This is a genomic window from Mesorhizobium sp. WSM4871, from assembly GCF_055811295.1.
In genome coordinates, this window is record NZ_JBVVPU010000003.1 from 151,680 (window position 1) to 207,842 (window position 56,163).

54 protein-coding genes, 1 tRNA gene and 1 riboswitch (1 of these 56 cut by a window edge) are annotated in these 56,163 nt (G+C 64.2%); of the genes, 29 read left to right on the forward strand and 26 right to left on the reverse strand.

The features are described from left to right. Nucleotides 1–161 precede the first annotated feature (161 nt). Entirely contained in the window at nt 162–1,964 is a 1,803-nt protein-coding gene (locus AC0L2H_RS07380; protein ID WP_473589610.1) for an NAD(P)-binding domain-containing protein, read from the reverse strand. A 452-nt stretch (nt 1,965–2,416) separates the two neighbouring features. Between AC0L2H_RS07380 and AC0L2H_RS07385 the strand changes: the two genes are divergently transcribed. The 9 genes from AC0L2H_RS07385 to AC0L2H_RS07425 all read left to right on the forward strand — a co-directional run bounded on the left by AC0L2H_RS07385 (nt 2,417) and on the right by AC0L2H_RS07425 (nt 13,116). Then, nucleotides 2,417–4,198: an acetolactate synthase 3 large subunit gene (locus AC0L2H_RS07385; RefSeq protein WP_473589611.1), complete on the forward strand. Its 1,782-nt coding sequence runs from the start codon at nt 2,417–2,419 to the stop codon at nt 4,196–4,198. Nucleotides 4,199–4,281: 83 nt separating this feature from the next. Next, a complete protein-coding gene (ilvN, locus tag AC0L2H_RS07390) occupies nt 4,282–4,854 on the forward strand; it encodes an acetolactate synthase small subunit (protein ID WP_473589612.1) in 573 nt (190 codons plus the stop codon). Between the two features lie 18 nt (nt 4,855–4,872). Continuing rightward, nucleotides 4,873–5,469, forward strand: coding sequence for a LysE family translocator (locus tag AC0L2H_RS07395; protein ID WP_473589613.1), 597 nt, complete (start codon nt 4,873–4,875; stop codon nt 5,467–5,469). Nucleotides 5,470–5,690: 221 nt separating this feature from the next. Further along, nucleotides 5,691–7,010, forward strand: a complete 1,320-nt coding sequence (locus tag AC0L2H_RS07400) for an efflux RND transporter periplasmic adaptor subunit (RefSeq protein ID WP_473589614.1) — start codon at nt 5,691–5,693, stop codon at nt 7,008–7,010. Next, complete coding sequence (locus tag AC0L2H_RS07405; RefSeq protein WP_473589615.1) at nt 7,007–10,168, forward strand: efflux RND transporter permease subunit; 3,162 nt, start codon at nt 7,007–7,009, stop codon at nt 10,166–10,168. Before AC0L2H_RS07400 ends, AC0L2H_RS07405 begins: the two co-directional genes overlap by 4 nt. A gap of 55 nt (nt 10,169–10,223) precedes the next feature. Continuing rightward, the gene (gene nthA, locus AC0L2H_RS07410; RefSeq protein ID WP_473589616.1) at nt 10,224–10,829 is read left to right on the forward strand and encodes a nitrile hydratase subunit alpha; all 606 of its coding nucleotides are present in this window, start codon (nt 10,224–10,226) and stop codon (nt 10,827–10,829) included. Beyond that, entirely contained in the window at nt 10,826–11,485 is a 660-nt protein-coding gene (gene nthB, locus AC0L2H_RS07415; RefSeq protein WP_473589617.1) for a nitrile hydratase subunit beta, read from the forward strand. The genes nthA and nthB overlap by 4 nt, the downstream gene beginning before the upstream one ends. Beyond that, on the forward strand, nt 11,454–11,864 hold the full coding sequence (locus tag AC0L2H_RS07420) for a nitrile hydratase accessory protein (RefSeq protein WP_473589618.1): 411 nt from the start codon (nt 11,454–11,456) through the stop codon (nt 11,862–11,864). Before nthB ends, AC0L2H_RS07420 begins: the two co-directional genes overlap by 32 nt. 124 nt (nt 11,865–11,988) lie before the next feature. Beyond that, complete coding sequence (locus AC0L2H_RS07425; RefSeq protein WP_473589619.1) at nt 11,989–13,116, forward strand: ATP-dependent DNA helicase; 1,128 nt, start codon at nt 11,989–11,991, stop codon at nt 13,114–13,116. Nucleotides 13,117–13,134: 18 nt separating this feature from the next. Here the strand turns inward: AC0L2H_RS07425 and AC0L2H_RS07430 are convergent, their stop codons facing one another. Next, nucleotides 13,135–13,557, reverse strand: a complete 423-nt coding sequence (locus tag AC0L2H_RS07430) for a SpoIIAA family protein (RefSeq protein ID WP_473589620.1) — start codon at nt 13,555–13,557, stop codon at nt 13,135–13,137. A gap of 111 nt (nt 13,558–13,668) precedes the next feature. Between AC0L2H_RS07430 and AC0L2H_RS07435 the strand changes: the two genes are divergently transcribed. Then, a complete protein-coding gene (locus tag AC0L2H_RS07435) occupies nt 13,669–14,409 on the forward strand; it encodes a pyridoxine 5'-phosphate synthase (RefSeq protein WP_473589621.1) in 741 nt (246 codons plus the stop codon). Between the two features lie 103 nt (nt 14,410–14,512). Beyond that, nucleotides 14,513–16,432, forward strand: a complete 1,920-nt coding sequence (locus AC0L2H_RS07440; protein ID WP_473589622.1) for a potassium transporter Kup — start codon at nt 14,513–14,515, stop codon at nt 16,430–16,432. Nucleotides 16,433–16,713: 281 nt separating this feature from the next. On the opposite strand, the gene AC0L2H_RS07445 is transcribed toward AC0L2H_RS07440, so the two are convergent. Beyond that, nucleotides 16,714–17,607, reverse strand: a complete 894-nt coding sequence (locus AC0L2H_RS07445; protein ID WP_473589623.1) for an SDR family oxidoreductase — start codon at nt 17,605–17,607, stop codon at nt 16,714–16,716. Nucleotides 17,608–17,742: 135 nt separating this feature from the next. Between AC0L2H_RS07445 and AC0L2H_RS07450 the strand changes: the two genes are divergently transcribed. Both AC0L2H_RS07450 and AC0L2H_RS07455 read left to right on the forward strand, forming a co-directional pair. After that, entirely contained in the window at nt 17,743–18,153 is a 411-nt protein-coding gene (locus AC0L2H_RS07450) for a winged helix-turn-helix transcriptional regulator (protein ID WP_473589624.1), read from the forward strand. 72 nt (nt 18,154–18,225) lie between these two features. Further along, nucleotides 18,226–19,446 (forward strand): FAD-dependent oxidoreductase, encoded by a 1,221-nt coding sequence (locus AC0L2H_RS07455; protein WP_473589625.1) that lies wholly within the window; start codon nt 18,226–18,228, stop codon nt 19,444–19,446. A gap of 64 nt (nt 19,447–19,510) precedes the next feature. On the opposite strand, the gene AC0L2H_RS07460 is transcribed toward AC0L2H_RS07455, so the two are convergent. Beyond that, nucleotides 19,511–19,939, reverse strand: a complete 429-nt coding sequence (locus AC0L2H_RS07460; protein WP_473589626.1) for an anthrone oxygenase family protein — start codon at nt 19,937–19,939, stop codon at nt 19,511–19,513. Nucleotides 19,940–20,113: 174 nt separating this feature from the next. Between AC0L2H_RS07460 and AC0L2H_RS07465 the strand changes: the two genes are divergently transcribed. Continuing rightward, on the forward strand, nt 20,114–20,764 hold the full coding sequence (locus AC0L2H_RS07465; protein ID WP_473589917.1) for a TetR/AcrR family transcriptional regulator: 651 nt from the start codon (nt 20,114–20,116) through the stop codon (nt 20,762–20,764). Nucleotides 20,765–20,787: 23 nt separating this feature from the next. Beyond that, on the forward strand, nt 20,788–21,807 hold the full coding sequence (gene ilvC, locus AC0L2H_RS07470; RefSeq protein WP_097575570.1) for a ketol-acid reductoisomerase: 1,020 nt from the start codon (nt 20,788–20,790) through the stop codon (nt 21,805–21,807). Between the two features lie 60 nt (nt 21,808–21,867). On the opposite strand, the gene AC0L2H_RS07475 is transcribed toward ilvC, so the two are convergent. Further along, nucleotides 21,868–22,152 carry a PilZ domain-containing protein gene (locus tag AC0L2H_RS07475; RefSeq protein ID WP_473589627.1) on the reverse strand — a complete coding sequence of 95 codons (285 nt, stop codon included), beginning with the start codon at nt 22,150–22,152 and terminating at the stop codon, nt 21,868–21,870. A gap of 210 nt (nt 22,153–22,362) precedes the next feature. Further along, the gene (locus AC0L2H_RS07480; RefSeq protein WP_473589628.1) at nt 22,363–22,941 is read right to left on the reverse strand and encodes a BA14K family protein; all 579 of its coding nucleotides are present in this window, start codon (nt 22,939–22,941) and stop codon (nt 22,363–22,365) included. A gap of 199 nt (nt 22,942–23,140) precedes the next feature. Between AC0L2H_RS07480 and AC0L2H_RS07485 the strand changes: the two genes are divergently transcribed. Both AC0L2H_RS07485 and AC0L2H_RS07490 read left to right on the forward strand, forming a co-directional pair. Next, nucleotides 23,141–24,253 (forward strand): endonuclease/exonuclease/phosphatase family protein, encoded by a 1,113-nt coding sequence (locus AC0L2H_RS07485; protein ID WP_473589629.1) that lies wholly within the window; start codon nt 23,141–23,143, stop codon nt 24,251–24,253. Nucleotides 24,254–24,255: 2 nt separating this feature from the next. Continuing rightward, entirely contained in the window at nt 24,256–24,972 is a 717-nt protein-coding gene (locus AC0L2H_RS07490; RefSeq protein WP_473589630.1) for a hypothetical protein, read from the forward strand. On the opposite strand, the gene AC0L2H_RS07495 is transcribed toward AC0L2H_RS07490, so the two are convergent. The 4 genes from AC0L2H_RS07495 to AC0L2H_RS07510 form a co-directional block, all read right to left on the reverse strand. Continuing rightward, nucleotides 24,969–25,211, reverse strand: a complete 243-nt coding sequence (locus tag AC0L2H_RS07495) for a hypothetical protein (RefSeq protein WP_473589631.1) — start codon at nt 25,209–25,211, stop codon at nt 24,969–24,971. The genes AC0L2H_RS07490 and AC0L2H_RS07495 overlap by 4 nt on opposite strands. A 130-nt stretch (nt 25,212–25,341) precedes the next feature. Continuing rightward, complete coding sequence (locus tag AC0L2H_RS07500; RefSeq protein WP_473589632.1) at nt 25,342–26,559, reverse strand: ABC transporter permease; 1,218 nt, start codon at nt 26,557–26,559, stop codon at nt 25,342–25,344. 1 nt (nt 26,560) lies between these two features. After that, nucleotides 26,561–27,268, reverse strand: coding sequence for an ABC transporter ATP-binding protein (locus AC0L2H_RS07505; protein WP_473589633.1), 708 nt, complete (start codon nt 27,266–27,268; stop codon nt 26,561–26,563). A 4-nt stretch (nt 27,269–27,272) separates the two neighbouring features. Next, nucleotides 27,273–28,568 (reverse strand): efflux RND transporter periplasmic adaptor subunit, encoded by a 1,296-nt coding sequence (locus AC0L2H_RS07510; protein WP_473589634.1) that lies wholly within the window; start codon nt 28,566–28,568, stop codon nt 27,273–27,275. 112 nt (nt 28,569–28,680) lie between these two features. Between AC0L2H_RS07510 and AC0L2H_RS07515 the strand changes: the two genes are divergently transcribed. Together AC0L2H_RS07515 and AC0L2H_RS07520 are read left to right on the forward strand one after the other, a co-directional pair. Continuing rightward, nucleotides 28,681–29,589 (forward strand): PhzF family phenazine biosynthesis protein, encoded by a 909-nt coding sequence (locus AC0L2H_RS07515; protein ID WP_473589635.1) that lies wholly within the window; start codon nt 28,681–28,683, stop codon nt 29,587–29,589. Between the two features lie 348 nt (nt 29,590–29,937). Further along, nucleotides 29,938–30,013 (forward strand) — tRNA-Lys (locus tag AC0L2H_RS07520). A gap of 104 nt (nt 30,014–30,117) precedes the next feature. Here the strand turns inward: AC0L2H_RS07520 and AC0L2H_RS07525 are convergent. From AC0L2H_RS07525 to cbiE, 8 genes are all read right to left on the reverse strand, one after another. Next, nucleotides 30,118–30,522, reverse strand: a complete 405-nt coding sequence (locus tag AC0L2H_RS07525; RefSeq protein WP_473589636.1) for a hypothetical protein — start codon at nt 30,520–30,522, stop codon at nt 30,118–30,120. Between the two features lie 91 nt (nt 30,523–30,613). Further along, nucleotides 30,614–31,624: a nicotinate-nucleotide--dimethylbenzimidazole phosphoribosyltransferase gene (cobT, locus tag AC0L2H_RS07530; protein WP_473589637.1), complete on the reverse strand. Its 1,011-nt coding sequence runs from the start codon at nt 31,622–31,624 to the stop codon at nt 30,614–30,616. A gap of 24 nt (nt 31,625–31,648) precedes the next feature. Then, nucleotides 31,649–32,416, reverse strand: a complete 768-nt coding sequence (locus AC0L2H_RS07535) for an adenosylcobinamide-GDP ribazoletransferase (protein WP_473589638.1) — start codon at nt 32,414–32,416, stop codon at nt 31,649–31,651. Further along, a complete protein-coding gene (locus tag AC0L2H_RS07540) occupies nt 32,413–33,726 on the reverse strand; it encodes a cobyrinate a,c-diamide synthase (protein WP_473589639.1) in 1,314 nt (437 codons plus the stop codon). The genes AC0L2H_RS07535 and AC0L2H_RS07540 overlap by 4 nt, the downstream gene beginning before the upstream one ends. Then, complete coding sequence (gene cobA, locus AC0L2H_RS07545) at nt 33,723–34,532, reverse strand: uroporphyrinogen-III C-methyltransferase (protein ID WP_473589640.1); 810 nt, start codon at nt 34,530–34,532, stop codon at nt 33,723–33,725. Before cobA ends, AC0L2H_RS07540 begins: the two co-directional genes overlap by 4 nt. Beyond that, entirely contained in the window at nt 34,529–35,293 is a 765-nt protein-coding gene (gene cobM / locus AC0L2H_RS07550) for a precorrin-4 C(11)-methyltransferase (protein ID WP_473589641.1), read from the reverse strand. The genes cobA and cobM overlap by 4 nt, the downstream gene beginning before the upstream one ends. Continuing rightward, nucleotides 35,290–35,817, reverse strand: coding sequence for a cobalamin biosynthesis protein (locus AC0L2H_RS07555; RefSeq protein WP_473589642.1), 528 nt, complete (start codon nt 35,815–35,817; stop codon nt 35,290–35,292). Before AC0L2H_RS07555 ends, cobM begins: the two co-directional genes overlap by 4 nt. Continuing rightward, on the reverse strand, nt 35,796–37,025 hold the full coding sequence (gene cbiE, locus AC0L2H_RS07560; RefSeq protein WP_473589643.1) for a precorrin-6y C5,15-methyltransferase (decarboxylating) subunit CbiE: 1,230 nt from the start codon (nt 37,023–37,025) through the stop codon (nt 35,796–35,798). Before cbiE ends, AC0L2H_RS07555 begins: the two co-directional genes overlap by 22 nt. A gap of 154 nt (nt 37,026–37,179) precedes the next feature. Between cbiE and AC0L2H_RS07565 the strand changes: the two genes are divergently transcribed. Next, nucleotides 37,180–37,944, forward strand: coding sequence for a cobalt-precorrin-6A reductase (locus tag AC0L2H_RS07565; protein ID WP_473589644.1), 765 nt, complete (start codon nt 37,180–37,182; stop codon nt 37,942–37,944). Here AC0L2H_RS07565 and AC0L2H_RS07570 read toward each other — a convergent pair. From AC0L2H_RS07570 to AC0L2H_RS07605, 8 genes are all read right to left on the reverse strand, one after another. Next, the gene (locus AC0L2H_RS07570; protein ID WP_473589645.1) at nt 37,908–38,672 is read right to left on the reverse strand and encodes a precorrin-3B C(17)-methyltransferase; all 765 of its coding nucleotides are present in this window, start codon (nt 38,670–38,672) and stop codon (nt 37,908–37,910) included. The genes AC0L2H_RS07565 and AC0L2H_RS07570 overlap by 37 nt on opposite strands. Then, nucleotides 38,669–39,427 (reverse strand): precorrin-2 C(20)-methyltransferase, encoded by a 759-nt coding sequence (locus tag AC0L2H_RS07575; protein WP_473589646.1) that lies wholly within the window; start codon nt 39,425–39,427, stop codon nt 38,669–38,671. The genes AC0L2H_RS07570 and AC0L2H_RS07575 overlap by 4 nt, the downstream gene beginning before the upstream one ends. After that, a complete protein-coding gene (locus AC0L2H_RS07580) occupies nt 39,424–40,077 on the reverse strand; it encodes a precorrin-8X methylmutase (RefSeq protein WP_473589647.1) in 654 nt (217 codons plus the stop codon). The genes AC0L2H_RS07575 and AC0L2H_RS07580 overlap by 4 nt, the downstream gene beginning before the upstream one ends. After that, nucleotides 40,074–41,558: a precorrin-3B synthase gene (gene cobG, locus AC0L2H_RS07585; RefSeq protein WP_473589648.1), complete on the reverse strand. Its 1,485-nt coding sequence runs from the start codon at nt 41,556–41,558 to the stop codon at nt 40,074–40,076. Before cobG ends, AC0L2H_RS07580 begins: the two co-directional genes overlap by 4 nt. After that, nucleotides 41,555–45,214, reverse strand: a complete 3,660-nt coding sequence (locus tag AC0L2H_RS07590) for a cobaltochelatase subunit CobN (RefSeq protein WP_473589649.1) — start codon at nt 45,212–45,214, stop codon at nt 41,555–41,557. The genes cobG and AC0L2H_RS07590 overlap by 4 nt, the downstream gene beginning before the upstream one ends. Nucleotides 45,215–45,232: 18 nt before the next feature. Then, on the reverse strand, nt 45,233–46,270 hold the full coding sequence (gene cobW / locus AC0L2H_RS07595; RefSeq protein ID WP_473589650.1) for a cobalamin biosynthesis protein CobW: 1,038 nt from the start codon (nt 46,268–46,270) through the stop codon (nt 45,233–45,235). Nucleotides 46,271–46,272: 2 nt separating this feature from the next. Continuing rightward, the gene (locus AC0L2H_RS07600) at nt 46,273–46,701 is read right to left on the reverse strand and encodes a DUF1636 family protein (RefSeq protein ID WP_473589651.1); all 429 of its coding nucleotides are present in this window, start codon (nt 46,699–46,701) and stop codon (nt 46,273–46,275) included. A 38-nt stretch (nt 46,702–46,739) separates the two neighbouring features. After that, nucleotides 46,740–46,943, reverse strand: a riboswitch (cobalamin riboswitch). A 29-nt stretch (nt 46,944–46,972) separates the two neighbouring features. After that, nucleotides 46,973–48,172 carry a winged helix-turn-helix domain-containing protein gene (locus AC0L2H_RS07605; RefSeq protein WP_473589652.1) on the reverse strand — a complete coding sequence of 400 codons (1,200 nt, stop codon included), beginning with the start codon at nt 48,170–48,172 and terminating at the stop codon, nt 46,973–46,975. Between the two features lie 329 nt (nt 48,173–48,501). Between AC0L2H_RS07605 and AC0L2H_RS07610 the strand changes: the two genes are divergently transcribed. From AC0L2H_RS07610 to nuoG, 9 genes are all read left to right on the forward strand, one after another. Continuing rightward, entirely contained in the window at nt 48,502–48,867 is a 366-nt protein-coding gene (locus AC0L2H_RS07610; protein WP_097574873.1) for an NADH-quinone oxidoreductase subunit A, read from the forward strand. Beyond that, complete coding sequence (locus AC0L2H_RS07615) at nt 48,858–49,439, forward strand: NuoB/complex I 20 kDa subunit family protein (RefSeq protein WP_097574872.1); 582 nt, start codon at nt 48,858–48,860, stop codon at nt 49,437–49,439. The genes AC0L2H_RS07610 and AC0L2H_RS07615 overlap by 10 nt, the downstream gene beginning before the upstream one ends. Nucleotides 49,440–49,442: 3 nt before the next feature. Continuing rightward, on the forward strand, nt 49,443–50,045 hold the full coding sequence (locus AC0L2H_RS07620) for an NADH-quinone oxidoreductase subunit C (RefSeq protein ID WP_473589653.1): 603 nt from the start codon (nt 49,443–49,445) through the stop codon (nt 50,043–50,045). A 21-nt stretch (nt 50,046–50,066) separates the two neighbouring features. Continuing rightward, the gene (locus tag AC0L2H_RS07625; RefSeq protein WP_473589654.1) at nt 50,067–50,456 is read left to right on the forward strand and encodes a four helix bundle protein; all 390 of its coding nucleotides are present in this window, start codon (nt 50,067–50,069) and stop codon (nt 50,454–50,456) included. Between the two features lie 48 nt (nt 50,457–50,504). After that, nucleotides 50,505–51,695: an NADH-quinone oxidoreductase subunit D gene (locus AC0L2H_RS07630; RefSeq protein ID WP_473589655.1), complete on the forward strand. Its 1,191-nt coding sequence runs from the start codon at nt 50,505–50,507 to the stop codon at nt 51,693–51,695. After that, nucleotides 51,696–53,021: an NADH-quinone oxidoreductase subunit E gene (locus AC0L2H_RS07635; protein WP_473589656.1), complete on the forward strand. Its 1,326-nt coding sequence runs from the start codon at nt 51,696–51,698 to the stop codon at nt 53,019–53,021. A gap of 10 nt (nt 53,022–53,031) precedes the next feature. Continuing rightward, nucleotides 53,032–54,336, forward strand: a complete 1,305-nt coding sequence (gene nuoF, locus AC0L2H_RS07640) for an NADH-quinone oxidoreductase subunit NuoF (RefSeq protein WP_473589657.1) — start codon at nt 53,032–53,034, stop codon at nt 54,334–54,336. 146 nt (nt 54,337–54,482) lie between these two features. Continuing rightward, nucleotides 54,483–55,184, forward strand: a complete 702-nt coding sequence (locus tag AC0L2H_RS07645) for an NADH-ubiquinone dehydrogenase (RefSeq protein WP_473589658.1) — start codon at nt 54,483–54,485, stop codon at nt 55,182–55,184. A 74-nt stretch (nt 55,185–55,258) separates the two neighbouring features. After that, on the forward strand, nt 55,259–56,163 hold the 5' end (the start) of the coding sequence (gene nuoG, locus AC0L2H_RS07650) for an NADH-quinone oxidoreductase subunit NuoG (RefSeq protein ID WP_473589659.1). 1,177 nt of this gene lie beyond the right edge of the window; 905 of the gene's 2,082 nt are visible here — the first part of the coding sequence; it begins with the start codon at nt 55,259–55,261; the stop codon falls past the right edge of the window.

Sequence of the window (56,163 nt, forward strand, 5' to 3'; positions counted from 1 at the left end):
TTTTTTTTTATACACATCTCCCCCCCAACCCCCTTTTCTTGTGCGTCTGGTGGGCTCGTTTTTTTTTATAACACACAGACCCCCACCCGACGCACCTGCCGCCTGACGCAAATGGGTGGCGCGGAATTCGCCGCGCCTCCCTCCATGCCTTATCCAGTGTGCTAGCCTTTGTGATGCACCTGCTGCAGCCCGTAGACCGGCGTTTCGATGCCTTCGTGGCGCGCCTTCAATTGCAGCGCCAGGAATTGCGAATAGTGGCGTGACTGGTGCAGATTGCCACCGTGGAACCAGAGCGCTTCCTGCTGCGTCGGCTTCCACATGTTGCGCAATTCGCCTTCCCAGGGGCCGGGATCCTTGGTGGTGTTCGAACCCAGGCCCCAGCATTTTCCGACCTTGTCGGCAACCTCCCTGGAGATGAGGTCAGCCGCCCAGCCATTCATCGAGCCATAGCCGGTGGCGTAGACGATCAGGTCCGCCGGCAGCTCCGAGCCGTCGCTGAGCAGGACCGAATGCTCCTTGATCTCCTTTACCTCGACGCCGCTTTTCAGCTTGATCGAACCGTCGATGATCAAGTCGGAAGCGCCGACATCGATATAGTAGCCCGAGCCGCGCCTGAGATATTTCATGAACAGGCCGGAATCGTCGTCGCCCCAGTCGAGCATGAAGCCGGCTTTTTCCAGCCCCTTGTAGAACTCGGCATCGCGCTTCTTCATCTCGGCATAGGCCGGGATCTGGAATTCGTGCAGGATCTTGTAGGGCAGGGAAGCAAAGATGAGGTCGGCCTTGGCTGTCGTCATGCCGCCTTGCACGGCTTTTTCCGAGTAGAGCGAACCCAGTCCGATTTCCATCAGCGTGTCGGATCTGGAGATATGCGTAGTCGAGCGCTGCACCATGGTGACGTCGGCGCCGGCTTCCCAAAGGGCCGCGGCGATGTCATGGGCTGAGTTGTTCGAGCCGATGACCACGGCGCGTCTGCCGGCATAGGCATCCGGGCCGGGGTGCTTCGAGGAATGGTGCTGATCACCCTTGAAGCTGTCCATGCCCTTGAAATCAGGCATGTTGGCCTTGCCGGACTGTCCCGTCGCCAGCACCAGCTGCTTCGGCCTCAGCGTGATATCCTTGCCGTCGCGGTGGACGACGACCGTCCATTCCTTTTTCTTGTCGTCATAGGTGGCGCTCCTGGCCTCGGTCGAGGACCAGTAATTCAGCTCCATCACCTTGGTGTACATTTCCAGCCAGTCGCCGATCTTGTCCTTGGGCGAGAAGACCGGCCAGTTCCTGGGAAAGTCGATATAGGGCAGATGGTCGTACCAGACCGGGTCGTGCAGGCAGAGCGACTTGTAGCGCTTGCGCCATGAATCGCCGGCACGCTCGTTCTTCTCGACGATGATGGTCGGCACGCCGAGTTGCCTCAACCGGGCGCCGAGCGCGATGCCGCCCTGGCCACCGCCGATGATCAGCGTGTGGGGCTGCGTCTTAAAGCCGAGCTCGGCCGCCTCCTTCTCGCGCTCTTCCTTCCAGGTTGGCCGGTTCTTGCCATGGCCATGCCTGGCGCCCATCGGCCGGGTGAAGCCGGCCGGCTCCTCGTGGCCTTTCAATTCGACCATGGTGGTCAAAAGCGTCCAGATCCTGCCGTCCTTCAGCCTGATGTGGCCGAAGCCGCGCGCCACCTCGGTCTCGAAGCTGATCCAGCCCTCCAAGAGCCCATCGTTTTCGCTGGCGTCCTCGCCCCTGGCGATCGACCAGCTCGATGGCTTTGTCTTCGCCAGCTGGCTGATCAGCATGTCGCGCACCTGGTCGCGGCCTTCCATGGTCTTGATGTTCCAGGTGAAGGTGACGAGATCGCGCCAATAGCAATCTTCCTGAAAGCATCCGACCGCGCTGTCGACATCGCCGGCGCTAAGTGCGGCGCCGAACCGGTCGAGCAGGTCTGACAGTTTCTTGTTTGGGGCCTTGTCGAGCATCAATTTCCTCCCGTGACGTCCTGGTCGTTTGCTGTGGCTTCGCCGGGCCCTCCTAGCTCGGTCGGCCGGAGTATCGCGGCAAAATGTGCGCCGCGTCACGTCGTCAAATAGTTTGGTGTGGTTTCAGCAACTTATCGAGACTTCGGCGCCACCAGGATACTGCCGGAACGGTGTCTTGCGGCGAAACAGGCGACTCGAAGCGATGTTTGATCCGAACCGGTCGATGTCACTCATATTCGCCGTTGACAGCGGCGCAAAACCAATTCTATTGTCCGCCACCATGAAAACGGCACTCATTCTCGTAGGAAAGCGCGTGGGCAAGGCGGTGTAACCGCCGGGCGAAAACCTCCCATGCGCAAGACACAGGCTCCCTCGGGGGCCTTTTTTATTGCCCAAAACACGACTAAACGACCAGCAATCGCCAGACGGCGAACCAATACGGGACCAGACCGATGAGCAGTGGACAGAACGAGCGGCGCGAAATGACGGGCGCCGAAATGGTGGTGCAGGCGCTGAAGGACAATGGCGTCAAGCATGTTTTCGGCTATCCGGGCGGCGCGGTTCTCCCGATCTACGATGAAATTTTCCAGCAAGACGAGGTCGAGCACATCCTGGTGCGCCATGAGCAGGGCGCCGGCCATGCGGCGGAAGGCTATGCGCGCTCGACAGGCAAGGCCGGGGTCTTGCTGGTGACGTCCGGGCCGGGCGCCACCAATGCGGTGACGCCCCTGCAGGATGCGCTGATGGATTCGATCCCGCTGGTCTGCCTCACCGGGCAGGTGCCGACCTCGCTGATCGGCTCGGACGCTTTCCAGGAATGCGACACGATCGGCATCACGCGGCCCTGCACCAAGCACAATTGGCTGGTCAAGGACGTCAACGAGCTCGCCGCAGTCATCCATGAGGCCTTCCATGTCGCGACGACCGGGCGTCCCGGTCCGGTCGTGGTCGACATTCCGAAGGACGTGCAGTTCGCCAAGGGCATCTATGTGCCGCCGCAGACGGCGCCGCGCACCAGCTACCAGCCGAAAGTCCAGGGCGACCTCGACAAGATCAAGGCGGCGGTCGAGCTGATGGCCGGCGCCAAAAAGCCGATCATCTATTCCGGCGGCGGCGTCATCAATTCCGGCCCGGAGGCCAGCCATTTGCTGCGCGAACTGGTCGATCTGACCGGCTTTCCCATCACCTCGACGCTGATGGGCCTTGGCGCCTATCCGGCATCGGGCAAGAACTGGATGGGTATGCTGGGCATGCACGGCACCTATGAAGCCAACATGGCCATGCATGATTGCGACGTCATGATCTGCATCGGCGCGCGCTTCGACGACCGCATCACCGGGCGGCTCACCGCGTTCTCGCCGAATTCGAAGAAGATCCACATCGACATCGATCCGTCTTCGATCAACAAGAACGTCCGCACCGACGTGCCGATCATTGGCGATGTCGGCCGGGTGCTGGAGGATCTGGTGCGGCTGTGGCGAGCAAGCGCCAAGGCAGACAAGAAGGCGCTCCATCCGTGGTGGGAGCAGATCGCAAAATGGCGCGCGCGCGATTCACTCGCCTACAAGATGAACCACGACGTGATCATGCCGCAATATGCGATCCAGCGGCTCTACGCGCTGACCAAGGACATGGACACCTACATCACCACCGAGGTCGGCCAGCACCAGATGTGGGCGGCGCAGCATTATCATTTCGAGAAGCCAAACCGCTGGATGACCTCTGGCGGGCTGGGCACGATGGGCTATGGCCTGCCGGCGGCGCTCGGCGTGCAGATCGCGCACCCGGATGCGCTGGTCATCGACATTGCCGGCGATGCCTCGGTGCAGATGACGATGCAGGAGATGAGTGCGGCCGTGCAACACGAGGCGCCGATCAAGATCTTCATCCTCAACAACCAGTATATGGGCATGGTGCGGCAGTGGCAGCAGCTGCTGCACGGCAACCGGCTGTCGCATTCCTACACCGAGGCGATGCCGGATTTCGTCAAGCTGGCCGAAGCCTATGGCGGCCATGGCATACGCTGCGAGAAGCCGGACGAGCTGGACGACGCGATCAAGGAGATGATTGCGGTGAAGAAGCCGGTGATCTTCGACTGCCGGGTGGCAACGCTCGCAAACTGCTTCCCGATGATCCCGTCGGGCAAGGCGCATAACGAGATGCTCTTGCCCGACGAGGCGACGGACGAGGCGGTGGCCAACGCCATCGACGCCAAGGGCAGGGAGCTGGTGTAACGCCCAAGCCGAGGCAGGGCTGTCGGAAGAAGCCGTGCGGAAACAGAGAATTAGCTCAAGAGTTTGAAATCGAGATTCATGTCATGAACGCACAGCTTCAACCCACCGGTTCGGCCTATTTCATCGCCAAGGAAACGGAAAAGCCTGAGAATCACACGCTTTCGGTGCTGGTCGACAACGAGCCTGGCGTGCTTGCCCGGGTCATCGGCCTGTTCTCCGGCCGCGGCTACAACATCGAGAGCCTCACCGTGTCCGAGACCGAGCACGAGAAGCACCTGTCGCGCATCACCATCGTGACGCGCGGCACGCCGCATGTGCTGGAGCAGATCAAGCATCAGCTCGAGCGCATCGTGCCGGTGCACCGCGTCGTCGACCTCACCGTGCGCTCGCAGGAGCTCGGCCAGGAACGGTCACTGGAGCGGGAACTGGCGCTGGTGAAAGTGGCCGGCACCGGCGAGGCCCGCGTCGAGGCGCTGCGGCTCGCCGACGCCTTCCGCGCCAGCGTCATCGACGCAAACACCGAGCATTTCATCTTCGAGATCACGGGCAAGGGCTCCAAGCTCGACCAGTTCATCGCCATCATGAAGCCGCTCGGCCTGGTCGAAATCTGCCGCACCGGCGTGGCGGCGATGAATCGCGGCCCGCAGGGGATGTGACGGCCCGGCGCTCAGTCCATGACCCTCGACGCCTTCCTTGCCCTGCTGGTCTATGCCTTCGTGACCTCGGTCACGCCGGGGCCGAACAATTTCATGCTGCTGGCATCGGGCGTGAATTTCGGCTTCGTCAGGACCGTCCCGCACATGCTGGGCATCGGCGTCGGCTTCCTCGTGCTGCTGTTGGCCGTCGGCTTCGGGCTTGGTGCGGTGCTGACGGCGTTTCCGGTGCTGCACACCGGGCTGAAGATCGCCGGCGGCGTCTATCTGCTCTATCTCGCCTGGAAGATCGCGATGTCGCGATCGATGACCAGCAAGGGCGAGGCGACGGCAATGCCGATGCGCTTCATCGACGCGGCGGCGTTTCAGTGGGTCAATCCCAAGGCATGGGTGATGGCGATCACCGCCATGGCCGTCTACAGCGACGCGGACCATCCGTTTCTGTCGGTGGTGCTGATCTCGATGGCGTTCGCCATCGTCAATCTGCCGAGCGTTTCGGTGTGGGCGGGTTTCGGCACGGCGCTGCGTGGTTTCCTGTCGGATCCGGTGCGGCTGAAATGGTTCAACATCGCCATGGGCGTGCTCCTGGCGGCCACGCTGTGGCCGATGCTCAAATGATGTTTGCCGCCCAAAAGCGCATAAAACGCTTTGGGCGAGGTTCCCTGAATGTCACGCGCTTTAGTGCCGCCTAATTGTGCACTGCACATTAAATCTTCGTAATGCCGCGTTTTGGCCCTTTTCCGCCAAAGGCGTGTCCTATCTACTCCCCGAATTCGCGGCAGGACGCCGTGATTTGAGACCACCGGGTTCGGCGTGTCGGATGAGAGGGCATGTTGTCGATGCGCGGAAAAATCGTGCTTGCGGCGGTCGCGGCAGCCTGCCTGGCATGGGCAGGCCTCTACCTTTCGCCGACGGCGATGAGCAAAGTTCAGCAGCTCATAGCGCCGAAGCAGACCGCCGCCGCTGACCAGTCGAGCGCTGGCAAGTCGAGCGCTAGCAAGTCGGGCGCAGGCAAGTCAGGCGCGGGCAAGTCGGGCGCCGACAGGGCAGGCGGGGGCGCCAATGGCGCGCGTTCGGCCTCGATCGTCGCGGCCACCGCCTCGACGGCCGATTTCCCGATCCGCCGCTATGCCATCGGCTTCGTCTCGTCACCCGCCGTGGTCAGTATCAATGCCCGGATCTCCAGCCAGATCGTCTCCATCGCGGTCAAGGACGGGCAGATGGTAAAGGCCGGCGATCTTTTGTTCTCGCTCGACGATCGCGCGCTGAAGGCGCAACTGGCCAAGGACCAGGCGACGCTGGCCAAGGACCAGGCGATGCTCGTCAGCGCCACGGCGGATCTTCAGCGCGCCAAGGATCTTGTCGCCAAACAGGCAGGCACGCAGCAGACCTACGATCAGGCACTGGCGGCACAGAAGGCCGCTGTCGCAACCATCGACGCCGACAAGGCGACGATCGATTCCGATACCGTCCAATTGAGCTACGCGACCATTTCGGCGCCGATCACCGGCCGGCTGGGCGCGATCAATGTATCGCTCGGCGATCTCGTCACCACCAGCAACGGCAACAGTTCGTCGACGACGCCGCTGGTGACGATCACGCAGATGGACCCGCTGCAGGTGAACTTCAATCTGCCGGAAAGCAATCTCGCCCTGTTGCACAAGGCGTTGGCCTCGCCGCAACAAGGGGCGGTGACGCTGACCAAGGACGGCGATCCGATGCCGATCGGCAAGGGTACGCTCGATTTCGTCGATTCCAGCGTCGACACCGCCTCCGGCACGATCGCGACGCGGGCGAGCGTGCCCAATGCCGATATGTCGCTGTGGCCGGGTCAATATGTGAATGTCGTGCTCGACGCCGGCACCATGCCGCAGATGATTTCGGTTCCGACGGTCGCTGTCCAACCGAGCCAGAAGGGACCGTTCGTCTATGTCGTCAAGCCGGACAACACCGTCGAGATGCGGCCGGTGCAGGTGGCGCTGACCGAGGGCGAAAACAGCGCCATCAGCGACGGCTTGAGGAGCGGCGAGAAGGTGGTCGTCGAGGGCCAGACCAGGCTGAAGGATGGCGCCGCGGTGCACGAGGGCAAGGTGGCGGGTGGTGATCAGGCCGCTCCAAAGGTCGCCGAAGCCGGCAAGGCCAGCGGGGCGGGCCAATGATCTCCGAATTCTGCATCCGCAGGCCTGTCGCAACACTGCTGATGTCGTTCGCCCTCGTTCTGGGCGGATTGTTTGCCTACAAGTTCCTGCCGGTCGCCGCACTCCCCAGCGCCGAATTCCCGGTGGTCAATGTCTCGGCGTCGCTGCCCGGCGCCTCGCCGGAAACCATGGCGACCTCGGTGGCGACGCCGCTGATCAAGCAGTTCGCCACCATCGCCGGCATCGATTCGATCTCGACCTCCAACTCGCTTGGCCAGACCTCGATCGCCATCCAGTTCGTGCTCAATCGCGACATCGACGCGGCCGCCGCGGACGTGCAGGCGGCAATCGCGCGAACGCAGAAATCGCTGCCGCCCGAAATGACAGCGCCGCCGAGCTATCGCAAGGTCAATCCGGCCGACGCACCAATCCTGCTGATGTCGCTGGTCAGCGATACGGTCCCGCTGACCGATCTCGACGCTTTCGCCGAGAACGTGATCTCGCCGTCCCTGTCGACCATCGACGGCGTGGCCCAAGTTTCCATCTTCGGCCAGCAGAAATATGCCGTGCGCGTGCAGATCGACCCGACCGCGCTCGCCGCGCGCGGCATCTCGATCGACCAGTTGCAGGCGGCGATCGCGTCGGCCAACAGCAACACGCCGCTCGGCGTGCTGCAGAACGACAGGCAGCAATTGACGATCACCGCCAACACGCAACTGACCAACGCGGCGGGCTTTTCCAACATCATCATCGCCACCAAGAACGGCCATCCGGTGCGTTTGGGCGAGGTGACCCGCGTCATCGACTCGGTCGAGACCACGACGACGGCGAGTTGGTATGACGGCACGCGCGCCATCATCATGGCCGTGCAGCGCCAGCCCGACGCCAATACGGTCGACGTCGTCGACAAGGTCAAGGCGATGCTGCCGTCCTTCCAGGACCAGTTGCCGGCCGCCGCCAGCATCAAGCTGCTCAACGACCGTTCGACCTCGATCCGCCAGGCCGTCGACGACGTGCAGTTCACGCTGCTCCTCACCATCGCCCTGGTGGTGATGGTGATCTTCGTGTTCCTGCGCCGGGTGACGGCGACCATCATCCCGGCCGTTGCCGTGCCGATCTCGCTGATCGCAACTCTCGGCGCGATGTTCCTGTTCGGATTTTCCATCGACAACATATCGCTGATGGGGCTGACGCTGGCTGTCGGCCTCGTCGTCGACGACGCCATCGTCATGCTGGAGAACATCTTCCGTCACATGGAAGAGGATGGGCTCTCGGCATTCGACGCCGCGCTGAAGGGCGCGCGCGAAATCGGTTTCACCATCATCTCGATCTCGATCTCGCTGGTGGCGGTCTTCATCCCCGTGCTTTTAATGGGCGGCGTCATCGGCCGCATCTTCAACGAGTTCGCCGTCGTGGTGACAGTCGCCATCCTGGCGTCGATGTTCGTCTCGCTGACGCTCACGCCGATGCTGTGCTCACGGCTTCTGTCGGTGACGAAGGCCGATCGCGAAGCGCATGGTGGCGGCCACAGGCACGACCTCTTCACACGCGGCTACGACCAGGTTTTGACCTTCTGCCTGCGCCACACTTTCCTGGTGTTCCTGGTCTTCGCCGGAACGGCGGCTGCATCGGTCTGGCTGATCCAGATTTCCCCGAAGGGCTTCTTCCCACAGGAAGATATCGGCCAGATATCGGTCACGACCGTCGCCCGTCAGGACATCTCGTTCGATGCCATAGCGAAACTCCAGGGCCAGGTAGCGAATGTCTTTTCCCATTCACCCTATGTCGACCATGTGGCGTGGTCCGTGGGCGGCGGGAACAATGCGCTCAACCAGGGACGACTCTTCGTCCAGTTGAAGCCGAAGGACCAACGCCCCGACATCGAGAAGGTGCTTTCGGACCTGAGGCGCCAGCTGGCCAATGTTGCAGGGATCGAGACCTATATGCAGCCTGTGCAGAACCTCAGGCTCGGCTCACGGTCCTCCGCCAGCGCTTATCAGTTGGTCGTCCAGGGGCTCGACAATGGAGCCACGGACATCTGGGCGCAAAAGCTGAACGACGCGATGGCCGCCGACCACAAGTTCTTCACCGATGTCACCAGCGATCTGCAGAACAACGCGCTCCAGGCGACACTGGTCGTCGACCGTGACAAGGCAGCGACGCTCGGCATCGATACCGACACGCTACGCTCCAGCCTCTATGGCGGCTTCGGCACTGAGCAGGTTTCGACGATTTTCGGCTCGGCGGACAGCTATGAGGTGGTCATGGAACTCGATCCTCGGATCGCATGGTCGCCTGAACGCATGCTTGCGATCCAGGTGAGGACGGCCAGCGGCAGCCTGGTGCCGCTCGGCGCCTTTGCCCGCGTCGATCGCACCGCCGGCGCCTTGACAGTCAACCAGCTCGGCCAGCTGCCGGCGGTGACCATCTCCTACAACCTGCCGCAGGGCGTGGCGCTTGGCGACAGTACCGCCCGCATCGCCGCGCTGAAGGAGCAGATCGGCATGCCGAAGGCGATCTCGACCAGCTTCGCCGGCACGGCCAAGACGTTCCAGGATTCGCTTGCCAATCAGGGCCTGCTGATCGGCGGTGCCATTCTCACCATCTATATCGTTCTCGGCATCCTCTATGAGAGCTTCATCCATCCGCTCACCATCCTGACCGGCCTGCCGTCGGCTGTGCTGGGCGCCGTGGCTGCACTGCGCTTGGCTGGCATGGACCTCTCGGTGATCGCGGTGATCGGCATCCTGATGCTGATCGGCATCGTCAAGAAGAACGGCATCATGATGGTCGATGTCGCGCTGGAGCTCAGGCGCGAGGGCATGTCCGCCAAGGAGTCCATCCACAAGGCGTGCCTGATGCGTTTCAGGCCGATCATGATGACGACGCTCGCGGCGCTGATGGGCACCTTCCCGATCGCGCTCGGCACCGGCGCCAGCGCCGAGCTGCGCCAGCCGCTCGGCGTCGCCGTCGTCGGCGGCCTGCTTGCCTCGCAGGCGCTGACCCTGTTCGTCACGCCGGTCATCTATGTCTATTTCGAGAATTTCTCCGGCTGGCTGCTCGGCTTTTTCTCGAAGAAGAAGCGACCGGCGCTGCATGCGGTGGAAAGCGACGGGCAGCCTTCGCTGTTCGATCCCGTGGAGGACATGGTCGAGCCGCAAAAGGCAGCGGCGGAATAGGCTGGCCCAAGGCGCTGCGCTTGCGGCGGGCCGCGGGGAATCGTAGTTTGGGGCCATGTCCCATGATCATGACCACGACAACGAGCTCGACCCTTTCGCGGCGCGGGTGCGCGCGCTGGAAACGATCCTCACCGAGAAGGGCCTGATCGATCCGGCCGCCATCGACGTCATTGTCGACACCTACGAGACGAGAATCGGCCCGCGCAACGGCGCCAGGGTGGTGGCGAAGGCCTGGGCCGATGCCGACTTCGCCGCCTGGCTGAAACGCGATGCGACGGCGGCGATCGAATCGCTGAGCTATACCGGCCGCCAGGGCGAGCACATGCAGGCGGTGTTCAACTCAGAGGAGACGCACAACCTCGTCGTCTGCACGCTGTGCTCCTGCTACCCGTGGTCGGTGCTCGGCCTGCCGCCGGTCTGGTACAAGGCGCCACCCTATCGCTCGCGCGCGGTGATCGATCCGCGCGGGGTGCTCGAGGAATTCGGGCTGACGCTGCCCGGGACGACAAAAATCCGCGTGTGGGATTCCACCGCCGAGCTGCGTTACCTCGTGGTGCCGATGCGGCCTGATGGCACCGAGGACTGGAGCGAGGAGCGGCTGGCCGATCTGGTGAGCCGCGATGCGATGATCGGCACGGCTCTGGCGAAGGAACCGGCATGAACGGACCGCACGATCTCGGTGGGCAGATGGGGTTCGGGCCGATAGCGCCCGAGAAGGATGAACCGTATTTCCACGCCGCCTGGGAAAGGCGGGCGCTTGGCGTGACGCTCACCGCCGGCGCCATGGGGGCGTGGAGTCTCGACGAAAGCCGGCATGCCAGGGAATCGCTGCACCCGGAGGACTATTATGCTTCCAGCTACTACCAGATCTGGATCAAGGCGCTGGAGGTGCTGCTCAAGCGCCATGGTTTCGTCAGCGAGCATGATCTGGCCGCGGGCAGAGCGGTCGATGCCACCGCGGCCCCCAAAAGAGTGCTGAAGGCGGCGGACGTGCCGGCGGTGCTGGCCAAGGGCGGGCCTTGCGACCGGCCGGTTTCGACGCCGGCGCGCTTCAGCGCGGGCGACCGCGTGCGGACGAAGAATTTTCATCCGACCGGCCATACGCGGCTGCCGCGCTATGCACGCGGCAAGCGGGGAACGATCGAGGCCGTGCGCGACGGCTTCGTCTTTCCCGACAGCAATGCGCATGGCCAGGGTGAGAACCCGCAATGGGTCTACACGGTGGTGTTCGAGGGCGCCGAGATCTGGGGCGAGGGGGCCGACCCGACGCTGACGGTCTCGATCGATGCCTGGGAGAGCTATCTTGAGCCAGCCTGAGCCCGCAGTGCCGACAGGTTTCGACGAACCGGTGTTCGCTGAGCCGTGGCAAGCGGAAGCCTTCGCCATGACGGTGGCATTGCACGACAAGGGCTTGTTTTCCTGGAGCGAATGGGCTGAGGCGTTGTCCGCCGAGGTGAAGAAGCCCGGCGCGGCAAGCGACGGCCACGACTATTACGAACACTGGCTGGCGGCGCTGGAAAGGCTGCTTGCAGCCAAGGGCGTTGCCGGCAAGGGCGATGTCGATGCGCTGGCCGCCGCCTGGGAGCGCGCGGCGCACGCGACACCGCATGGCAAGCCGATCCTGCTGGAGAACGATCCCAGACCGACCGAAGGTCATGTCGGGCCGACCGAAGGTCGTGGCGGCCCGACCGGATAGGTCGTGACGCATCATCTTTGTTCCCTTTACGTTCCGGTCTACGCCTGCTACCGTTATCCACCGTTAGCATCGAGGTGATGGCAGCTATCTTGTCTTTGTCCTGCGAATCCGGTCTCTCGCTCTGATGGACTTCTCCCCCCAACAGGACGAGGCGCTGAAGGCGGTTGCCGGCTGGCTCAAAGAGGGGCGGCCGCAGGTCTTCCGGCTGTTCGGCTTTGCCGGCACCGGCAAGACGACGCTGGCGCGCTATTTTGCCGAGCATGTCGACGGCCAGGTGCAGTTCGCCGCCTTCACCGGCAAGGCGGCGCAGGTGCTGCGCTCCAAGGGCGCGGTCAATGCCCGCACCATCCACTCGCTGATCTACCGGCCGAAGGGCGAGGAATCGGTGGCCGATGAGGTGACCGGGAAAACCTCGATGTCGCCAACCTTCTCGCTCAACCGGCAAAGCCCGATATCGCGCGCCAAGCTCGTCGTCATCGACGAATGCTCGATGGTCGATGAGCAGCTTGGCCGTGACCTGATGAGCTTCGGCACGCCGATCCTCGTTCTTGGCGATCCCGGCCAGTTGCCGCCGATCTCGGGCGGCGGCTTCTTCACCGACCATGAGCCGGACATCCTGCTCACCGAGATCCATCGGCAGGCGCGCGACAACCCGATCCTGCGGCTGGCGCTAGATGTGCGCGAGGGCCGCGAATTCATGCGCGGCGACTATGGCACGGCGCAGGTGATCGGCAAGGAGGACGTCACCCAGGAACTGGTGCTGAAGGCGGACCAGGTGCTGGTCGGCACCAACAGGACGCGGCGACGCTATAATCAGCGGCTGCGCGAGCTGAAAGGGTTCAATGCCGATTATCCGCAGGCCGGCGACAAGCTCGTCTGCCTGCGCAACGATCCCGCCAAGGGGCTGCTCAACGGCTCGCTGTGGAAGGTGATGACCTCGTCGCGCGAGACGGTGAAGCCCGGCATCAATCTGCTGGTCTCGCCGGAAGAGGACGATCCGGACCGCGGCGTCGCCAAGATCAAGCTGCTCAAGGCCGCGTTCGAGGACCCGGACGCCGATATCCCCTGGCAGCAGAAAAAGCGCTTCGACGATTTCGACTATGGCTATGCCCTGACCGTGCACAAGGCGCAAGGCTCGCAATGGAACGAGATCGTGCTGTTCGACGAAAGCTGGGCGTTCAAGGAAACCCGCCAGCGCTGGCTCTACACGGCGATTACACGCGCTGCCGAACGGTTGACTATCGTCAGATAGACCGATCCCGCGTCACCATCACGATCCTGCCGGCATCACCGGTGGACTGATCGGGCTGGCGCCCAGCCATTCCCAAGCGGCCGCTTCGTCCTTGGCCGCGAAATGCCGGAATTCGATTGGTACGGAATCAGGCAGAATGCCTTGTGTGCCCGGTATCCAGTTTGGCTCGCCGATTGCCGCACAGCGGCCGATATGCGCCACGGCGTCAGCCGTGCCTTGTTCGATCGTCTCGTCCGACACATCGGCCCAGTCGACGCCGTCATGGTCGACCAGACGCACCAGAACGTCGATCCTGTCGTGCAGCGCATAAGCCGCCTCCAGCAGCCCGAACAAATTCTCCGCGTCCGCGGCCGTGACATGGCCAACGACATCGATGGCGAAAAGATCGGCGCGGGTGGTGTCGATGCGGCGGACTGCCGGCACCTCGTCGAGAAAATTCACGGGACCTCCTTCGGTGGACGCAATCGTTCACCTTGGAACACCCGAAACCCCCTGTCTGTTCCCGTCAAAGACGCTATAGATGCGCGCCAAGATCAGACCGGACCCGAAAAAATGCCCGCGAAGCTCTCCGTCAACCTCAACGCCATCGCCATGCTGCGCAACCGGCGCGACCTGCCATGGCCAAGCGTGATCGGGCTCGGGCGTCTTGCCCTTGCGGCGGGCGCGCACGGGCTGACGGTGCATCCGCGACCCGATGAGCGGCACACCAGGCATTCCGACCTGCCGGAGATCAGGGCGCTGATCGACGACGAATTCCCCAAGGCGGAATTCAACATCGAGGGCTATCCGAGCGAGGATTTCCTGGCGCTGGTGGAAAAGCACCAGCCGGAGCAGGTGACGCTGGTGCCCGACGACCCTGCCCAGGCCACTTCGGACCATGGCTGGAACTTCGCTGAAGAAGCGGCGTTCCTGACACCGATCGTCAAGCGCCTGAAAAAAGGCGGCTTGCGCGTGTCGCTGTTTTCCGATGCGGATCCGGACGGCATGAGGGCCGCGCGCGACACCGGGGCCGACCGGATCGAGCTCTATACCGGCCCCTATGGCAGTTACCATTCCGATTCGGCAAAAGCGGCGAAAGAGCTGGAAAGACTGGGAAAAACCGCGGATGCCGCGCTTGCCGCCGGGTTGCAGGTCAATGCCGGGCACGATCTGGTGGTGGCCAATCTGCCGGCATTGGTCAAGCGCATCCCCGCCTTGGCCGAAGTATCGATCGGGCACGGGTTGACAGCCGACGCATTGGAGTATGGCATGGCCGGCACGGTGGGGCGGTTTCTGAAAGCTTGCGGGTGGTAGAGATGGCAGCTTTGCATTACCCGCATGGAAGCGATTACGCGGCGGCACTTGATATTGCATCGCAGCAAGCGTAGAGCACCGCGCGTTTATCGGAGTGTCGTCCATGGCCCTTGCCAACACTGGTAGTGAGGCAGAACCCGTCGAACAATCGAGCCATCCTGAGGTTGAACAGCACAGCACCAAGGTTCTGATGCTGGGCGCGCTCGGCGTGGTCTACGGCGATATCGGCACCAGCCCGATCTATGCGTTCCGCGAGGCGTTGCGAGCGTCGGCGGGCGGCAATGTCGCCGAGCGCGGCGACATTCTCGGCGTGCTGTCGCTGATCATCTGGTCGCTGACCATTATCGTCACCATCAAATACATCATGTTCGTGCTCAGGGCCGACAATCGCGGCGAGGGCGGAGTGCTGTCGCTGATGGCGCTGGCGCGCGGCAGTTTTCCGACCCGCTCGGCGGTGATTCTGGGCATAGGCATCGTCGGCGCTTCCCTGTTTTTTGGCGACGCCGTCATCACGCCGGCAATCTCCGTGCTCTCGGCGGTCGAGGGCATGAACGTCGTTACGCCGACGTTCCAGCCTTACGTGGTGCCGCTGACGCTGGTCATTCTGGCGATCCTGTTTTCGGTGCAGCGGTTCGGCACCGGCGGCGTTGGCCTGATTTTTGGCCCGATTACCGCCGCCTGGTTCCTGGCCATCGGCCTGTCGGGCATCAATCACATCATCGACGACCCGGAAATCCTGCTGGCGATCAGCCCGCATTACATCGTCGCCTTCCTGATCAATTCGCCAGATGTCGCCTTCGTGACGATCGGCGCCATCTTTCTTGCCGTCACCGGCGCCGAGGCGCTCTATGCCGATCTCGGCCATTTCGGCCGCAAGCCGATCGTGCTGGCGTGGCTGGCGATCGTATTTCCTTGCCTGCTGCTCAACTATGTCGGCCAGGGCGCCTTCGTGCTGGCCAATGGCGGTGTCGTCGGCCACCCGTTCTTCGAGATGAACGAGGGCTGGACGCTGATACCGATGGTGGTGCTGGCGACGGCGGCGACCGTGATTGCCAGCCAGGCGGTGATCTCGGGCGCTTTCTCGCTGACGAGACAGGCGGTGCAGCTCAACATGCTGCCGCGGCTCGAAATCCTGCATACATCGGAAAGACAGTCCGGCCAGATCTACATGCCGCGCGTCAATCTGCTGCTGGCGCTGGTGGTGATGCTGCTGGTCGTCGGCTTCGGCGAATCCAGCAGGCTGGCCTCGGCCTATGGTATTTCGGTGACCGGCAACATGCTGGTGACGACGGTGCTGCTCTACGTCATCATGACCCGCATCTGGAAATGGCAGTTCTGGCTGGCCGCGAGCCTGACGGCTTTGTTCGCCTTCATCGATATCGGCTTCTTTGCCTCCAACATCGTCAAGGTGTTCGAAGGCGGCTGGGCTTCGCTGGCGGTGGCCTTCACGGTCGTGCTGGCCATGTGGACCTGGGTGCGGGGCAGCCGCTATCTGTTCGACAAGACCCGTCGCAACGAGATTCCGCTCGATTTCCTCGCCGGCAACCTGTTGAAGAAGAAGCCGCAGCTCGTGTCCGGCACGGCCGTGTTCCTGACCAGCGATCCGCTCAGCGCGCCGACCGCGCTGATGCACAGCCTGAAGCACTACAAGGTGCTGCACGAGCAGAACGTCATCCTTTCGGTGGTGACGGCGCCGCAGCCCATCGTGCCCGACAGCGAGCGGGTCAAGATGGAGACGCTCAACGATCTGTTCATGCGGGTGACGCTGAACTTCGGCTATATGGAGCAGCCCAACATTCCGCGTGCGCTGGCGATCTGCCGCAAGCAGGGCTGGAAGTTCGACATCATGACGACGTCGTTCTTCCTGTCGCGGCGCTCGCTCAAGGCATCGCCCAATTCGGGCATGCCGGTGTGGCAAGACAAGCTGTTCATCGGTCTGGCGCGCACGGCGGCGGATGCGACCGAGTATTTCCAGATCCCGACCGGACGTGTGGTCGAGATCGGAACGCAGGTGGCTATTTAGGTAAGCCATGCGGTGACAACGGTCGAAGAAATACAGCTGCGGAATAAACCCGTTCTGTAGCGATCCTTCCCACCCCCCTCTGGCCTGCCGGCGATCTCCCCCGCAAGGGGGGAGATCGGATGTCGCGTCGGGCATCGCCAAGCTTCTGCGTTGACGGAAGAGCGACGCGCTGAAGCGGCTAATCTCCCCCCTTGCGGGGGAGATGTCCGGCAGGACAGAGGGGGGTACTGTCCCGCCGGCCTTGGAAAGTTCTGCACCGCAACTGTGCATTCATCTTTGTTCTAGCCGGCCAGCGCCGCCTTGTTCGCCTCGAGGAATTGCTTCAACGATTTGGGCTTGCGGCCCGACAGCGTCTCGACCGCATCGGTCACCATGCCGATGCGGCCGGAGCGCGTGTTGGCGTCGAAGGAAACGATGATGCGGGCGAAGTCCTCGGGAACGCCTGCCGCCTTCACCCCTTCGGTCAACGCCTCGTCCGGCAGTTGAATGACTTCAAGCGGCTTGCCGGTGACCTCGGTCACCAGGGCGGCGATCTCGGCAACGGTATAGGCCTGCGGACCGGTCAGCGTGTAGGTCTTGCTTTCGCGCGAACCGGAAGCGAGGCCGGCGGCGATCGCCGCTGCCATGTCGTCGCGGGCGCCATGGGCGATGCGGCCGTCGGCCGCGGATGTGTACCAGTGCCCCGAGGCGATGGCATGCGGCAGCGACATGAACAGGTTCTCCTGGTACCAGCCATTGCGGAAGATCGTATAGAGGATGCCACTCTCCTTGATCGCCTGTTCGGTGCCGTAATGGTCGCCGGCAAACAGCACCGGCGATACCGGCTCCGGGTTGGGCATCGAGGTGTAGAGCAAATGCGAGACGCCGGCTTCCTTGGCCGCCGCGACCGCCGTCTCATGCTGTTTCAGGCGTTTGCCGCTTTTGAGGTCAAGATCACCGGTCGAGATGATCAGCACCCTGTCGGCGCCCTTGAAGGCACTGGTCAGCGACGCCTTGTCGTTGAAGTCGGCGGCCCTGACGGTCACGCCGCGCGCCGCCAGGTCGGCGAGGCTGGCGGGATCGCGCGTGGTAGCGATGACTTGCGTGGGCGCAACCTTGAGCGTGTCCAGCAGATGATGAATGACGCCGCGGCCAAGCTGGCCGGAAGCGCCGGTGACGAGAAGGGTTTCGGTCATTGGAGGTCCTGTCGTTGCGCCGAAGCGGTGGGTGTTCATATAGTCTCAAAAAGAGAGCAGCACTAAAATAGGAATTGACCGACCCTCGTAAAGAAGGCAGTTTTGCGGGAGGTAGGCACACGCAAGGAACCAGCGATGGACAGCAAGATCCTCAATCTGCGATCGAAGATGGAGGTCTACAAAGCCATGACCGATGGGGGCAATTTTGCCGATTGCCCTGTTCGCGATGTGATCCAGGGCATCAGCGGCAAATGGAGTTCGCTGCTAATGATGGCACTGGCGGAGAGGCCGTATCGCTTTGGCGAACTGCGGCGTCTCGTGCCCGACATTTCACAGCGGATGCTCACCCAGACGCTGCACGATTTGCAGCGTGACGGCTATGTCCATCGCGAGGTGTTCCCAACCAAGCCGCCGAGCGTCGAGTACAGCCTCACCGATCTCGGACGTTCGATGTTCGGGCCCTTGCAGCAATTGGTCCAGTGGGCCGAACTCAACCACGGCGCGGTGCGCGACGCGCGCGCCGCTTTTGATGCCACCCAAGACTGACCTTTGGCGCCTGTAGCTTGATTTGCCGATACCGCTGAAGGATTGTCCGGCCTGGGCGGGATTCGGCGGGCCATGGGCAATTCTCTCGATATCGCGATTGCCGGCGCCGGGCCGGCGGGGCTCGCCACCGCGCTCTATCTGAAGCGCGCCGGGCATCGGGTCACCGTCTTCGAGCGCTTCGACGAACCAAAGCCGGTCGGCTCCGGGCTGATCCTGCAGCCGACCGGGCTGACGGTGCTCGCCGATCTCGGCCTGCTCGACGACATCATGGCGCTGGGCAGCCGCATCCAGCGCCTGCATGGGGCCGATGCCAGAACCGGCCGCACCGTGCTCGATGTGCGCTATGATGCGCAGCGCGGTGGCCGTTTCGGACTGGCGGTGCATCGCGCGGCCTTGTTCGGCGTGCTTTTCCGCGCCATGGACCGCGAAGCGATCGCCATCGAGACCGGCGTCGAGGTCGAGATGCTCGAGACCGGCGAACGGGCGGTGTTGATCTGCGGCAATGGACGAAGGGCAGGGCCGTTCGATCTCGTTGTCGATGCCAGCGGCTCGCGCTCCAAGCTGCGACGATGCCTGAAAGACCCGGGTGAGCCGCGCCCACTCGCCTATGGCGCGTTCTGGGCCTCGCTCGGCTGGCCCGGCGCCGGTTTCGACGAGAACGCCCTGCTGCAGCGCTACGACGGAGCGAGCGTGATGATCGGCGTGCTGCCGATCGGCCGGCCTGAACCGGGCGCCGAGACGATGGCGGCATTCTTCTGGAGCCTGAAACCGGCTGATGTCGAGGACGTGCGGGTCATGGGCCTTGAAGCGTGGAAGGCGAGGGTGGTCGGCCTGTGGCCGGAATGCGAGGCGTTCACACGCCAGATCGACAGTTTCGACCAGCTCTCGCTGGCTCGCTACGGCCATCACACGCTCAAGCTGCCGGTTGGCCGGCGACTGGCTGTGATCGGCGATGCCGCGCATTCGACCAGCCCGCAGCTCGGGCAAGGCGCGAACATGGCGCTTCTCGACGCCGCGGCGCTCAACTACGCGCTTGTGCGGGCGGGCGGCGTCGACACCGCGCTGGCGGCCTATGTCCGGGCTCGGCGGTGGCACGTCCGGGCCTTCCAGGCGCTGTCGTTGATGCTGACGCCGTTCTACCAGTCGGATTCGAGCGTGATGCCGTTCGTCCGCGACAGGCTGGTGGCGACGGTGGCGAAAATTCCGCCGGCGCCACGGGTTCTTGCCTCGATGGTGGCTGGAACCGTGGTCGATCCGTTCAGGCGGATCGGGATCAAGGAAGCGTCGTGGTGAGATTGCTCCGGCCAATGACGGGAATGCTATCGATGGTGGGATCGGCAGGCAAATCACCGTTGCATCAGGCACTGCCAGCAAGGAATGCCAATGCCGCCATTACGCCAAGCGTCGCTCGAACCAGATGGAAATTGCCCCATTTGACGATCAGGTTCCGGGCTTGCGGGTTGGCGACGGCCGCATCCATCGCCTCCAGCAACCGGTTTGCCGGCATCATCACGATCAGCGTCCATGGCCAGGGAAGAATAATCAGCACCGCGCCAATCAGATGGGCGAGAATGCCGGTCTGCCACCAGGCGATGACGCCAAGAATACAGGCGATAACGGCAATCGACGCCTGCATGGCGGCGCCGCGTTTGTAGGAGGGTTGCCATTCCTGCAGCAGCGCCCGGTCATCGAGCCGAAGGCGCGCGGGTTGTTCGGCGACACTGACATAGATGGCAGCGCCCGCGAAGGCGGCGGCTACGGTCAAGGCGAGCAATCCTGCGAGCATTCTGATCTCCGCGATAACCCGCCATCTTCCCGATAACCCGCCATCTTCTCCCTAAACGTTTGGGCATAGCGGACTAGGACAGAAATAGGACTTGCACCGATTGGGGCAATACGCCATAGAGGTGCCGAACCGTAACGTACGGTACGCAAGATTTCGCAAGGCGAGAAGAAATTGTTGCAGGCAAGCGCCGACATCGACACCAGCGAAGCGCTGACGGAGCGGCAGCAGGCCGTGCTTGACGCGGCCCTTCGCCTGCTGGTGGAGGAGGGCGACAACCTGACCATGACCGCAGTGGCGCGCCGCGCAAGCTGTTCCAAGGAAACGCTCTACAAATGGTTCGGCGACCGCGATGGGCTGTTGACCGCGACGGTGCAGTGGCAAGCCTCCAAGGTGCGGGTGGCGCCGGTCGATGGCAAGGGGCTCGACCTCGCCTCGCTGACGGCCAGCCTGGAGCGTTTTGCCTCCGACTGGCTCAAGGTGATTTCGAGCGACACGTCGATCGCGCTGAACCGGGTGGCGGTCGGCCATGCCGGTTCGGGAAAGGACGATCTCGGCGCCATCGTGCTGGAGAACGGCCGCTTCGCGCTGGCAAGGCGCCTGAAGCCGGTGCTGGAAGCAGGCCGGCAAGCCGGGCTTCTCGACTTTTCGGACGCCGAAACGGCGTTCCGCACCTTTTTCGGGCTGGTCGCCCGCGATGTGCAGATGCGCCTTCTGCTCGGCGACCGGCTGGAATTGACTGCTGCGGTGATCGGCGGCGATGCCGTCCGGGCGACGCAGCAGTTTCTCGCTCTTTACGGAGCAAAAACCGGGCCGCAAGGCTTCTGAGTTCAAAACGGGAAGGAAAAAAGATGCGTGTCTATTACGATCGCGACGCCGATCTCAATCTGATCAAGGGCAAGAAGGTTGCCATCATCGGCTATGGCAGCCAGGGCAGGGCGCATGCGCTCAACCTGAAGGATTCCGGCGCCAAGGACATCGCCATCGGCCTCAAGGCCGGCTCGGCGACCGCCAAGAAGGTCGAGGCCGACGGGCTCAAGGTGATGAGCGTGGCGGACGCCGCCAAATGGGCCGACCTTATGATGATGGCGACGCCGGACGAATTACAGGCCGACATCTACAAAAACGAGATCGCGCCGAACATCCGCGATGGCGCGGCGATCGCCTTCGCCCACGGCCTCAACGTGCATTTTGGCCTGATCGAGCCGAAGGCCTCGGTCGACGTCGTCATGATCGCGCCGAAAGGTCCCGGCCATACGGTGCGCGGCGAATACCAGAAGGGCGGCGGCGTGCCTTGCCTTGTCGCGGTCAACCAGGACGCATCGGGCAATGCGCTCGATCTGGCTCTGTCCTATGCCTGCGGCGTCGGCGGCGGCCGTTCGGGCATCATCGAGACCAATTTCCGCGAGGAATGCGAGACCGACCTGTTCGGCGAGCAGGTGGTGCTGTGCGGCGGCCTGGTCGAGCTGATCCGCGCCGGCTTCGAGACGCTGGTGGAAGCCGGCTACGCGCCCGAGATGGCCTATTTCGAGTGCCTGCACGAGGTCAAGCTGATCGTCGACCTGATCTATGAGGGCGGCATCGCCAACATGAACTACTCGATCTCGAACACCGCCGAATGGGGCGAATATGTTTCGGGCCCACGCATCATCACCGCCGACACCAAGGCCGAGATGAAGCGCGTGCTGAAGGATATCCAGACCGGCAAGTTCACCTCGGAATGGATGCAGGAATACCGCGCCGGCCTGTCGCGCTTCAAGGGCATCCGCCGCATGAACGACAGCCACCAGATCGAGGAAGTCGGCGCCAAGCTGCGCGCGATGATGCCGTGGATCTCGAAGAATAAGCTGGTCGACAAGGCCAAGAATTAATTCACAATTTCATCATTGTGCATGAACAAGCCGGCGGTTCGCTCCGCCGGCTTGATCATTTCAGCCATAGTGCCAGTGTGGCTTCGGTTCGGTGCCGGTGAACATCACGCCGAGGCGGTCCTGGCGGCGCCAGCGGACCACTGCCTTGTAGGCGATGCCGTCGTGCGGCACATAGAGCAGAAACTCGTCGGGTACGCGTGCGTCGGGCGAGACTTTCAGTTCCGCGCCGCCGGCATGCATGTTGCGCACCGTGCAGCTGACCTCGGAATTGGTCACGCCGGTCAGGATCGTCGCGCCCTTCAGCACGCGCTGCCTGTGTTTGTCCCTGTGTTCGTCTTCGGCCATCGCGCAATTCCGACAGTCATTCCTTGGGCGATCCGCGCATCTCAGGCGCAGCGATCGGCACGATAATTGGGCCGGCCTGATAAAGATCGCGTTATCTTTGGCGGCAGCGTCGCTATTTCTCGGCCTGACGGCGTGTGGAAGATGAAAAATCAAAATGAAAAACGGCGCCGCAAGGTGCGGCGCCGTTCGGGAATTCACCGGTCGCCTGGCTCAGCTATAAGGCGACCAGCACTGCCGACGGGGGCCGCCATAGGGCTGAAACGTATTGTCCCAGGCGCGATACGAGCGGTAACGATTGTAGCACCACCGGACGTGAGCACTGGATCCTGCACGATAATAGCGGCGCGGTGCCGGCGCGTCGTAGTAGTTGTAGTTGTTGTACATGCTGCCGAGGCCGAGCCCCAGGCCCAGCCCCAGAATCGCGGCGCCCGCGCCATTATCGTAATAGCCGCCGCGGTAATGGCGGCGATGATGGCGCCAACGCCAATCATCCCCGCGATTCCAGTGTCTGCGGTTCCAGTTTCGACGGTTCCAGTCACCGCGGTTCCAATTATCCGACCTCGAGAAACGGCGCCCGTCATGGCGACGCCATTGCCACTCGTTGAAGCGTGGGTTGTTGCCGCCCGCCCAGCCATCGCGGACAGGCGTGATTGTCGGCGCAGCGGTGCTGGCGGGAACAGAGAGATCCGGCTGCATGATCGGGCCGGCGGCGGACGGCGCGGTGATGCCGGAGATGAGGCCCAGGGCCAACAGCCAGGATTTCACCGTGGAAGAAAAGAGCGAGTTCATTGCACTCTCCAAGAGATTTCAGGCCCCACGCCCAGAATACCCGGGGGCAGAACCTCATTGATGGAACTTTCCGTCTGAACGGAGGATGAACGGAAAAGGTTCCGTCAACCATGACGGGAATGCCATCAGGACCAATCGATCTCCGCTGGTGGTCCTGCGACCTTGTTTTCTCCCGCGCTTGCGGGCAAAGCTCGTCGCCATGACGCTGCGCCTCGCCACATTCAATGTCGAAAACCTGATGAACAGGTTCGATTTTTCCGGATACCGCAATCAGCTCAACGAAGACCGCACGCTGGCGCTTTTCGATATACAGAGCGAGGCCGAATACAGGATGCTGGAACAGGCCCGCGCCATCGCGCAATCGGACGATACGCGGCAATTGACGGCGCTGGCGATCGCCGCCACCCGGGCCGACATCATCTGCATGCAGGAGGTCGACAACATCGAGGCGCTGAAGGCCTTCGAATATGGCTATCTGTTCAAGATGGTGGGGCAGGGCTACCGGCAGAAATACACCACCGCCGGCAATGATTCGCGCGGTATCGACGTTGCCCTGATGATGCGCGACGAGACGGCGCAAGGCCAGCCGATCGAGTTCGTGCGCATGACCAGCCATGCCTATGTCACGTTCGAGCAATTCGGCCTCTTCACGCCGGAACTGGCCGCACTGGGAAACCAGGCCAATGATCGCATCTTCCGGCGCGACTGCCTGGAAGTCGACCTGAAGGTGGGCGGCGTGCCGCTGACGCTTTATCTCGTGCATTTCAAGTCGATGGGCTCGCCTCGAAACGGCCTCGACGGCCGCGAGGCGACCATGCCGTTGCGCATCGCCGAGGCACAAGCGGTGCGCCGCATCATCGAGGAGCGTTTCGGCGGGGATCATGCTGCCGACAAGCGCTGGGCGATCTGCGGCGACATGAACGATTACCGGCAGCGTGTGAAGATCACCGGCGATGCCTTCGACGGCCATCGCTTCGAGGTGATCAACGAGAACCAGTCCTGCCTCAACACGCTCACCGCCGGCGGCTTTTGTGAAAACGCGGTCGAGCGGCGCCCCGAAATGGATCGCTGGACCTTCTACCACACACGTGGACCGCAAGAGCGGCATCTCTGTCAGCTCGACTACATCCTGCTGTCGAAGGGGCTGGCGACCAGGAACGCGACAGCCGTTCCCGACATAATCCGCAACGGCCAGCCCTGGCGCACGATATTCCCGGCCGGCCAGGAGGTGGAGCGTTTTCCGCGCGCCGGCTGGGACCGACCGAAAGCCTCAGACCATTGTCCGGTCGCGATCGCCTTGGACATGGCCTGACTGTGAGCTTCGATCTGCCGCGCAACACTATCCTGCCGGTCGACTTTGTCGAGGTCAGGCTCGATCCCGGCCCGCATCCGTTCGAGCGCGACAATCGCCAAGCGATCGCCGAGAATTGGAGCAGGGAAATCGCGGCCAATCCGGCACTGTTCGATGGCACCGTGGTGCTGCTTTCAGCACTCAGCTATCGTGACAGTCGCCTGGTGGGCCGCTGCCACGCAGTGCGCTACTCGACCTTCATGCTTTGGCGCAGCAATCGGCAGGCGGCCGGGGCCGAGCACGCCTATGCCCATGCCATGCTGGTCGCCGGCGACAACGCGTTGGTTGCGATCCGCATGGCGCAGCACACCGTCAATGCCGGCCGCGTCTATTTCGCCGCCGGTTCGTTCGAGCCGATCGATTTCCGCGACGGACTTGTCGACGTCGACTTCAACATGGTCCGCGAGGTGGGCGAGGAGACCGGGATCGATCTGTCTGGTGCCGTGCGCGGCCAGCGCTACCACGCACTATCCACGCCGAGCGGCACGGTGATCTTTCGCCGTTATAGGATGGTCGAGCCGGCCGACGAGATCGCGCGGCGCATCAGTGCCTTCGTCGCCGCCGAAGCCGAACCTGAGATCGAGGGGCCGGTGATCATCCGCCACGCCGCCGATCTGCCGGAAGGGCTGATGGGGCACATGAAGCCGCTGATCGAGTGGCATTTTGCCGGGAAGGACTAACGACGCGTTTTGCCTGCCATGGCCTTGCGATCGCTGCGGGCGGCTATCAGGAACAATATGACGCCAAGACCCAGCAAGGCGCCCATCGCCATTCCCATCGTCTGCCCGATGACCTGCTGGAAATCGGCGGTGACGCGATCGGGATTTTCCATGCCATAGCTGGCCAGATACCACCACAGGCCTGCCAAGGCGGCCTCAACGACCAGCACCGCCAGAATCAGGCGTTCTTTCTTACTCATACTTCCCCACCCCTCGAGGGTCATATTAGCCCCAGCGACTATACTAGCACCGCAGGTTGAGTGGGGACAGGGAAGAGGCGTAAGAAGCCCCATAAAAAGTATAAACAGCCGAAACGTCGCGTGACGCCCTCTATTCATGCCTCAGCGCGTCGATCGGATCGAGCCTTGCGCCGCGCAGCGCCGGGAAGAAACCGAACACCATGCCAATCAGCGCCGAGAAACCGACGGCAAGCAGAATGACCGCCGGGCTTGGCGCGAACGGTATGGTCAGCGCCACCGAGGCGAGGCCGGCGAGCGCCAGGCCGATCAGGATGCCGATGATGCCGCCGAGCAGCGACAGCACCGTCGCCTCGACCAGGAACTGGATCAGGATGTGCTTTTCATGCGCGCCGATGGCCAGCCGGATGCCGATCTCGCGGGTGCGTTCGGTGACCGACACAAGCATGATGTTCATGATGCCGATGCCGCCGACCAGCAGGCTGACGCCGGCGACGGCGCCGAGCATTCCGGTCATGGTGGTGGTGGCGCTGGCCATGGCGTCGGCAATCTGGGTCATGTCGCGGATCGAGAAATCGTCCTCGCGGTCGGGCGTGATGCGGCGCGTGTCGCGCAATATGTCTTCGACGCGTGGCAGCAGTTCGCTCGTCGGCGTCCTGTCGTCGGCGGCGACATAGATGTTGTCGACATCGCGGTTGCCGGCGATGCGGCGCTGGTACGCATGCAGCGGCATCAGCACGACATTGTCCTGGTCCTGGCCGAAGCCGGTATAGCCCTTGGGCTCGAGCAGGCCGATGATCTTGCAGGAGGTGCGGTTGACGCGGATGATCTCGCCCTCGGGGTCGCCGGCGCCGAAGAACTGCTGGCGCACCGTTTCGCCGATCAGGCAGACGCCGGTGCCCGAGCGGGTTTCGGAATCGCTGAACGGGCGGCCCGACGCCAGCTTCCAGTCGCGCGCATCGAGATAGGCGCTGTCGGTGCCGGTAACGCCCGAGGTCAGGCTCTCGGTGCCGAAGATGACGCGCACCTGTTTTTGCGAGGCAGGCGAAATGGCGCGGGCCCCGGTCAGGTGGGCGACGAGCGCGGCGACGTCCTTTTCGGCAAGCGGACGGACCACCTGGTCGAGCCCTCCCGGTCCGCCTGGGCCGGCCGGGCGGCCGGAACGGATGACGAGCAGATTGCTGCCGAGCTTGGCGATGTCGGACTTGACCTTTTCGGTGGTGCCGGAGCCGATGGTGAGCATGGCGATGACGGCGGCGACGCCGATGACGATGCCGAGCAGCGTCAGGAACGAACGCAACACGTTGCGGCGCACGGACAATAGCGAGAGGCGGACGGTTTCCCAGAGCAAGTCAGGCCACCTCCAGGTTCATGCTGTCGGAGGCGACGTGGCCGTCGAGGAAGCGAATCGTGCGCTCGGCATAGCCGGCGACATCGGCCTCGTGGGTGACCATGGCGATGGTGAGGCCGAGCTCGGTGTTGAGCCGGGTCAGCAGTTCCATGATCTCATGCGTGCGGGCGGTGTCGAGATTGCCGGTCGGCTCGTCGGCCACCAGAAGCGTCGGCCTGGTGACGATGGCGCGCGCGATCGCCACACGCTGCTGCTGACCGCCGGAAAGCTCGGCCGGCGTGTGGTGCTCGCGGCCGACAAGGCCGACCTCGGCCAGCGCCTTCATGGCAAGGTCGTGACGGTCGCGGGCGCCGACGCCGCGGTAGATCAGCGGCAGTTCGACATTTTCCACCGCGGTGGTGCGCGGGAGGAGGTTATAGCCCTGAAAGACGAAGCCGACATAGAGATTGCGCAGCATGGCGCGGCGGTTGCGGTCGAGGCGGCCGGCATCGATGCCCATGAAGGAGTAGGTTCCGGCCGTCGGCGTATCGAGGCAGCCGATGATGTTCATCGCCGTCGATTTGCCCGAGCCGGAGGGACCCATGATGGCGACGAACTCGCCACGACGGATGGCAAGATCGACCCCGGCCAGCGCATGGACCTTGGCTTCGCCCTGGCCATAGCTCTTCCAGACCTGGTCGAAGCTGATGAGGGTCGCGCCCGACGCCATGGCCTTAGCCCCGCTGCTGCGAAGCGGTGATGACTTCCGCGCCTTCGTCGAGGCCCAAGACGATCTCGGTCAGTTCGCCGTCGGTGGAGCCGACCTTGACGTTGACCGGACGCGGCCGCCCGTTCTCCAGGACGTAGAGCGTGCGCGAGCCGTCGGTGGGCGTCGTCGTCGCCTGGCGCTGGCGGTTGCCACCCGGACGCCCCATGCGGCCGGTGAACAGATCCCCCAGGCTCCACCCGCGAGCAGTGGATGCCGCTGGCGGCCGATAGCGGAAGGCGGTGGCCGGCACGGTGAGCACGCCCTTGGCTTGCCTGGTGACGACCGAAACGGTGGCGGTCATGCCGGGCCGCAGCAGCAGTTCATTGTTGTCGACCTCGAGCCGCGCATCGTAGGTGACGACGCCGTCGGTGGTCACGGAGGCGTAGGAGATGTCGCGGATCTCGGCATCGAACGGCCGTTCCGGGAAGGCGTCGACGGTGAAACGGGCATGCTGGCCTGGCCTGACCGCGCCGATGTCGGCCTCGTCGACCGCTGCCTTCAGTTCCATGTTCCTCAGATCGGCGGCGATGACGAACAGCACTGGCGCCTGCAGCGAGGAGGCGACCGTCTGGCCCGGATCGACCGAGCGCGTCAGAACGATGCCGTCGATCGGCGCGTAGATGGTGCTCTTGGCAAGATCGGTCTGCTGCGCCTTGAGGTCGGCATTGGCGATGGCCAGATTGGCTTTGGCGCTGTCGAGCCCCGCCCTGGAGCGGTCGCGCGTGGCGGTTGCCGCTTCAAGCGACTGGTCCGTCGCCATGCCTCGCCTGGTCAGCGCCGCGGCGCGGACAAGCGCCTTTTCGTTTTCGTTGAGCGTCACCGTGGCGTCCTCGACGCTCGCCGCCGCAGCCTTGGCGGAGGCCTCGGCGCGCTCGATCTGGACTTCCAGCTTGGCGGTGTCGAGCGCGGCCAGCACATCGCCTTTCTTCACCTGCTGGTTTTCATTGACCGAAACCGAGCGGACGACTCCGGACAGTTCGCTGGAAATGTCGACCTGGGTGAGGGGCTGCAGCGTGCCGGTGGCCGAAACCGCGACGGTAAGGTCGGCGACAGCGGCCGGCACCGTCGTATAGTCGATCTTGGCGGGAGACCCGGCATACCATTGGTAGCCGACGAAGCCGGCGGCGATGACGATCAGCGCCAGCAGCCCGTAAAGCCAGCCACGGCGACGCGTCTTGCGCAGCCCTTCGCGATCAAGGCCGAGCGCCGTCTCGATGGCGGAATCCGATTCCGTCTTTGGCAGATTGACAATCTGGTCCACGCCGGACCCCTATAACGCCTGATGTCCCTATGAGTGTACAAATCAGGCTGACCGGTTCGAATATCAAATTAAATTTCGCTCATGTTTGGATTCAGGCAGAGGACTTTCTGAAATGCAGCCGCGCAATTACTTGCTTTATGATGTGTTCACGACCGAGCAACTGGCCGGCAATCCGCTGGCCGTCGTGCTCGACAGCAAAGGGCTGGACACGGCCGGGATGCAGGCCATTGCGCGCGAATTCAATCTCTCCGAAACCGTCTTCGTGCTGCCTGCCGACAACCCCAAACACCGCAATCGTATCCGCATTTTCACGCCCGACTACGAAATGCCTTTCGCTGGCCATCCGACCGTAGGTTCGGCGATCGCGCTCGCCGAGCAGGCGGGCGAGGGCGGGGCCGGCATCTTCGTGTTGGAGGAGAATATCGGCCCGGTGCGCTGCGCCGTCAGCAAGCATGACGGCGCCACCTTTGCCGAGTTCGACCTGGCGAAACTGCCGGAGCGGCTGGAATTGTCGGCCGATCCGGAAGCAATCGGTGCTGCCCTTGGACTCACGCCGCACGAAATCGGCTTCGAGAATCATCGGGTCTCATTCTGGTCGGCCGGCGTCCCCTATGTGACCATACCCGTCGCCGACCTAGAGGCGGCAGGTCGGATAAGGCTCGACAACCAGGCGTGGTCGGAACTGGCGCCGCGCAAGAGCGAATGGGCTTTCGCCAGCCCCTATGTCTACTGCCGCGAGAGGGTGAACCACGACAGCGCCTTCCATGTGCGCATGATCGTGCCGGGCAGCCCCTCTTACGAGGATCCGGCAACCGGCTCTGCGGCCGCCGCCTTCGCCGGTGCTGTCATGCATTTCGACCGCCCGACGGATGGCGTATCGCAGCTCTGGATCGAGCAGGGGCTGGAGATGGGCCGGCCGTCGCGCATACGCCTCGAACTCAATGTCGAAGGCGGCAAACTGGCGGCCGCCCGCATCGGCGGCCATGCGGTCAAGGTGGCGGAGGGGAGGCTGTTCATTTGATCGCATCCTCACGCTTCGTCATCCTGGGGCGGAGCAGGAGCGAAGCGACGTCGCGAAGACCCTAGGGTCCATGCCGTAACGGCGGAGTGTCGCCGCGGGACACACCTTGGAATTCTTAGCAGGACAGAGGCGCAGGACGGATCACAGCAGAGCGGCTTTTGTTTTGCGCCGCTGCATTCTTCGGCCAATGTTGCGGCATGGATCCTAGGGTCTCTGCTCCGGTTCGCGTTCGCTCCGCCCTAGGATGACGAGAGCCGGTGCGATTTGTCGGGAAATGATTCCGGCAGGGCTGGACATGACTGGTATCGGCGGCTATATGCCCGCCGACGCCGGTTTTACCGGCCGAGTGGGTGCGTAGCTCAGTTGGTAGAGCAGCTGACTCTTAATCAGCGGGTCCACAGTTCAATCCTGTGCGCACCCACCAAAGATTTCAAAGACTTAGGTGGATAGACCCCGTGAACACACCGGGAACGTGGGACGGCCGTGAGACCGTCCCACGTACCACATGGGATTTTTAAGGCTGCCACCTTACGGCGCGGGTTTGCCAAGGCTGGCCTTGAACTTTACCTTCATGGCGATCTGGCCGGTCACAGTGATCTGCGATCCACCCGCGCTGCCCACGCTGCGATCCCTGGCGTTGACATTTGTGGTGACGCTGGTGACCTCGCAGGAGTCGGCGATGGTTTCGATCACCATGGCACAGCTGCCGGCCGCGACTTTATAGAAGGAACGAAGCCCGGCTTCCTGCTGCACCGCGATGTCTTCATCATCCTTGACCGGAATGCTCATGGTAAGGCTGGATTGCACCTTCGCGAGCCCGTCGTCACCGGCGCGCAGGCGCAGCGGGCGGCGGGTCTCGTCGAGGGTTTGCGAGAATGCCGGTAGAGCCGTGCCGCAAAACAATGCCGTGATAACTACAGTCTTCAAATACATTGAATAGCCTCCAAGAAGATTTTCTCCTCTCATGGAACACTCAAGATCGTGTTATTCTTTTGATTCAATGACGTTGAAAGTTTGACGTGATCTACTTCTCCGAAACACCCGCCTCCGCAAAACTCGCCATTCGAGCATGACACTCCAGCGCCGAGCGGACGATGTTGACGGCGAGGCAGGCGCCGGAGCCTTCGCCGAGCCGCATGCCGAGGTCGAGCAGTGGCGGCAGGCCGAGCGCCTCCAGCAGGCGGCGATGGCCGGATTCGGCCGAGACGTGGGCGGCGATGGTATGGGCGAGGCCGGTGGGGTGCAGCCTGGCCAGGGGAGCGGCGGCGGCGGTGCTGACGAAGCCGTCGAGCAGCACGGGCACATTGTTGTGGCGCGCGGCCAGCGTCGCGCCGAAGATGGCGGCGAGTTCGCGGCCACCAAGCGTGGCTGCGACCTTCAGCGGGTCGGCAAGCGCTTCGGCATGGCGCTTGAGGCCGGCCTCGATGGCGGCGACCTTGCGCTTCAGGCCGGCATCGTCGACGCCGGTGCCCCGCCCCGTCCATTTTTCCGCGCCGCCGCCGAACAGGGCGGTCGAAATGGCGGCGGCGGGCGTGGTGTTGCCGATGCCCATTTCGCCGAAGCAGACGAGGTCAATGTCCTTGGTCACCGCACTGTGACCGGCCGAGACGGCGGCGAGGAAGGCTTTTTCGTCCATTGCCGGCTCCTGCGTGAAATCGCCGGTCGGGTGGTCGAGGTCGAGCGGGATGACATCGAGCTCGGTGCCGGCGATGCGGGCAAGCTGGTTGATGGCGGCACCCCCTCCGGCGAAATTCGCCACCATCTGCACGGTGACCTCCGATGGGAAGGCCGACACGCCTTGCGCGGTGACGCCATGGTTGCCGGCAAAGACAAAGACTTTCACACGGTCAAGCCTCGGCATGTCGCGGCCCTGCCAGCGGGCCAGCCAGGCGGCTATGGTCTCCAGCCGGCCGAGGCTGCCCTGTGGCTTGGTCAGCGTGTTTTGACGGCGGGCCACGGCTGCCGCCGCGGTATCGCTGCCGACAGGCAGGTCGAGGCAGGCCGCGCGCAGTTCATCAAGCGATTTGAAGGGCATGGAAAAGATTTCTCCGAAAGAGAGTCAGGATAGGGAAACGGAAGCGACGAGCAGGATCGTGATCTCGCCGAGTTGCTGCAGCGCTCCGACAGTATCGCCGGTCTGGCCGCCGATCTGGTTGAGGCAGAGCGCGCGGAAGGCGGTGAACAGGAGGCCGAGCAGGATAAGTGCGGCAACTGCTCCGCCCAGCCCAAGCGCCAGCAGCGCGAGCGCGCCAAGTATGGCGCCGAGAGCAGCCGTCTCGGCCGAGACGGCGCCCGCGCCGGCCGAAAGGCCGTCGTCGCGGGCCGGCGGCAGGAGATGCATGAAAGCGCCGAGCAAGCCACGCGAGCCGGCATGGGCCGCAACGAGAGCGAAGAGAACCCCTGCCGGAGTGGTGAACTGTGAGAGCACGCTCCAGCGGATCAGCAGCGACAGGCCGAGCGCGCAAGCGCCGTAAGCGCCGATGCGGCTGTCGCGCATGATCTCCAGCTTTTTCTCACGCGTCTTGCCGCCGCCAAAGCCATCGGCGACGTCCGAAAGCCCGTCCTCGTGCAGGCAGCCCGTGGCGAGCAGGGTGGAGGCCAGCGCCAGGGCTGCCGCCGGTCCGCCGGCGAGACCGAGCCTTGTCCCGACGGCGTAAACCAGGGCGCCAATCAAGGCGACGGCGAGACCGGCCACCGGGGCCGCCCAGATCGCGCTGGCCAGGCTGCGGCCGCGAAAGTCGAAAACCGGCAGCGGCAGCCGGGTGAAGAAGACGAGGCAGAGCGCGATGTCGTCGAGCGCCTGCCGGGGTGAGGGGATTGCGGTCATGCACCCCTCGCAATGGCATGGAAGAACGTCCCGCTGACATTGCCACGCCGGTAGCCCGAAGCGCCCAGCGGATTGCCCTGGCCGTCGGCGAGGTCGGCCAGTGGCTCATCGTTGCCGGTGGCCGTCATCTGCGCATAGTGGAATTCATGGCCGCGGATCAGCGTGCCCTCGGCACCCAGCGGGCAATCGGCGCGCAATTTTGCCTGGCGATAGCCGAGATTCATCTTGCGTTTGGCGAAGCTGGTCGAGTGGCCGAGCAGGCCGAGCATTTTGTGTGTCTCGCCCTCGGCATCTTCCAGCGCTTCGCCCAGCACCATGAAGCCGCCGCACTCGCCATGGATCGGCCGCGTCTCAGCAAACTTTGCCATGCCGGTCCGGAAGTTCGCGGCGCTGGCGAGGCGACCGGCATGAAGTTCGGGATAACCGCCGGGCAGCCAGCAGACGTCGCAATCTTGAGCCAGCCCCTGGTCGGCGAGCGGCGAGAACGGGACGATTTCCGCGCCGGCCTTGCGCCAATGCGCGGCGACATGCGGGTAGAGAAAGGTAAAGGCGGCATCCTGCGCCAATGCGATGCGCTGGCCTGGCGGTGGCAATGCATCGCTGAAATCGCCTGATGCCGGCGTGAATGGCGCCGCCAGCGCCATGATGGCGTCGAGGTCCAGCGATTGTTCGACCATGTCGGCAAGGCGGTCGAGATGCGCCGTCAGGTTCTCGTATTCGCCGGCCTGAACGAGGCCGAGATGGCGTTCCGGCAGGTTCAGCGAGGGATCGCGCAGGATGGCGCCGACCACCGGCAGGCCGATTGCCTCGATGGCTTCGCCGCAGAGCCGGCGGTGGCGTTCGCTGCCCAGCCGGTTGAGCACGACGCCAGCCATGCGCACGTCGGGATCATAGGTGGCAAAACCCTTGGCGACGGCTGCCGCCGTGGTCGACTGGCCGGAGACATCGAGCACCAGCAGCACCGGCAGGCCATAGAGCCGGGCGAGGTCGGCGGCCGAGCCGGAGCGGCCTGGCGCAGCGGGAATGCCGTCGAACAGGCCCATGGCGCTTTCGAGGAAGATGAAGTCGGCATCCTCGGTGGCGTTGCCTGCCAGGGCATTGAGCAAGGCAGGCGACATCGCCCAGCTATCCAGGTTGACGCCGGACAGACCCGTGGCGGCGGTGTGGAAGCCGGGATCGATATAGTCGGGGCCGGATTTGGCGCCGCGCACCTTCAGCCCACGCCTGGCGAGCGCGCGCAAGATGCCGATGGTGACGCTGGTCTTGCCCGAGCCGGAGCGCGGCGCGCCGATGATGATGGCGCGGGTCATGCTTCGCCCGCCAGTGCCGCGCGCATGGCGACGATGCCGCCGACGATAATCAGCGCCGGTGAAGACAGGTCGGCAGCGGTCGCTGCTTCGGCAATGGTGGCGAGCGTGGCGACGACGGTGCGCTCCTGCGGCGTCGTCGCGGCGACGATCACCGCAGCGGGCGTCGACGGCGCCAGACCTCCTTCGAGCAGGGAGGCTGCGATAACGGGCAGATTGGCCATGCCCATATAGACGACGACCGGCTGGCCGGTGCGGGCGATCGCCGTCCAGTCGAGATCGTCATCGGTGCCGGCGGCATGGCCCGTCGCCAGGATGACGGCCTTGTTGATGCCGCGCATGGTGGCCGGTATACCGGTAGCCGCAAGCGCGCTCAGGCCCGAGGTCAGGCCGGGCAGGACGCGGAACGGGATATTCTCGCGCGCCAGCGCCAGCGCCTCTTCGCCGCCACGGCCGAATATATAGGGATCGCCGCCCTTCAGCCTGACGACACGGCGGCCCTCGCGCGCCAGACGCACCAGCAGCGCGGTGATGTCGTCCTGCTTCATCGACGGTTGGCCGCCGCGCTTGCCGGCATAGAACAGCTCTGCACGCTCGGCGACGGCAACGATATCGGGGGAGACCAGTGCGTCGTAGACGAGAGCATCCGCCTCCGCCAATGCCGCCAGCACTTCCAGCGTCAGGCAGCCGGGATCGCCGGGGCCGGCGCCGGCCAACCAGACATGGCCCGGCTCCAAACTGCGCGGCTTGAAGTTCAGCCGCGCGAGCGCCTGTTCGAGCCGGCCGTTTTCCTTGGTGCTGCCGCTCACAATCCGTCCCGTCCGCGAAAACGCCGCTGGTAGTGGGCGTCGTAAAGTGAACTCTCGCCGAAGCCTTCCGCCGCCAGCGAACGGCCGACGAAGATAATTGCCGTGCGTTCCATCGGATCGGCGGCGAGCAGCATTTCGATCGTCGCCAGCGTGCCGATCAGCACGCGCTCGTCCGGCCAGGAGGCGCGGAAGACGATCGCCACCGGGCAGTCGGCGCCGTAGAACGGCGTCAACTCGGCGACGACACGGTCGATGGCGTGGATGGCAAGATGGATGGCGAGCGTGGCGCCGGTGCGGCCGAAGCCGGCCAGCGTCTCGCCGGGTGGCATCTTCGAGGCACGGCCGGAGACGCGCGTCAGCACCAGGCTCTGTGCTACTTCGGGAATGGTCAGCTCGCGGCGAAGTGCTGCCGCCGCGGCGGCGAAGGAGGGAACGCCCGGCGTCAGCGTGTAGGGAATGCCGTGCTTCTCCAGCCGGCGGATCTGCTCGGCGACCGCACTCCAGACCGACAGGTCGCCGGAGTGCAGGCGGGCGACATCGTGGCCGTCTTTGTGGGCGGCGAGATATTCCGCTTCGATCTCGTCGAGCGACATCGGCGCGGTGTCGATCAGTTTTGTCCCCGGCGCGCAGTGCTGCAACAGTTCCGGCGCGACAATCGAACCGGCATGGAGGCAGACCGGACAGCTGGCCAGCAGCCGGCTGCCGCGCAAGGTGATGAGGTCGGCAGCACCCGGACCCGCGCCGATGAAATGAACGGTCATGGCGCATCTCCGCTGATGGCGATGGCGCAGGTGACTGGGCCGAGCACGGTGCGCGGCCCAAGCAGTTTCGCGCCGGCGCCGGCTGCGGCGAGGGCTGAGGCTTCCGAGACGGAGGGCGTGCCGGCGAGATCCTGCGAGAGGCCGGAATGGCTGAGCAAAGAGGCCCCCTCATCCGGCCCTTCGGGCCACCTTCTCCCCACTGGGGAGAAGAGGCTTGCGCCAGCGGTGGTGATCTCCTCTCCCCTCGGGGAGAGGTCGGCCGAGCGAAGCGGAGGCCGGGTGAGGGGGAGCGACGGTTCGGAGCCACCAGCATCCACCACTATAACCGGGAGGTTGAGTTCACGACCGGCAGCGAAAATGGCCTCTTCGCTGCGTTTGAATTCGGTCGTCGCCAAAGCAGACAGCGCGGTCATTGCCAGGCCGTGCGCTTCCAGCGCGGTTTCCACCGCGGCAAGCACTTCGCCTGCGCTGACGCCTTTGCGACTGCCGATGCCCGCGACCATCATGGCTTCACCCAGCTCCATTGGGTGACCGGCATGGCCGGGCGCCAAGCCTGCATTGCGCCGACGGGCGAGGCGCGCGATATGGCGATGCGGGCCAGATCGCCGCCGAATTTGGTGTGCTGGGCGAGAAGCAAGGCTTCCATCTCCAGCGTCACGGCATTGGCGACCAATCGGCCGCCGGAGGACAGCGCCTTGATGGCTGCACTCAGCACGCCGGCATCGCTGCCGCCACCGCCGATGAAGATCGCGTCCGCCTGCTCAAGCCCGGCCAGCGCCTTGGGTGCGGCACCTTCGACGACGACGAGGCCGGGAACGCCGCAGGCGGCGGCGTTGCGGGCGATGCGGGCGGCGCGGGTCGGCTCGGCCTCGATGGCGATGGCGCGCAAGGAAGGGTGCGCCAGCATCCACTCGATGCCGACCGAGCCGGAGCCGGCGCCGATGTCCCACAGCAATTCGCCGCGTCTTGGCGCCAGCGCCGACAAGGTCATGGCGCGGATCTCGCGCTTGGTGATCTGGCCGTCATGCTCGAACAAATGGTCGGCCAGGCCCGATGTCAGCGGCAGGATTCGTGCGTCCGAAGTCGATTCCACTTCAATCGCCAGCACGTTGAGCGGGTTGATGTTTTCGAGATCGAAGGCGTTGGCTCGGGCGCTCCGCAGCGTTTCATTAGGGCCGCCCAGCGCCTCCAGAACCGTCAGCCTTGACGTGCCGAAGTCAAGTTCGGTCAACAGCCGCGCAATCGCCACCGGCGCGTCGCCGTCCGAGGTGAGGGCAAGAATGCGAATGCCAGGATGTAGCAGTGGCCGGATCAGGTCGAGCGGCCGGCCGTGCAGCGAGATGGTCTCGATGTCTGGCAAGGCCCAGCCGAGGCGGGCGGCCGCCAGCGAAATGGCTGACGGTGCCGGGATGACATGCATCTCCCGGAGCTTGACCTTGCGGGCGAGGGTGGCGCCGACGCCATGGAAGAACGGATCGCCGGAGGCGAGCACGCAGACATTTTTGCCGGCAAGCGCCAGCACGTCGCGCATGTCAGGATCGAAGGGCGTCGGCCAGGCGCGGGCTTCGCCTGTGATCAGCGACGCCATCAGCGCAAGGTGGCGCTTGCCGCCGAAGATGACTTCCGCCTCAGCAACCAGTTGCTTGGCCTCGTCGCCGAGACCCGCTACACCGTCCTCGCCGACGCCGACGATGGTTAGCCATTGAGGCGTCGGCTGTTTGTTGTTTGACATGCCGCGCCGCCCCTCATCCGCCTGCCGGCACCTTCTCCCCGTATAGTGACGGGGAGAAGGGAGAAGCTCCAACGCTGACGCCCCCCTCTCCCCGTTCTCTACGGGGAGAGGGTAAGGGTGAGGGGCAGCGCCGACGCCGTGCAATATGGTGCCCATGAAGAAAATTCTGATCCTCGGCGGAACCACCGAAGCCCGGCAACTGGCCGGTAAGGTCGCCGCGCGCGCTGGTCTTGAGGTTACGCTGTCGCTGGCCGGCCGCACTGAGAATCCTGTGGCGCAGGGCGTGCCGGTCCGCACTGGTGGCTTCGGCGGCGCCGAAGGGCTGGCAGCTTATCTCGGCGAAGCGGGCATTCATCTGCTGATCGACGCCACGCATCCCTATGCTGCGCGCATTTCCGCCAATGCGGCGGAGGCGGCGCGGCAAGCGGGTGTGCCGATCATTGCCTTGCGCCGCCCGGGCTGGGAACAGGTCGAGGGCGACCGCTGGACGCTGGTCGATACCGTTGCCGATGCGGTAACGGCATTGGGTCCGCCGTCGCGTCGCGTTTTCCTGGCGCTCGGCCGGCAAGAGGTCGCTGCCTTCGAGGCCGCGCCCCAGCATCATTATCTCATCCGCAGCGTCGATCCGGTCGAGCCTAGGCTGGCGGTGCCTGACGCGACCTATCTGCTGGCGCGCGGGCCGTTCCGCGAGGCAGACGAGCGCGCGCTGCTGGAAAGCCATCGCATCGACGCCGTCGTGTCCAAGAACAGCGGTGGCGAGGCTACTTATGGCAAGATCGCGGCGGCGCGGACGCTTGGCCTCGAGGTGGTCATGATCCGCAGGCCAGCGCTGCCGGATGTTACGTCGGCTGAAACCGTCGAAGCGCTTGCCGCGATGGTCGATCATTTTCTGGTGCCTGCTGCGGAGCGCGGCGTGTAGACCAGCACTGGGCGGTCGCCGCGTTTGATGATCCTGGTTTCCGGCGAGCCGATGATGATGCAGGTCGCCATGTCGGCCTTTTCAGCGTCGACATCCGCCAGCAGATAGACTTCGATGCGCTCGTCCGGGCGGCCCGCTGCCCGGCCGAAGATGACAGGCGTGGTGCCGGGCAATATGGCGGTGAGGCATTCGAAGGCACGGCCAAGCTGCCAGGGACGCGCCTTGCTGATCGGGTTGTAGAGCGCGATGACGAAGCCGGCGCCGGCTGCCGCCAGCAGTCGCAGTTCGATCAGCTCCCAAGGTTTGAGATTGTCGGACAGCGAGATGGCGCAGAAATCATGGCCGAGCGGCGCGCCGATGCGGGCGGCGACCGCAAGCATGGCGGTGATGCCGGGCACGATGGCGACATCGACCGCGCGCCATTCAGCCGGGCCGGCCTCGATCGCCTCGCAAACAGCGGCCGCCATGGCGAAGACGCCGGGATCGCCGCCCGAGACCACGGCGACCTCATGGCCTTCGGCTGCCTTTACTAGCGCGTCCCTGGAGCGCGCGAGTTCCTCGCGATTGTCCGAGGCGACGCGGGTCTGGTCCGGGCGCAGCTCGAGCCGGTCGAGATAGGGCTTGTAGCCGTAGAAGAATTTGGCTTCCGCGACAGCGCGGCTTGCTTCGGGCGTTACCTGGTCGGCATTGCCGGGTCCGAGGCCGATGACGGTCAAACGCCCGCTCACGGCTTGGCTCCCGACGCACCGGGCCGGGCCGACCAGCCGGCCACCAGCACGATGGCGAAATAGGGCGCCTTGTCGTCCTGCTTGTCGGCCAGCCGCATCGAGACGCTGCCCGGCATGGTGCCGCGCTCGACATAGACGGCGCGCGTCAGCTTGCCGGTCGCCTCCAGCGCGCGCCTGATCTTGGGCAGGTTGCGGCCGACCTTCATGATGACGGCGGCATCGGTGTCGGCGAGGCGGCGCGTCAATTCGAACTCGCTCATCGTGCCGGGCAGCACGCTCAGCACGTCGTCGCCCTGGACGATCGGCAGCCCAGTCGCCGACCAGCAGCCGGACATGGCGGTGACGCCCGGAATGACCTCGGTCGGGAAGCGATGCGCCAGCCGGACATGCAGATGCATATAGGAGCCGTAGAAAAGCGGATCGCCTTCCGACAGCACCGCCACCATCTTCCCAGCCTCAAGATGTCCGGCAACCTTTTCGGCCGATTCCTCATAGAAGCCTGATATCTGCGAGCGGTAGTCGTCGTGATCCTTGTCGATTTCGGTCGTCACGGGATAGAGCAGCGGCAGTTCCAGCATGTCCGGCCGGAAGCGCGCTTCGACGATAGCGCGTGCGTTGCTGTTGTTGCCGCGCTTGGCGAAATAGGCCACGACATCGGCCTCGGCCAATATCCGCGCCGCCTTCAGCGTCAACAATTCGGGGTCGCCGGGACCGGTGCCGACGCCGACCAGACGTCCCTTGGGGAGCGCGTTCACAGGCCCGGCCTCGCCAATGCGTTAAGCGCGGCGGCGGTCATGGCGCTGCCGCCCAGCCTGCCGCGCACGATGGCGCAGGGCACGCCATAGGAATTTTCGACCAGCGCATCCTTGGATTCGGCAGCGCCGACGAAACCGACCGGCATGCCGATGATGGCCGCCGGCTTCGGCGCCCCGTCGCGCAATTTCTCCAAGAGATGGAAGAGGGCGGTCGGCGCGTTGCCGATGGCGACGACAGAGCCTGCCATGCGCTCGCCCCAGAGATCGATCGCCGCGGCCGAGCGGGTGTTGCCGATCTCCTTGGCGATCTCGGCGGTGCGCGGATCGCGCAGCGTGCAGATCACCTCATTGCCGGCCGGCAGCCGGGCGCGGGTGACGCCATGCGAGACCATTTCGGCATCGCAGAAGATCGGCGCGCCGGCAGCCAAAGCGGCGCGGGCGGCGGCGACGAAACCGCTGGAAAAGACGAAATGTCTGGCGGCCTCGACCTGGCCGCAGGCATGGATCATGCGGATGGCGACATCGGCCTCGGCCTCGGAAAACCGCGACAGGTCGGCCTCGGCGCGGATGATGGCGAAGGAGCGCTCGTAGATCGCCGTGCCGTCATGGATATAGTCGTAGGCGATGTCGTCCTGGGTGGGCATGCTCATTCCTGTCGGTAAGCCTCGGTGACACCGGCCGCGCCAAGCCTTGCCAGGCAGGCGGCGGCGGTCTCGCCGTGAAGTCGTGCGCTGCGCAGGGCTGCCGCGACGCGACTGACGCCGCGCGCGGCGTCATAGCCCGGCCTGTATCCGGCGGGAAGGGCCTTCGCCGTCCCGTTGACGACAAGTCCGGCTCCGTTTTCGCCGCCGACCAGGGTGAGGGTCGCCGAGCCGGGATGGGCGCAACCCTTGGCGCAGCCGGAAATGTGCAATGTGAAGGAGAAATCGAGGAGGTCGCGGCTCTCCGCCGCGATGGTCTCGGCGATGTCGCGTGTCGCGATCCGTCCGGAGGCGCAGGCCGGCATGCCGGGACAGGCGGCGATGCGGGTGCGTGGGTCGGTGGCGGTGGTGACGAAGCCAAGGGCGGTGGCTGTGTTTTGAAGGCTCTGGTTGGCGGCCGCCGGCTGACCAAGGAAAAGCAGGGCGCGGCCTGGCGCCAGGCGGATTTCGGTGGCGCCAAGGGTGAGAGCCTGTTGGGCAAGGTCGATGAGCTTTTCCGCCGGCATGCTGCCGAAGGGCAGGCTAATGCCGAGGGCGGTGGCGGCAGAGGCCAGGGCGAAGGTTCCAATAGGCTGAAAAGAGTTAGGCTGGCGTTCTGTCGCGCCCCCCTCTGTCCTGCCGGACATCTCCCCCTCTAGGGGGGAGATTCGGCTCCCATCTCCGCTTTCGCCAACTACCGACGTTGCAACAAGAGCAGCGGCGTGGGAACTGCCAATCTCCCCCCTAGAGGGGGAGATGTCCGGCAGGACAGAGGGGGGCGCGAAGGAATGCCAAGTTGCGAGAGATGTCAGCTGCCGCAGCGTCAAATCCCTTGCGTGGGCTTCTCGGCTTTTTTCGGCAACCATCCTTAAAATCGCGACGGCGATATCACGGCCAGCATCTTCCTCGACCATGACGAGCGGCGTTGCATTCTGCCTGTCGCCGGCAACGGCTACTAGCCAACGAACGCCCGCGTCGGTTCTGATCGCACTCAGCCTGACATCGGCCGTCACCGCATCCATGGCCAACTGTCCGCCGCCATCGACAACCACCGAAACCTTCGGGCCAAGGCGCTGCGCCAGCCCGGCTTCATCAATCGCTGCACGAATACGCTCAGCCAGCTGGCGTGGGTCGGCGATCTCTTGCGGGTCAAGCCCTGCGAGCGGCCCGGTCTCGACCGGAACCCCGGTGCGCACCGCAATCCCGAGCGCATCGACCTCCGCCGCCAGCAGCCGCGCGCTTGCCGGCGTCAGGCCGCGTATCTGCAGGCTGCCGCGTGCGGTCACTTCCATGATGCCGTTGCCATGCCGCAAGGCGGATTGGGCGAGCGTGATCAACAAGTTCGGCGCTAGTCCTCCAGAAACGGGATTGAGCCGCACCAGCAGCCCATCGCCGGTCTGCATCGGGGCCGACAAATCAGGGCAAGCGCCACGGCGGGAGAAGGCATTCATGCCGCCACTCCGAGCGCGTGGGCCTCGGTGATCAATGCGGCCAGATCGTCGTCGATGGAATTGCGCAGCGGATGCCACAGACCACGACGCCGCGCCGAGAGGAAACGCTCGGCGATGACTTTTGCGGCGGAAGGGTTTTCGCGCAGGATGAAGGCGCGAACCTCGGGATCGCCGAGATAGGCGTCATGCACGGCTTCGATCAGCGCGCCCGGTATGGCGTGGCTGGTTTCGGCGAAGCCGACGAGACGGTCGACCGTCTCTGCGAATTCCGAGGCGCCGCGCGGGCCGTGGCGCATCTGCCCTGCGATGAAGCGCGGGTTGACCGCCCGCGCCCGCACCACCCGCGCCACGGCCTCGCCGATCGAGCGCGGCTTCGGCCTCTGCGGATCCGTGGTGTCGAGCACGATGACGTCGGCGTTCCTGCCGAGTGCGGCGAGCGCCGCCGAAAAGCCGCCGATGAAGGCGACGTCGGCCGAGCCTTCGAGGATGTCACGGCCGGGATCGTCGCCGGTATGGACGAGCAGATCGGCCTCGGCGATGCGGCCCTCGAAGGCGCCGGGCGCGGAAATACCTTCGCCTTCGGCGCCGCCATAGGCATGCGACGTGGCGTCGAGATAGGCGCGGCCGATCTCTTCGCGCGCCGCCCAGTCGCCGCTTGCCAAAAGATCCTCGACGCCGGCGCCGTAAGTGCCGGGCGAGGTGCCGAAGATGCGCGGGCTGATCTTCCCCTCCGCGCGCGTCCTGGCGGCGAGCGGGTTTTCCGAGACGTCTTCGTCGCGGGCGGCGACAGCGTTGGCGGCGGCATCGATCAGCGCAATCTGGGTCGGGAACATGTCGCGGAACAGGCCCGATATGCGCCAGGTGACATCGACGCGCGGGCGCCCGAGCGCGGCTGGGGGCAGCACCTCGATGCCGGTGATGCGACCGGTGGCGGCATCCCATTGCGGCCGGCAGCCCATCAGCGCCAAGCCTTGCGCGATCTCCTCGCCGCCGGTGCGCAGCGAGGCGGAGCCCCAGAGGTCGATGACCAGCGAGCGCGGCCAGTCGCCATGCGTCTGTGTATAGCCGCGCACGACTTCTTCGGCCGCCACCTTGCCCAGATCATAGGCGGTCGGTGTCGGCATGGTGCGGGGGTCCGATGTGAACAGATTGCGGCCGGTCGGCAGCACATCACGCCGGCCGCGCGCGGGGGCACCGGCCGGACCGGCCTTGACATGGCGGCCATCGAGCGCCGCGAGCAAGGCTGCCTTCTCGGCCGCGGCACTTTGCCTGCGCAGCGGATCGGTTTCGCCCGCCGGTGAGCGGCCATAGATGTGCAGCCCGTCCTTGATGGCGAAATCCTTGAGGTCGCAGAGCCAGGCATCGATGCGGCGCAGCGCCTCGTCGGGCGCATCGGTGCCGGCAACGCCTGCTTCATTGGCGAGGCCGGTCTTCTGCGCGGTCTCGACGATCAGCCTTGCCAGGCGGTCGCGGCGGCGGCGGTCGAGCCCGTCGGCCTGGGCATATTCATCGACCAGCCGCTCAAGCTTGTGTTGGTTCTCGTCGAGCCCGGCGCCGGTCAGCGGCGGCGGCAAATGGCCTAGGGTAACGGCGGCGATGCGCCGCTTGGCCTGCGCCGCCTCGCCGGGATTGGAGACGATGAAGGGGTAGATGACGGGCAATGCGCCGGTGACGATCTCGGGAAAGCAGTTTTCGCTGAGCGCCACCGTCTTGCCGGGCAGCCATTCCAGCGTGCCGTGGGCGCCGACATGGATGAGGGCGTGGACGCCGAGGGACTTGCGCAGCCACAGGCCGAAGGCGATCAGGGCATGGCGCGGGGGCAAGGTCGGGTCGTGGTAGTCGACGCGACGATCCGTGGAGCGGCCGCGATCGGGGGCGAGGGCTATGGTGACGTTGCCGAAGGTCGCGGCGCGGAAGGGGAATTTTGCGGCGGTAGGCGCTTGAACACCCCCCTCTGTCCTGCCGGACATCTCCCCCTCAAGGGGGGAGATTGGCAGTTCCGATATCGTCGCTCCTCCTGCAACGTTGCTAGTTGGCGAAAGCAGAGACGACAGCTCAATCTCCCCCCTTGAGGGGGAGATGTCCGGCAGGACAGAGGGGGGCGCCTCGCGCAAACCTGTCTCATCTTCCGCCTTACCCCACGCCGCCTCTACCGCAGCGATTGCAGCCGTCGGCAATTCCGTGGTGAAGGCCAGATAGTCCGCCAGTCCCAATCCCTCGTCACCGCGCTCCAACAAATCCAGCAGTTCACGCGGCGTTTGCGGAATCCCTTCAACGGCGTAGCCCTGTTCGCTGAGGTCATGCAGCATGGCGAGCACGCTGGAGGGTACATCAAGGCCGACGGCATAGCCGGTGCGGCCGGGGGCGCTGGGATAGTCGGGGATCAGGATGGCGAGCTTGCGTTGTCCGCGCGGCGTCTGCCGCAGGCGAATAAAGGCTTCGATGCGGGCAGCCACCTGCGCCACGCGATCTGGCTCCGGCCGGTTGGCGAAGGCGCGGAACGCCAGCGCCGGATCGGTTTCGACCTCACCCTTGAAGGAGACGGCGCCGGCCAGGATGCGGCCGTCGAGCTCGGGCAGCACGACATGCATGGCGAGGTCGGCCGGCGCCAGGCCACGCTGGTTGTTTTGCCAAACATCGCGGCGAGTAGTTGCAACGATGACCTGGAAGACCGGCACGCCGGCACGGTCGAACAGGGTTTCGATGCCGGGCTCGGCGCCGGAGGCAAAGGCGGTCGCGGTGATGATGGCGGCGGGGTTTAAGGTTGCGAGCGCGGTTTCGACGAATGCCAGCGAAGCCGGGTCCTTGAGGCTGGAGACGAAGATGGGAACGGAGGCGATGCCGCGCGCGCTCAGCGCCTCAAAAAGGGCGTCGATGGGCGCGACATCTGCGGCTAACAGCATCGAGCGGTAGAACAGGATGGGAATGACAGGCGCGACGTCCCCCTCCCCCTCGAGGGGAGGGTGGCCCGCAGGGCCGGGTGGGGTCGTTGCGGCAGTGCTCGACGTTTTTTTAAGTCGGCGCGCTTCAGAGAGGACCCCACCCCCGGCCTGCGGCCGGACCCTCCCCTCGAGGGGGAGGGGGATGTCGCGCTCTACGACCCCAAGTCCCGGCTGATAATAGCCCGTCTTCGGCACATTGACCGGCTCGGCGATCGCCGCATCCGATCCGGCAAGTCGCGCCAGTCTCCGAACCAGCGCCGTCATATTCTCCGGCCCGCCCTCGCGGAAATAACCGAGCAGGCCGTCCAGTTCCTCGCGTGGCAGGGTCGATCCTTCGATCAGCCGCAAATCCTCGTCGTGGCTCTCGCCGGGCAGCAGCGCCAGCTTGATGCCGCGTGCGCGCGCAATCGTGGCAAGCTGGTCGCAGCCATAGCGCCACCAGTCGTAGCCGCCGAGGATGCGGACGAGAACAACCTTGGCGTGGCGGGCGACGCTGTCGATCCAGAGGTCGACCGACATCGGATGGCGCAGATCGCGAAGCGCGGCGAGCCGCATCGAGGGCAGGCGTGCCGCATCCGCCTTCCATGCCGCCGCCAGTCCGGCCAGATCGCTGTCGGTGAAGGACAAGGCCACGACATCCGCCGGCGTCTGCCGGAGATCGACAGGCTCGGCCAGATCGTCGAGCGAGGCGGATGTTGTGGTGAGGATGTGCATCGCGGTTTGTGCTTTGCCTCAGCCGGCGAGGATACGCTCGATGGCCGGGCGGTTCAGCCCCTTCAAGCCAATGACAACGAGGCGCGAGCGGCGGTCGTCTTCGGGCGTCCAGGCGCGGTCGTAATAGTGATTGACGCGCGGACCGACGGCCTGCAGCAACAGCCGCATCGGCTTGCCGCCGACCTCGACGAAGCCTTTCACGCGCAGCACGTTTTCTTCTTCGGCGGCTGTGGCGACGCGTTTTGCCAGCTCGTCCGGATTGGAGACGGAGGCGATATCGATCACGAAGCTATCAAAATCGTCGTGCTCGTGGTCGAGTTCGTCGTCGTGATGGGTCTTGCGGTTTTCGATGTCGTCCTCGACGGCAAGGCCGAGACCGAGCAGCACCGAGGGATCGACTTTGCCCTGCGATGTCGGAACGATCTTCACGGCACGCGCGACATGCTGGCCGACGATGGCATTGGCGCGGGCCGAGCCGGCGGCATCCATCAGATCGCTCTTCGACAATATGATCAGGTCGGCACAGGCGACCTGATCCTCGAACACTTCCTCGACCGGATCGTCGTGATCGAGGGTCTCGTCCTGCGCCCGCTGCGCCTGCAGGGCATCCATGTCGTTGGCGACGCGGCCTTCGGCCAGCGCCGGTCCGTCGACCACGGCGATGACGCCGTCGACCGTCACCCGGCTCTTGACCGATGGCCACTGGAAGGCCTGGACGAGTGGCTTGGGCAGAGCGAGGCCCGAGGTTTCGATCAGGATATGGTCGACCTTGGGCGTCCGCGACAGGATCTGGTCGAGCGCCGGGACGAAATCGTCGGCGACGGTGCAGCAGATACAGCCATTGGCCAGTTCGACGATGTTCTCCTCGGGGCAAGAGTCGATGCCGCAGCCTTTCAATATCTCACCGTCGATGCCGATGTCGCCGAACTCGTTGACGATGATGGCCAGCCGCTTGCCCCCGGCGTTTTCGAGCAGATGACGGATCAGCGTCGTCTTGCCGGCGCCGAGGAAGCCGGTGACGACAGTGCAGGGGACGCGGGAAACGGAAGCGGTCATGATCAGTCCTTCAGGAGGTCAAGGGGAGGGATGCGGGCGACGAGGCCGCGCTTCAGGCTGTCGGGGCGGCCGCGCCAGGGAATGAGACCGTCGGTCGACGTGGCGAAGAGCTTCGCGCCGGTGACGAGATCGGCGCCGCTGGTGGGAGTCAGGTTGCCGAAGACGTAGCTCCAGCAGCCGTCACGAAGGATCGCGGCGCTGAGCCGTCGCTTGCAATTGCCGAGGCATTCGACGGTGCGGATGCGGATTTTTTCGCCAGAGGCGGCATGGCGCGTGTCATCGGCGAGCAGCGCACCGGCGCGGGGATGGGCATCGGAGCCGGTTTCGTCGCGACAGGACGAGCAGACGATGACGGTGACGCCGGCCAGGGAATCGTCCCCGCCGGACAATATGTCCGCTGTCTCAGCCGAAAAACTGCTGTCGCGTTCCAAATCAGGCTCCTTGCCCGGAAAACCCGCCAGGCGATCGGATTCTTGTCTCTCAGACGGCAGGTCTCCTGGCTCGCGGGTCATCGCCTGGGTGCCGCCTTCCCGGGAACATCCCAGTGGTTTTCGGCCTTGGCTCGTCGCTTACAGTTGCGGGGACAGCCGCGGATTTGAAACCGAGATTTCGCACCGCATTCCCTCTTGGCTCCTCCCTTTGCCGAGAGGAGACCGTCTGAACCGGATTTAGGCTTTTGCGGGCAGCGGTGTCAACGTGAGCTTACGACACTGCGATGTCGACAAGCGCCGGACCCAAATCACCGGCTGGTGTCACCTCGATGCGTTCGAGGCCGAGCCAGACCTGCATCTGCTTCAACTCCTCGACCAGCGCTGCCGCCGTTTCGGCCGGCGCGCCAGGTTCGGCATAGGCCGCATGGACGCGCAGGACGCTTGCCGGGCGGTCGGCCTTGAGGTCGACGCGCGCCACGATCCTGTCGCCAAGCAGGAACGGCAGGACGTAATAGCCGTATTGGCGCTTTTCGGCCGGCGTGTAGATCTCGATGCGGTAGCGAAAGTCGAACAGTCTTTCGGTGCGCGAGCGCTCGAAGACGACCGGATCGAATGGGGCAAGCAGGGCGCGCGCCTCGATCTTGCGTGGCAAACGGGCGTCCTTGTGTAGGTAGGCCGGCTTGCTCCAGCCTTCGACGCGCACCGGCAATAGCTCGCCCGTTTCGACCAGTTCCTCTATCCGGCCCTTCATGTCGGCCGGCGACAGGCGGAAATAGTCGCGCAGGTCGCCTGCGGTCGCCACGCCATGGGCGCGGGCGGAGATGCGCAGCAAGTCGCGATGCGCGTCCCCGGCAGTGGGCACTGGCAGGGCGAGCACGGCGGGCGGCAGCACGCGTTCGGGCAGATCATAGAAGCGTTCGAAGCCGCGGCGATGCGCCGTGGTGATGCGGCCGGCCCAGAACAGCCATTCGAAGGCGTGCTTGGCGTGGCTCCAGCCCCACCAGCCGCCCGAGCCTTTCTGGCCCTCCAATGCAGAAGCGGCGATCGGGCCGCGTTCGGCGACCTCGCGGTAGATCTCTTCTATATAGCCGGCATGCTCGCGGCCCCATTTGGCGAGGCCCAGATACATTTCGTCGCCGCGCTCGGCCCGCTCCATGCGCCAGCGCATCAGCGGGTATGTCTCGACCGGCAGGAACGAAGCCTCATGCGCCCAATATTCGAACACCGTGCGCTTGCGGGTGACAGCGGCGCTGTCGAGCAGGGACAGGGGGTAGGGACCGAGGCGGGAGTAGAGCGGCATATAGTGGGCGCGCACCACCGCGCTGACGGAATCGATCTGCAGCAGCCCGGTGCGCCCCAGCACGCGAGCCAGGTGGCGGCGGTCCGGCGTGCCGCCCGGCCTCGGATCGGTGAAACCCTGTGCGGCGAGTGCGATGCGCCTGGCCATGCCGAGCGAGATCTTTTCCTTCATGCTGACGGCGCCCTGATAATGTTCAAGCGAGGCAAGAACCGATGATTCCCGACCATGCTAGCAGGGATTTGGCGGGATATATGTCAGGAGAGAAAAGTGGAGTAAAAAGTGAAGGAAATCAAACAGGAGCGGATCGGACCAGTTTTTCCGGATGTGCCGTCCAGCACCGTGTTTTGAACAAGGTTTGACTTGCTTCGCCGAAAGCGCTGCGCTAACCCTCGCCGCGTTGCAGCATAGGCCCTTCAAACGGTTCAGCGGTTAATCTGTCACGCTTCCGCATTAAGGTCCGTTGCTGTAATCAAAGTGGATTGGCAACGGAAAGCCGCAGCATGAACGCACTCCTGAGTTCGTACCTGCCCATCGTCCTGTTCATCGGCGTGGCGCTGGTCGTCGGCCTGGCGCTGATCGTGGCGCCGTTCCTGGTGGCCTACCGCAATCCCGACCCGGAAAAGCTTTCCGCCTACGAATGCGGTTTCAACTCGTTCGACGACGCCCGTATGAAGTTCGACATCCGCTTCTATCTGGTGTCGATCCTGTTCATCATCTTCGACCTGGAAGTGGCCTTCCTGTTCCCGTGGGCGGTGTCGTTCTCCAAGATCGGCATGCTCGGTTTCTGGTCGATGATGGTGTTTTTGGCCGTGCTGACCATCGGCTTTGCCTATGAATGGAAAAAAGGAGCGCTGGAATGGGATTGAACGACAGTTCAGGCACCCTAGTCGCGCCGAGGCCCAAGGGCCTGATCGATCCCAACACCGGCCGGCCGGTGGGGGAGGATGATCCGTTCTTCCTGGAAATCAACAACGAGCTGGCCGACAAGGGTTTCCTCGTCACCTCGACCGAGGCGCTGATCACCTGGGCCCGCAGCGGCTCGCTGATGTTCATGACGTTCGGTCTCGCCTGCTGCGCCGTCGAGATGATCCACACCTCGATGCCGCGCTACGATTCTGAGAGGTTCGGCGTTGCGCCGCGCGCGTCTCCGCGTCAGTCCGACATCATGATCGTCGCCGGCACGCTGACCAACAAGATGGCGCCGGCGCTGCGCAAGGTCTACGACCAGATGCCGGAGCCGCGCTACGTCATCTCGATGGGTTCCTGCGCCAATGGCGGCGGCTATTACCACTATTCCTATTCGGTGGTGCGTGGCTGCGACCGCATCGTGCCGGTCGACATCTATGTGCCCGGCTGCCCGCCGAGCGCCGAAGCGCTGCTTTACGGCATTCTTCTGCTGCAAAAGAAGATCCGCCGCACCGGCACGATCGAGCGATAAATCATGAGCATACCCTTAAGCGAACTGTCGACTTATCTCGGCGAGAAGCTGATTGACCGGGTCAACGACCCGGTGCTTGCCTATGGCGAACTCACCGTTTCGGTTGAGCCGGGCGACCTGATCGAGGTGGCGACCTTCCTGCGCGATGATCCAAAATGCCAGTTCATTTCGATCATCGACGTCTGCGGCGCCGACTATCCGTCGCGGGCCAAGCGCTTCGATGTGGTCTATCACTTGCTGTCGCCGAAGCAGAACGTGCGTATCCGCGTCAAGGTCCAGGCCGGCGAGGAAACCATGGTGCCGTCGCTCACCGGCGTCTACCCCGGCGCCGACTGGTTCGAGCGCGAGACCTACGATCTCTATGGCGTGCTGTTCTCCGGCCACCCGGATCTGCGCCGGATCCTGACCGACTATGGCTTCGAAGGTCATCCGCTGCGCAAGGATTTCCCGCTGACCGGCTTTGTCGAAGTGCGCTACGACGACGAGGCCAAGCGCGTCATTTACGAGCCGGTGGAATTGAAGCAGGAATTCCGCAATTTCGATTTTCTGTCCCCTTGGGAAGGGACGGACTACGTTCTTCCGGGCGACGAAAAAGCGAAACAGTGAATGGTGAATAGTGAATGGTGAATGGACGAGACGCCGGAAACTATACGCGACTATCGCGATCTCATCGTCTGGAAGGAGGCGATGGATATCGCCGAGGAAGTCTATGTTTTGACGCGCGGGTTTCCGCGCGAGGAATTGTATGGAATGACGTCTCAGATGCGGCGTTGCGCGGTCTCAATTCCGGCAAATATCGCGGAAGGGTTCGGTCGTGCGCAGCGACGGCCATTCATTCAGTTTCTTCGCATCGCGCAAGGTTCGTTAAAGGAACTGGAGACCCATACCATGCTCTGCGTGCGGTTCGGGCTGTTGTCCCAGGACCAGGCAGCGAAGCTGGAGCCGACCTATACAAGACTAGGCAAGAGGCTGGTCTCATTTGTCCGGTCGCTGGACCAGGACGGGACAGGCGCTTGATCATTCACCATTCACTATTCACCATTCACTCATCGCCAAGGGCGATCCATGGCTGAAACCTCTGTCCGCAACTTCAACATCAACTTTGGCCCTCAACATCCTGCGGCGCATGGTGTTTTGAGGCTGGTGCTTGAGCTCGACGGTGAAGTCGTCGATCGCGTCGATCCGCATATCGGGCTGCTGCACCGCGGCACGGAGAAGCTGATCGAGCACAAGACCTATTTGCAGGCCGTGCCCTATCTCGACCGGCTCGATTATTGCGCGCCGATGAACCAGGAACATGCCTTCGCGCTTGCCGCCGAGCGGCTGCTCGGCATCGAGGTGCCGAAGCGCGGCCAGCTGATCCGCGTGCTCTATTGCGAGATCGGCCGCATCATGTCGCATATCCTCAATGTGACGACGCAGGCGCTGGATGTCGGCGCGCTGACGCCGCCGCTATGGGGTTTCGTCGAGCGCGAAAAGCTGATGGTATTCTACGAACGCGCCTCGGGCTCGCGCATGCATGCGGCCTATTTCCGGCCGGGCGGCGTCCACCAGGACCTGCCACAGAAGCTGGTCGAGGATATCGGCAAGTGGATCGACCCGTTCCTGAAGTCGCTCGATGATCTCGACGCGCTGCTCACCGGCAACCGCATCTTCAAGCAGCGCAATGTCGACATCGGCACGGTGTCGCTGGCCGATGCCTGGGCCTGGGGCTTTTCGGGCGTCATGGTGCGCGGCTCGGGCGCTGCCTGGGACCTGCGCAAGTCGCAGCCCTATGAATGCTACGCCGAGATGGATTTCGACATCCCGATCGGCAAGAACGGCGACTGTTTCGACCGCTACCTCGTGCGCATGGAAGAAATGCGCCAGTCGGCCAAGATCATGCGCCAGTGCGTCGATCTTCTGCTCGGCAAGGAAAGCAGCGGACCGGTGTCGAACCTTGACGGCAAGGTGGTGCCGCCGAAGCGCCCGGCGATGAAGCGCTCGATGGAAGCGCTGATCCATCATTTCAAGCTCTACACCGAAGGCTACCGCGTGCCGGCCGGCGAGGTCTATGCCGCCGTCGAGGCGCCGAAGGGCGAATTCGGCGTCTACATGGTCTCCGACGGCACCAACAAGCCCTATCGCTGCAAGCTGCGCGCGCCAGGCTTTGCGCATCTGCAAGCAATGGATTTCCTGTGCCGCGGCCACATGCTGGCCGACGTTACCGCCGTTCTCGGCTCCCTCGACATCGTGTTTGGTGAGGTCGATCGCTAAATGTCAGTCCGCCGTCTCGCAGAAGCCAGCGTCCAGCCAGCGTCCTTCGCCTTCAACCGGGCGAATGCGGCGGCGGCCAAGCAATGGATCAAGAAATATCCGAAGGGCCGCGAACAGTCGGCGATCATTCCCTTGCTGATGCTGGCGCAGGAGCAGGAAGGCTGGGTGACCAAGGCGGCGATCGAGACGATCTCCGATATGCTCGGCATGCCCCGCATCCGCGGGCTCGAAGTCGCGACCTTCTACACGCAGTATCAGTTGAGCCCGGTCGGCACCCGCGCGCATATCCAGGTCTGCGGCACCACGCCCTGCATGCTGCGCGGCTCGGAAGCGCTGATGGATGTCTGCCGCTCGAAAATCCATCACGACCAGTTCCATACCAACGACAAGGGCACGCTGTCGTGGGAAGAGGTCGAGTGCCTTGGCGCCTGCGTCAACGCGCCGATGGTTATGATTTTCAAGGACACGTTCGAGGATTTGACGCCGGAGCGGCTGGCCGAGATCATCGACCTCTACGGCGCCGGCAAAGGGGCCGAGGTCGAGCCCGGCCCGCAAAATGGCCGCATCACCTCCGAGCCGATCACCGGCCTGACGACGCTGAAGAGCGAAAAGGCGATACTCAAGGCGACCCGCGACAGGGAAGCCAAGGAGGCTGCCAAGGCCGCCAAGGAAGCGCCGGATGCCATTACTGTTCCGGCTCCGTCAGCGCCAGCCGCTGCCGCCGCGACGCCGGCTCCCACCTCTGCTCCGGCTCCCGCCGTCGCGCCGTCGAAGGCCAGCAAGCCGAAGACCGATGCGCCCGAAACCAGCCCGGCGTTGAAGACGCCTTCGGCGGTCAAGGTGGCGCCTGCCGTGGAAAAGGCGGCGAGCGTTTCGGCCCCGATGCATTCGGCAGCCAATGCCAACAAGGCGGCGCCGGAAGTCGAAAAGGTTTCCAAGCAGCGCAACGGCCCGAAGACCAAGGCCGAGCCGGCGGCTGCATTCAAGGCGCCTGAGGCCAAGGTGCCCGCAGCCAAGGCCGCCAAGCCGGCAAAGCCTTCGCTGGAAGACAAGAACCGCCCGGCCGGCATCGAAAAGCCGGCACTGGTCGACGATCTCAAGCTGATCTCCGGCGTTGGCCCGAGGAGCGAGGGCATCCTGCATTCGCTCGGCATCTTCACCTACGCGCAAGTCGCTTCCTGGAAGAAGGCCGAGCGCGAGTGGGTCGATGGCTATCTCAGCTTCCATGGCCGCATCGAGCGCGAAGACTGGGTCAAGCAGGCCAAGGCGCTCGCCAAGGGCGGGGTCGCCGAATATATCCGCGTCTTCGGCAAGAAGCCGGTCTGAGGGACGAACAATGCTTCAGGACAAAGACCGCATCTTCAACAACATCTACGGCCTCTTCGACAAGTCGCTGGCCGGCGCGATGGCGCGCGGCGCCTGGGACGGCACGCCCGGCATCATCGCCAAGGGGCGCGATTGGATCGTCAACGAGATGAAGGCCTCGGGCCTGCGCGGCCGCGGCGGCGCCGGTTTCCCGACGGGCTTGAAATGGTCGTTCATGCCCAAGCAGAGCGACGGCCGGCCGAGCTATCTCGTCGTCAACGCCGACGAATCCGAGCCCGGCACCTGCAAGGATCGCGATATATTGCGCCATGACCCGCATACGCTGGTCGAAGGCTGCCTGATCGCCGGCTTCGCCATGGGCGCCGTTGCCGCCTACATCTATGTGCGCGGCGAGTTCATCAGGGAGCGCGAGGCGCTGCAGCGCGCCATCGACGAGGCCTATGAGGCCAAGCTGATCGGCAAGAACAATACGTCCGGCTACGACTTCGACATCTACATGCATCACGGCGCCGGCGCCTATATCTGCGGCGAGGAGACGGCGCTGCTCGAAAGCCTCGAAGGCAAGAAGGGCCAGCCCAGGCTGAAGCCGCCATTCCCGGCCAATGTCGGCCTCTATGGCTGCCCGACCACGGTCAACAATGTCGAGTCCATCGCGGTGGCGCCGACCATCCTGCGCCGGGGTGCCGCCTGGTTCTCGTCCTTCGGCCGGCCCAACAATGTCGGCACCAAGCTGTTCTGCATCTCCGGCCACGTCAACAATCCGTGCACCGTCGAAGAAGCGATGTCGATCCCGTTCCGTGAGCTGATCGAGACGCATTGCGGCGGCATCCGCGGCGGCTGGGACAATCTGCTGGCGGTCATTCCGGGTGGCGCTTCCGTGCCGCTGGTGCCGGCCGAGCAGATCATCGACACGCCGATGGATTTCGACGCGCTGCGCGACCTGAAATCGGGTCTCGGCACGGCGGCTGTCATCGTCATGGACAAATCCACCGATATCGTTAAGGCGATCGCCCGGCTCTCCTATTTCTACAAGCATGAGAGCTGCGGCCAGTGCACGCCATGCCGTGAAGGCACCGGCTGGATGTGGCGGGTGATGGAACGGCTGGTGCGCGGCGAGGCGCAGAAGCGCGAGATCGACATGCTGCTCGACGTCACCAAGCAGGTCGAGGGCCACACGATATGCGCGCTGGGCGATGCGGCGGCGTGGCCGATCCAGGGCCTGATGCGGCACTTCCGCGGCGAGGTGGAGCGGCGCATCGACGAGTTTTCGCGCAACGCCCACCGGGCAGAGCCGGTGATGGTGGCAGCGGAATAGAGTTTGAACTACGGGCAAACGCCCGATTTGAAATACGGGCTAACGCCCGATTTGAAATACGGGCAAGTGCCCGATTTGAAATACGGACGAAAGTCCGATTTGAGGAAATGGCGCGGGCAACGGAAGAAACGACCAGGAGACCACCTATGTCGCTGTATTCGAGACCCGACGATTTGATGCCCGATTTGGACCCGTTCGAGAAGATGAACCAGGACCTGACCAGGATGATGCCGAAGGAGATGGCTAGCGCCGTCAATCTCCTGGCGCACCCTGTCGCGGGCGCGGCGGCGATGTCGGCGCTCGGCATGGGGTTGGCCAACCACGCTTTTGGCGTGTGGATGGGCGCGCTCTCGGGTGCCGCCGAGGCCTCGCAGCGCCTGTTCCAGCCGATCATCGATGATTTCGAGGCGAGGGCCGAGGCGGTTTCGGAGACACAGGCAAGTTCCTCGACCAAGGCGCGCGCCGCGACGAAGACCTTGATCGCCAAGGCGCAGTCCTTCGCCAGGGAGGTGAATGACATAGCGGCGAGCACCAATGGCGGTGCGGCAAACGCGGCGGATACAGGCTCCGCGGCCGGCGGCGTACCGGCCGGCCTGATGCCCGAGGATTTCAAGCAGCCCAAGGCCATGGACCGGCCGGCAAAGCCAGCCGACCTCAAGGCGATATCGGGCATCGGGCCCAAGCTGGAAAAGGTGCTGAACGGCCTGGGTATCTGGACCTATGCGCAGATCGCGGCATGGACGCCGGAAGAGATCGCCTGGGTCGACGACTACCTGTCGTTCAAGGGCCGCATCGATCGCGACGACTGGATCGCCCAAGCGGCGGCGCTGGCCGGGGCCAAACGTTGAATTCAATACCGTGCGCGGCTTCTGCCGCGCATGGACAAAAAGATTGCGGAACGTCCGCAGGGGTTTGAGACGAAATGGCAAAGCTCAAGGTCGACGGGAAAGAGATCACTGTACCCGACCATTACACGCTGCTGCAGGCGGCCGAGGACGCGGGTGCGGAAGTGCCGCGTTTCTGCTTCCATGAGCGGCTGTCGATCGCCGGCAATTGCCGCATGTGCCTGATCGAGGTGAAGGGCGGGCCGCCCAAGCCGCAGGCATCCTGCGCCATGGGCGTGCGTGACCTGCGCCCCGGCCCCAATGGCGAGCCGCCGGAAATCTTCACCAACACGCCGATGGTCAAGAAGGCCAGGGAAGGCGTGATGGAGTTCCTGCTGATCAATCATCCGCTGGATTGCCCGATCTGCGACCAGGGCGGCGAGTGCGACCTGCAGGACCAGGCGATGGCCTTCGGCGTCGATTCCTCGCGCTATCATGAGAACAAGCGGGCGGTCGAAGACAAATATATCGGGCCTCTGGTCAAGACGATCATGAACCGCTGCATCCATTGCACGCGCTGTGTCCGCTTCACCACCGAGATTGCCGGCATTTCCGAGCTCGGCCTGATCGGCCGCGGCGAGGATGCCGAGATCACCACCTATCTCGAAAGCGCGATGACCTCGGAGTTGCAGGGCAACGTCATCGACCTTTGCCCGGTCGGTGCGCTGACTTCCAAGCCCTACGCCTTCCAGGCGCGGCCGTGGGAGCTGACCAAGACCGAGTCCATCGACGTGATGGATGCCGTCGGCTCGGCGATCCGCGTCGATTCCCGAGGACGCGAGGTGATGCGCATCCTGCCGCGCGTCAACGAAGCGGTGAACGAGGAGTGGATTTCGGACAAGACCCGCTTCATCTGGGACGGCTTGCGCACGCAGCGCCTCGACCGCCCTTATGTGCGCAAGGACGGGAAGCTCGTTCCGGCAAGCTGGGCCGAGGCCTTTGC

Coding starts and splice junctions, on each gene's coding strand:
- AC0L2H_RS07485 (WP_473589629.1), top strand. CDS start 23,141: ATGACGCTGCGCCTCGCCACATTCAATGTCGAAAACCTGATGAACAGG.
- AC0L2H_RS07385 (WP_473589611.1), top strand. CDS start 2,417: ATGAGCAGTGGACAGAACGAGCGGCGCGAAATGACGGGCGCCGAAATG.
- AC0L2H_RS07425 (WP_473589619.1), top strand. CDS start 11,989: ATGGACTTCTCCCCCCAACAGGACGAGGCGCTGAAGGCGGTTGCCGGC.
- cobG (WP_473589648.1), bottom strand. CDS start 41,558: ATGAATGCCTTCTCCCGCCGTGGCGCTTGCCCTGATTTGTCGGCCCCG.
- AC0L2H_RS07450 (WP_473589624.1), top strand. CDS start 17,743: ATGGACAGCAAGATCCTCAATCTGCGATCGAAGATGGAGGTCTACAAA.
- cobT (WP_473589637.1), bottom strand. CDS start 31,624: ATGCCCTTCAAATCGCTTGATGAACTGCGCGCGGCCTGCCTCGACCTG.
- nthA (WP_473589616.1), top strand. CDS start 10,224: ATGTCCCATGATCATGACCACGACAACGAGCTCGACCCTTTCGCGGCG.
- AC0L2H_RS07515 (WP_473589635.1), top strand. CDS start 28,681: ATGCAGCCGCGCAATTACTTGCTTTATGATGTGTTCACGACCGAGCAA.
- AC0L2H_RS07540 (WP_473589639.1), bottom strand. CDS start 33,726: ATGACCCGCGCCATCATCATCGGCGCGCCGCGCTCCGGCTCGGGCAAG.
- AC0L2H_RS07635 (WP_473589656.1), top strand. CDS start 51,696: ATGTCAGTCCGCCGTCTCGCAGAAGCCAGCGTCCAGCCAGCGTCCTTC.
- ilvN (WP_473589612.1), top strand. CDS start 4,282: ATGAACGCACAGCTTCAACCCACCGGTTCGGCCTATTTCATCGCCAAG.
- AC0L2H_RS07590 (WP_473589649.1), bottom strand. CDS start 45,214: ATGCACATCCTCACCACAACATCCGCCTCGCTCGACGATCTGGCCGAG.
- cobM (WP_473589641.1), bottom strand. CDS start 35,293: ATGACCGTTCATTTCATCGGCGCGGGTCCGGGTGCTGCCGACCTCATC.
- AC0L2H_RS07405 (WP_473589615.1), top strand. CDS start 7,007: ATGATCTCCGAATTCTGCATCCGCAGGCCTGTCGCAACACTGCTGATG.
- AC0L2H_RS07620 (WP_473589653.1), top strand. CDS start 49,443: ATGAGCATACCCTTAAGCGAACTGTCGACTTATCTCGGCGAGAAGCTG.
- AC0L2H_RS07435 (WP_473589621.1), top strand. CDS start 13,669: ATGCCCGCGAAGCTCTCCGTCAACCTCAACGCCATCGCCATGCTGCGC.
- nuoF (WP_473589657.1), top strand. CDS start 53,032: ATGCTTCAGGACAAAGACCGCATCTTCAACAACATCTACGGCCTCTTC.
- AC0L2H_RS07525 (WP_473589636.1), bottom strand. CDS start 30,522: ATGTATTTGAAGACTGTAGTTATCACGGCATTGTTTTGCGGCACGGCT.
- AC0L2H_RS07565 (WP_473589644.1), top strand. CDS start 37,180: ATGAAGAAAATTCTGATCCTCGGCGGAACCACCGAAGCCCGGCAACTG.
- AC0L2H_RS07615 (WP_097574872.1), top strand. CDS start 48,858: ATGGGATTGAACGACAGTTCAGGCACCCTAGTCGCGCCGAGGCCCAAG.
- cobW (WP_473589650.1), bottom strand. CDS start 46,270: ATGACCGCTTCCGTTTCCCGCGTCCCCTGCACTGTCGTCACCGGCTTC.
- cbiE (WP_473589643.1), bottom strand. CDS start 37,025: ATGTCAAACAACAAACAGCCGACGCCTCAATGGCTAACCATCGTCGGC.
- AC0L2H_RS07480 (WP_473589628.1), bottom strand. CDS start 22,941: ATGAACTCGCTCTTTTCTTCCACGGTGAAATCCTGGCTGTTGGCCCTG.
- AC0L2H_RS07475 (WP_473589627.1), bottom strand. CDS start 22,152: ATGGCCGAAGACGAACACAGGGACAAACACAGGCAGCGCGTGCTGAAG.
- AC0L2H_RS07395 (WP_473589613.1), top strand. CDS start 4,873: ATGACCCTCGACGCCTTCCTTGCCCTGCTGGTCTATGCCTTCGTGACC.
- AC0L2H_RS07535 (WP_473589638.1), bottom strand. CDS start 32,416: ATGACCGCAATCCCCTCACCCCGGCAGGCGCTCGACGACATCGCGCTC.
- AC0L2H_RS07440 (WP_473589622.1), top strand. CDS start 14,513: ATGGCCCTTGCCAACACTGGTAGTGAGGCAGAACCCGTCGAACAATCG.
- ilvC (WP_097575570.1), top strand. CDS start 20,788: ATGCGTGTCTATTACGATCGCGACGCCGATCTCAATCTGATCAAGGGC.
- AC0L2H_RS07630 (WP_473589655.1), top strand. CDS start 50,505: ATGGCTGAAACCTCTGTCCGCAACTTCAACATCAACTTTGGCCCTCAA.
- AC0L2H_RS07400 (WP_473589614.1), top strand. CDS start 5,691: ATGCGCGGAAAAATCGTGCTTGCGGCGGTCGCGGCAGCCTGCCTGGCA.
- AC0L2H_RS07505 (WP_473589633.1), bottom strand. CDS start 27,268: ATGGCGTCGGGCGCGACCCTCATCAGCTTCGACCAGGTCTGGAAGAGC.
- AC0L2H_RS07555 (WP_473589642.1), bottom strand. CDS start 35,817: ATGGAGCTGGGTGAAGCCATGATGGTCGCGGGCATCGGCAGTCGCAAA.
- AC0L2H_RS07625 (WP_473589654.1), top strand. CDS start 50,067: ATGGACGAGACGCCGGAAACTATACGCGACTATCGCGATCTCATCGTC.
- AC0L2H_RS07610 (WP_097574873.1), top strand. CDS start 48,502: ATGAACGCACTCCTGAGTTCGTACCTGCCCATCGTCCTGTTCATCGGC.
- AC0L2H_RS07495 (WP_473589631.1), bottom strand. CDS start 25,211: ATGAGTAAGAAAGAACGCCTGATTCTGGCGGTGCTGGTCGTTGAGGCC.
- AC0L2H_RS07420 (WP_473589618.1), top strand. CDS start 11,454: ATGCCTGGGAGAGCTATCTTGAGCCAGCCTGAGCCCGCAGTGCCGACA.
- AC0L2H_RS07445 (WP_473589623.1), bottom strand. CDS start 17,607: ATGACCGAAACCCTTCTCGTCACCGGCGCTTCCGGCCAGCTTGGCCGC.
- nthB (WP_473589617.1), top strand. CDS start 10,826: ATGAACGGACCGCACGATCTCGGTGGGCAGATGGGGTTCGGGCCGATA.
- AC0L2H_RS07580 (WP_473589647.1), bottom strand. CDS start 40,077: ATGAGCATGCCCACCCAGGACGACATCGCCTACGACTATATCCATGAC.
- AC0L2H_RS07605 (WP_473589652.1), bottom strand. CDS start 48,172: ATGAAGGAAAAGATCTCGCTCGGCATGGCCAGGCGCATCGCACTCGCC.
- AC0L2H_RS07380 (WP_473589610.1), bottom strand. CDS start 1,964: ATGCTCGACAAGGCCCCAAACAAGAAACTGTCAGACCTGCTCGACCGG.
- AC0L2H_RS07645 (WP_473589658.1), top strand. CDS start 54,483: ATGTCGCTGTATTCGAGACCCGACGATTTGATGCCCGATTTGGACCCG.
- AC0L2H_RS07460 (WP_473589626.1), bottom strand. CDS start 19,939: ATGCTCGCAGGATTGCTCGCCTTGACCGTAGCCGCCGCCTTCGCGGGC.
- AC0L2H_RS07455 (WP_473589625.1), top strand. CDS start 18,226: ATGGGCAATTCTCTCGATATCGCGATTGCCGGCGCCGGGCCGGCGGGG.